Raw genomic sequence first — 56,335 nt, 5'->3', positions numbered from 1 at the left:
CAGGGCCAGCAGAACCAGTGCCGTGCTGGCAAGAGCGGTGGTAAAACATGCGGACGAACGCATCCTGGGCAATCTCCTTGATTGGCTGCAGCACAGGCCGCCAGCCGGTTCCGGTATCGCCGCAGGGTTGATCGTCTTGCGTGACGCAAAGATGCAGGCTTGGCGAAGCTTTTGTGACGTTTCCGTTTCGGAAACGGGTGCGCCGGTTCGTGCCAAACAGCAAGGTTACCCGAGGCTGAGCAAGCGGAGAAGGCCGGTGTTGTCGCGCATCAGATCTTCCAGGGTCACCGCGTCAAGCCCGGCATAGAATCCCTCCAGCGCCGTGGCGAGCGTGGCCTTCAGCCGGCAGGCCCCGACCAGCGGGCAGGTGCAGTCAGTGCTGGAAAAGCATTCGGCAAAGGGCAGGCAAGCCTCGAACTGGCGGAACACTGCGCCTACGGTGATGGTGGCGGCACTGCACCCCAGCATCAGCCCGCCGGTGCGGCCGCGCAGGGTGCGCAGATAGCCGGTCTGGGCCAACAAGTGGATCACCTGGGCCAGATGGTTTTCGCTGGCATTGCAGGCCAGCGCGATCTCGCGCTTGCGCACGATACGGTCCGGGTTGGCGGCGCAGAACATCAGCGTGCGCATGGCGAGGTTGGTGCGTGTGGTCAGTCGCATATGGGGGGTGTCTGCGCCAAAAGATGTGCCGGATAAGTGTTAATACTGCGCAAGTGGCACGGCACGAGCCTTGATCCAGATCAATCCAGTGCCAAAGGCCACTGCGCGAGGCCCGGCAGGGTGACACAGCCCCTGCCGCACAAACAGACCTGCTGCCCGCAGATTGGGCACAGGGGCCGTCGCAAGGGTTTGTCACCGGCCGTGTCATTTTCTGTCCACGGGCGAGTCTTCAAAGCGCTTTGAGAATTTTAAATATCTGAAAGTAAGGCACTTTAAATCCGTGCGTTCCGATGGTGATTGCGGTAACTGTGAAGGCAGTTTCTGCGACATCGCGCCCGGGCAAGATCAATGGCAAACTGCGGGCGCTTGACCCCGACGGCCATGGGTCTAGCCTCAGGCAGATGTCTTGCCACCCCAACCTGTGGAACCCGATGAACGATCTCAGCTCCGCTCCGACCTCGTTGAAAGCCAATATCCTGCGTCATCTGGCCTATACGCTGGGCAAGGATGCCGAACATGCCAGCCTCTATGACTGGCGTATGGCACTGTCTTTCGCGATCCGGGATCAGATTGTCGAACCCTGGTTCGCCTCGACCCGCAAGACCTGGGCCACCGGGCACAAGCGGGTCTATTATCTGTCGATGGAATTCCTGATCGGGCGGATTCTGGAAGATGCCACCGTCAACTTGGGCCTGCGCGATCAGGCGATAGAGGCGATGGCCGGTTTCGGTCAGGATTTCCGCGCGATCATCGAGGATGAACCGGACGCCGCGCTTGGCAATGGCGGTCTGGGGCGGCTGGCGGCCTGTTTCATGGAATCTATGGCCACGCTGGGCTGCCCGGCCTATGGCTACGGCATCCGCTATGAACACGGGCTGTTTCGCCAGCGCTTTGAAGGCGGGCGTCAGGTCGAAGCCCCGGAAGACTGGCTCAAGCAGGATCACCCGTGGGAATTCACCCGGCCCGAGGCGGCTTATGTGATCCCGTTCAAGGGCCATATGGAACAGCAGGCCGGGCGCGAGGTCTGGGTGCCAAGTGAGACCGTGGTCGCCTCGGCCTATGACACGCCGGTTGTGGGCTGGCAGGGCAAATGGGCCAACACCCTGCGCCTTTGGGGGGCGCTGCCCACCACGATGTTCGACCTTGATCGCTTCAATCGCGGCGATTACGCCGCTGCGGCTGAGCCGGAGGCGTTGGCCCGCACCCTGTCACGCGTGCTTTATCCCGATGACACCACCTATCAGGGCAAGGAGTTGCGGTTGAAGCAGGAGTTTTTCCTGACCTCCGCCGCGCTGCAAGACATCCTGCGCCGCTTCCTTGCGTCGGAGACCGACCTGCGCAAGCTGCCCGATCATGTGGCGATCCAGATGAATGACACCCATCCCGCGATTGCCGGGCCAGAGCTGGTGCGGCTGCTGGTGGATGAGCATGGCATGCCGTTCGATCAGGCGCTGCCGGTGGCGCGCAACTGCCTTGGCTATACCAACCACACGCTCCTGCCCGAAGCGTTGGAGCGGTGGGCCACCTTCACCTTCGGCAATGTGCTGCCGCGCCACATGCAGATCGTCGAGCAGATCGACCACTGGCACAAGACCGAACACCGGGGCCGTCCGCATTACATCGGCATCGTCAAGCATCATGAGGTGCGGATGGGCGAATTGGCCTTCATCATGGCCCATAAGGTGAACGGCGTCTCGGCGCTGCACTCTGATCTGGTGAAGAAGAACCTGTTTCCGGAACTGCATGCGCTGCACCCCGACCGGATTGTGAACCAGACCAATGGGGTGACCCCGCGTCGCTGGCTGAAGATGTGCAACAAGCCGCTGTCCACCCTGATCACCGATACCATCGGTTCGGACTGGGAGGCTGATCTGGATCTGCTCAAGGATCTGGAAAAGCCTATTGAAACCAGCGCATTCCGCGCAGAATTTGATGCAGCCAAGCGCGCGAACAAGGTGGCGCTGTCGAATTGGCTGGCCAGCCATGAAGGCATCACCGTCAACCCGGATGCCTTGTTCGATGTGCAGATCAAGCGGATTCACGAATACAAGCGTCAGTTGTTGAACATCCTGCAGACCATCGGCCATTGGGAGGCAATCCGGCAAAATCCCAAGGCCAATTGGGTGCCACGGGTCAAGATCTTTGGTGGCAAGGCCGCCCCGGGCTATGCGGTCGCCAAGGAAATCATCCGCCTTATCAATGATGTGGCGCAGGTCATTAACAATGATCCTGTCACGGGTGATCTGTTGAAGGTGGTCTATCCGGCCAATTACAACGTGTCGATGGCTGAACGGCTTATCCCTGCGGCGGATCTGTCCGAACAGATCTCTACCGCCGGGAAGGAGGCCTCGGGCACGGGCAACATGAAGTTCATGATCAACGGCGCCCCCACCATCGGCACGCTCGACGGCGCGAATGTCGAGATTTTGCAAGAGGTTGGGATCGAGAACTTCTTCCTGTTCGGCATGACCACCGAAGAGGCGATGGCGCGCCGGCAAGACCCTGATCATGCCCGCAAGGCGATCGAGGCCAGCCAGACCTTGCAGGATGTGCTGCAAATGGTTGCCGAAGGACGCTTCAGCCCCGAAGAGCCGGACCGCTACCACGATCTGGTGCACCGGGTCTGGCACCATGACTATTTCCTTGTGGCCAGCGATTTCGATGCCTTTGACGCGGCGCAGGCGCGGGTCGATACCGCCTATGCCGACCGTGACAACTGGACAAGGATGGCGGCCCTGAACACAGCGCGGTCGGGGTTCTTCTCCTCTGACCGCACCATCCGCAGCTATATGAAAGACATCTGGAACGTGTCATCGGCGCTGTAGCGCCGGGGCCGGTCCGGGGGGGCTGACTTTGGGAGGAGACAGCATGGCCGAACATCTGATCGACGACGGCGTGGCGCTTGCCATCGTCGAAGGGCGGCATGGCGACCCGTTTTCGGTGCTCGGTCCGCATAAGCGGGACGGAACATGGCAGGTGACAGCCTTTGTCCCGGGGGCAGATCAGCTTTGGGTGCTGACCGGGAAAGCAGGTCAACAAACGGCTGCAACCCATTGGGGACAGGGGCTTTTCGTCGCCACGCTGCCGCGCAAGGCGGCCTACCGTCTGCGCGCCAGCGGGCAGGGCACGACATGGGAGTTTGAAGACCCGTTCCGCTTTGGCCCGGTGCTGGGCGAGCTGGACGAATACCTGCTGGGCGAGGGCACCCACAAGCGCCTGTGGCAGGTGCTGGGCGCGCATGTGATCACGCATGAAGGGGTGCAGGGCACCCATTTCGCGGTCTGGGCCCCCAATGCCGAACGGGTGTCGGTGGTGGGGGATTTCAACATCTGGGACGGGCGGCGCCACCCGATGCGGCGGCGCGGGGCCACGGGCGTCTGGGAGACCTTCGTGCCCGATCTGGGCGAAGGGGCCACCTACAAATACGAATTGCGCGGCCCGGGCGGGCAGCTCTTGCCGCTCAAGGCCGATCCGGTTGGCTTCGGGTCTGAACATCCGCCCGCAAATGCCTCTGTTATCAGGACAATTTCCGGCGACTTTCATGACGCCGACTGGATGGACTCGCGGGCCGCGCGCCACATCGTCGAGGCTCCGATCTCGGTCTATGAGGTGCATCTGGGCTCGTGGCGTCGTGCGCCGGGGGACCGGATGCTGAGCTACCTTGAGCTTGCCGAGCAACTTGTTGATTATGCAGTCGATATGGGGTTCACCCATATCGAGTTGCTCCCCGTGAGCGAATACCCGTTTGACGGGTCCTGGGGCTATCAGCCGGTGGGCCTGTTTGCGCCCACCATCCGCCACGGCACCCCGCCGGAATTTCGTGCCTTCATTGATGCCGCGCATCGCAAGGGTCTGGGCGTGCTGCTTGACTGGGTGCCGGGGCATTTCCCCACCGATGCGCATGGCCTTGGCCAGTTTGACGGCACCCCGCTTTATGAACATGCCGATCCGCGTGAAGGGTTCCACAATGATTGGAACACGCTGATCTACAATTACGGGCGCAATGAGGTGCAGAACTATCTGGTGTCCAACGCGCTGTACTGGCTGGAGGAATTCCACATCGACGGGCTGCGGGTGGATGCGGTAGCCTCGATGCTCTACCGCGACTACAGCCGCAAGGCCGGGGAATGGGTGCCCAACCGCGATGGCGGGCGCGAGAATTACGAAGCCATCGCCATGCTCAAACGCATGAATGTGGTGGCCTATGGTGAATCCCCCGGTATCATGACGATCGCCGAGGAAAGCACCGCTTTTCCGGGGGTCAGCCGCCCGGTCAACCACGGCGGGCTGGGCTTTGGCTTCAAGTGGAACATGGGCTGGATGAACGACACCCTGTCCTACATGGAAAAGGACCCGATTCACCGCAAATATCACCACCACCAGATGACCTTTGGCCTGCATTATGCGTGGTCGGAAAATTACATCCTGCCGATCAGCCATGATGAGGTGGTGCATGGCAAGGGCAGCATGCTGGCCAAGATGCCGGGCGACGGGGAAGAGAAATTTGCCAACCTGCGCGCCTATTACGGGTTCATGTGGGCGCATCCGGGCAAGAAACTGCTCTTCATGGGCTGCGAATTTGCCCAAGGGGCGGAGTGGAACCACAATCAGAGCCTCGACTGGCATCAGCTTGAAATTCCATCCCATTCCGGGATTCAGGCTTTGGTGCGCGATTTGAACCGCGTCTACCGCGAAACCCCTGCGCTTTACCGCAATGACACAAGGCCCGAAGGGTTTGAGTGGATCGAGAGCAATGATGCCGAGGCCAGCGTCTATGCCTGGGTCCGCAAGGGGGCGGAGGGGGATCCGGCCGTGGTGGCCTTGGTCAACATGACGCCGGTGGATCGGCGCTACCGCGTTGGCCTGCCATCAGGCGGGGATTGGGCGGAACTTCTGAACACCGATTCCGTTGCCTATGGCGGCGGCAATCGTGGCAATCTGGGCGGGGTCACGGCAGAGGAGGTGCAGTGCCACGGCAGGCCATGGTCGGCGGTTGTCACATTGCCGCCGCTGTCGGCGGTCTATCTGAAACAGGGGGGGCTTGCGTAAAGCAGGCAAAGGGGAGGGATCATGAAGGCGAAACCGAATACAAGGCTGTCGTCGCAGGCCATGGCATTTGTTCTGGCGGGGGGCCGGGGCAGCCGGTTGAAAGAACTGACAGACCGCCGCGCCAAACCGGCGGTCTATTTCGGCGGCAAGACGCGGATCATTGATTTTGCGCTGTCCAACGCGCTCAATTCCGGCATCCGCAAGATGGCGATTGCCACGCAATACAAGGCGCACAGCCTGATCCGCCACATGCAGCGCGGCTGGGGGTTCTTCCGCGCCGAACGCAACGAATACCTTGATATCCTGCCCGCCAGCCAGCGGGTGGATGAGACGAAATGGTATCTGGGCACCGCCGATGCGGTGACGCAGAACATTGATATCGTGGATGATTACGGCGTCAAATATGTGATCATCCTGGCGGGCGACCATATCTACAAGATGGATTACGAGGTGATGCTGCAACAGCATGTATCCTCGGGGGCGGATGTGACCATCGGCTGCCTGACCGTGCCGCGGATGGAAGCAACGGCATTCGGCGTGATGCATGTCGATGACCAGATGACCATCACCCAGTTTCTGGAAAAGCCCGCCGATCCGCCCGGCATTCCGGGTGACCCCGACAATGCACTGGCCTCGATGGGCATTTACGTCTTCAACTGGGATCTGCTGCGTGATCTGTTGATCCGCGATGCGGAAGACAGCAATTCCAGCCATGATTTTGGCAATGACATCATTCCGCAGATCGTGAAGAACGGCAAGGCGGTGGCGCATAAGTTTGCCGACTCTTGCGTGACGGCGGGGCTGGAGGATGAACCCTATTGGCGCGATGTGGGCACGATCGATGCCTTCTGGCAGGCCAATATCGACCTGACCGAGTTCGTGCCAAAGCTGGATCTGTACGACAACAGTTGGCCGATCTGGACCTATGCCGAAATCCTGCCGCCGGCCAAGTTCATCCATGACACCGAAGGCCGGCGTGGCATGGCGGTGTCTTCGCTGGTGGCGGGGGATTGTATCGTCTCGGGGTCGGAGGTGCGCAATTCGCTGCTGTCCACCGGCTGCCGCACCCATTCGTGGAGCACGCTGGACCATGTGGTGGCGCTGCCGCAGGTGTGCGTGAACCGCAAGGTGGAGCTCAAGAATTGTGTGATCGACCGGGGGGTTATCATCCCCGAGGGGCTTGTGGTTGGACAGGACCCGGAGGAAGATGGCAAGTGGTTCCGCCGGACGGAAAGCGGGATCGTGCTGATCACGCAGGACATGCTGGATGCGCGGGCGCGGGTGTTGGCATAGGGCGGGTCCCGGGGTGACCCCGGGGGCTGTCTGCCCCCGGACCCCCGAGGATATTTGGGAACAGATAAAGGGGGTGTGATGAAGGGTCGGGTTCTGTCAGTCGCATCGGAATGCGTGCCGTTCATCAAGACCGGCGGGCTGGCCGATGTGGTGGGGGCCTTGCCTTCTGCCCTGGCGGCGGTGGGCTGGGACATGCGGGTGCTGATTCCGGCCTACCGCGCCCTGCGCCCCTTGTGCGCGCAGATGACTCCGGTCTGGACCGAGCAGGGTTTGTTCGGCGGGGAGGGCGTGGTCTATGCGGGCAAGGTCGAGGGGATCGACCTGCTGCTGCTTGATGCGCCGCATCTCTATGACCGCGAGGGGACGCCCTATGGCGGGCCGGGTGGCGAGTGGTGGGACAATCCGCAGCGCTTTGCCGCCCTGTCCTGGATGGCCGCCCGCATGGCGCAGGACGGTGTTGCCGGCTGGCAGCCCGATATCCTGCACGCCCATGACTGGCAGGCAGGCTTTGCCCCGGCCTATCTCGCCTATCGCGGCAAGGGCGCGGTCAGATCGGTGATGACCGTGCACAACATTGCGTTTCAGGGCTGGGCCTCGGTGACGCTTTTGAATGAATTGCGCCTGCCGGGAGAGCAGTTCTACTCGGACGGGTTGGAATATTACGGCGGCTTGTCCAGCCTGAAGGCGGGTCTGATCACAGCCGACTGGATCACCACGGTGTCGCCCACCTATGCGGCAGAGCTGATGCGGGCCGAATTCGGCATGGGGTTGCAGGGGGTGATCGCTGCGCGTGCGGCGCGGGTATCGGGCATTCTGAACGGCGTGGATACCGGGGTCTGGTCGCCGGACCGCGAGCCGGTGCCGTTCAGTGCCAAGGCGCCCGAAGGCAAGGTGCAGGCGCGGGCAGCGCTTTGCGCGGGGTTCGGAATCGATGTGCCCGGACCGCTGGCCATTGTGGTCAGCCGGTTGACCCACCAGAAGGGCATTGACCTGCTGCCGCAGGTGGTGCCCGAGTTTGTGGCGGCAGGCGGCGGGCTGGTGGTGCTGGGATCTGGCGAGCCGGAGATGGAGGATGCGATGCGCCGGCTGGCCGGGGAGCATCCGGGCCGGGTGGCGGTAAAGATCGGCTATGACGAAGATCTGAGCCACCAGTTGTTTTCCGGGGCGGATGCCGTGCTGGTGCCGTCGCGGTTTGAACCTTGCGGGCTGACCCAGATGTATGGGCTGCGCTATGGCACAATTCCGGTGGTGGCGGCGACGGGGGGGCTGGCCGATACGGTGATCGGGGCCACGCCCGCCACGCTTGCGGCTGGGGTGGCGACGGGGGTGGTGTTTCACCCGACCGATGCGCTGGCCTTTGGTCAGGCGCTGACCAAGCTGGTCGAGATCCATGCCCAGCCAAAGTTGTGGGCACGGTTGCAGAAGAATGCCATGCGCCATCCGGTGGGCTGGGAAACCTCTGCCGCCGCCTATGCCGCGCTTTATGACAAGGTGCGCGGATGACAGCGGGGCCTGCGCCGCTGGCCGCGCGGCTGCCGGGCCATGCGCTGTCGGCGGGCCGGCCCTGGCCGATGGGGGCAAGTTTTGATGGGGACGGCGTCAATTTCGCGGTGTTTTCTGCTCATGCGACCGCGATCGATTTGTGCCTGTTCTCGCCCGATGGGCGCAAGGAAATGGCGCGTCTGCCGTTTCGGGACCGTGACGGCGATATCTGGCACCTGCATGTCGGCGGGCTGACCCCTGGCACGGTGTACGGCTTGCGCGCGCATGGGCCCTATGCGCCCGAACGCGGGCACCGGTTCAACCCGCACAAGTTGCTGTTGGACCCCTATGCCCGGGCGCTGGAGGGCCGCTTGCGCTGGTCGGATGCGGTGATGGGCTACAAGATCGGGTCCAGCCGCGGCGATCTGTCGTTTGACACCCGCGATTCCGCCTTTGCCGTGCCCAAGGCGGTGGTCACCGACACGTCTTTCACCTGGGGCGATGACGCCGCCCCGCGCACCCCGCGCTCTGAGACGGTGATCTATGAGGCGCATGTCAAGGCCCTGACCCAGCTGCATCCGGGCGTCGACAAGCCGCTGCGCGGCAGCTACCTTGCGCTGGCCTCTGATCCGGTGATCGCGCATCTGCAAAAACTGGGCGTCACGGCGGTGGAACTCTTGCCGGTGCAGGCCTTTCCCGACGACCGCTTTCTGGTGGCACGCGGCTTGCGCAACCATTGGGGCTACAACACGCTGGCGTTCTTTGCGCCCGAGCCGCGCTATATGGCGCGCGGCGCGCTGTGGGAGTTTCAGACCATGGTCCGCCGCCTGCATGTGGCGGGGATCGAGGTCATTCTGGATGTGGTCTACAACCACACCGCCGAAGGCGACCAATTCGGGCCGACGCTGTGCTACCGGGGCCTGGATAACGCGAGCTACTACCGGCTGACGGATGGCGGGCGGCATTATGTGAATGACACCGGCACTGGCAACACGCTGAACCTGACGCATCCGATGGTGCTGCGCATGGTGATGGACAGCTTGCGCTATTGGGTGGAAACCTGCCATGTCGATGGCTTTCGCTTTGATCTGGCCACCGTGCTGGGGCGTGAGGCGCATGGGTTTGACCCCAATGGCGGGTTCTTTGATGCCATAAGGCAAGACCCGGTGTTGAGCCGGGTGAAGTTGATTGCGGAACCCTGGGACATCGGCCCGGGCGGCTATCAACTGGGCGGCTATCCGCATCCGTTCCACGAATGGAACGACCAGTTCCGCGACGGGGTGCGTCGGTTCTGGCGCGGCGATCCGGGGATGACGCCGCATCTGGCCAAGCGGCTGCTGGGAAGCTCGGAGCAGTTTGACCATTCGGGGCGCTCCGCCACCTCTTCGGTGAATTTCATCACCGCGCATGACGGGTTTACACTGGAGGATCTGGTCAGCTTTACCGTCAAGCGCAACTGGGCCAATGGCGAAGACAACCGCGATGGTCATTCCGACAACCATTCCGACAATATGGGCGTCGAAGGGCCAAGCGATGACCCCGCCGTGCAGGCGGCGCGGGCCTTGCGCAAGCGCAACCTGATGGCGACGCTGATGCTGAGCCAGGGCGTGCCGATGCTGCTGGCCGGCGATGAGCTGGGCCACAGCCAGGGCGGCAACAACAATGCCTATGCGCAGGACAATGCGGTGACCTGGCTGGACTGGTCGCAGCCCGACACTGGGCTGATCGATTTCATCGCGCGTCTGACCGCGCTGCGCCGGGCGCATCCGGTGCTGCGGCAGCGGCGGTTCCTGCATGCCCGCGCACGCGCGACGGATGGGCTGGCCGATGTGATCTGGCACAAGCCCGATGGCAGCAGCCCTGCGCCGCAAGACTGGCATGATCCGGCCTTTCGCGCTCTGGGCGTGGAACTGCGGATGGCCGCTGAAGGTTTTGACCTGTCGGATGATGCGGTTCTGGCCTATTTCAATTGTGGCGGAGGGGTGCCGCTCTCGCTGCCCGGCTCTGCCAGATGGGAGCTGGTGCTGGACAGCACCCGTCCGGATCTGACAAGCGGGCCGGCCCCGGCAGAGCTGCCGGCGCAGTCCGTGCTGATGTTTCGCGCAAGGCCCGCCGACGGGCCGGCACAAGGAGAGAGTAGATGATCACCACCGTCGCGACCCAACCGATTGCCGGGCAAAAGCCGGGCACTTCTGGCCTGCGCAAGAAAACGCCCGTCTTCATGGGGCGGCATTATCTGGAAAACTTCACGCAGGCGATTTTCGATGTGGTGGGTGCTGCGGGCAAGACCTTCGTCCTGGGCGGCGACGGGCGCTATTTCAACGATGTTGCGGCGCAGGTGATTTTGCGGATGGCAGCAGCGAATGGCGCAGCCCGGGTGATTGTGGGGCAGGGCGCAATTCTGTCGACCCCGGCCGCCAGCCATCTGATCCGGCTGAACAAGACCGATGGCGGCATCATCATGTCTGCCTCGCACAATCCCGGCGGGCCCGAGGAAGATTTCGGCGTCAAGTTCAACATGCCCAACGGCGGCCCGGCCCCAGAATCCGTGACCGAAGCGATGTTCCGCCGCACCGAGGAGATCACCGACTACAAGATGCTGGAGGCGCAGGATGTCGATCTGAACCGGGTCGGCCGCCAGACCCTTGGTGACATGATCGTCGATGTGGTGGACCCGGTCAGCGATTATGCGGCGCTGATGGAAACCCTGTTCGATTTTCCTGCGCTCCGCGCGCTGTTTGCGGGCGGCTTTCGCATGCGGATGGATGCGATGTGCGCCGTGACGGGGCCTTATGCGGTAGAGATCCTTGAAAACCGGCTGGGAGCGGCCAAGGGCACCGTGACCCATGCGACCCCTCTGCCGGATTTCGGCGGCATGCACCCCGATCCGAACCCGACCTGGGCGCATGAGCTGATGGCCGAGATGATGGGGCCGGATGCGCCCGATTTCGGTGCCGCCAGCGATGGGGATGGCGACCGTAACATGGTGGTCGGCCGGGGCATCTATGTCTCGCCGTCAGACAGCCTCGCGGTGTTGGCGGCCAATGCCCATCTGGCCCCGGGCTATGCGCAGGGCCTGGCGGGTGTGGCGCGCTCAATGCCAACCTCTGCCGCCGCCGACCGGGTGGCCGATGCTTTGGGCATTGCCAAGTTTGAAACGCCGACCGGCTGGAAGTTTTTCGGCAATCTGCTGGATGATGGCAAGGTGACGCTTTGCGGGGAGGAAAGCTTTGGCACCGGGTCTGACCATGTGCGCGAAAAAGACGGGCTTTGGGCCATCCTGCTGTGGCTCAATATCCTCGCCGTGCGCAAGCAATCGGTGGCCGAAATTCTGACCGAGCATTGGGCAAAATACGGCCGCAACTATTACAGCCGTCATGATTTTGAGGCGATTACCAGTGACAAGGCCGATGCGATGATCAGCGCGCTGCGCGCCACCCTGCCCAGCTTGCCGGGGCAGGTGGTGGAGGGTATGACCATCACCGCTGCCGATGATTTCGCCTATACCGATCCGGTCGATGGCTCGGTCAGTGCCAGGCAGGGCGTGCGGATCATCTTTGCTGACAGCAGCCGCATCGTGATGCGCCTGTCGGGCACCGGCACCGAAGGGGCGACGCTGCGCGTCTATCTGGAACGCTATGCTGCTGGCCCGGAGGGGCTTGATCTTGACCCGCAAGAGGCGCTGGCCCCGGTGATCCGCGCCGCGCACGGCCTTGCCCGGCTGACCGAATTCACCGGGCGCGAAACGCCCGATGTCGTGACCTGAGTCCGTCGCAAATGCGTTCCGCTGGCCGTTGCAAAGGTCAGCGGAACTGCTTGGCCAGCTTCAACCCCTGACCCTGATAATTGGAGGCGATCTTTTCGCCATAGAGCGCATCGGGCCGTTCGGCCATGCGTTCATAGACCAGACGCCCCACGATCTGGCCATGTTCCAGCACAAAGGGCGCCTCGTGGCAGCGCACCTCCAGCACGCCGCGCGACCCGGCCCCCCCGGCGGCGGCATGGCCGAAGCCGGGGTCAAAGAAGCCCGCGTAATGCACGCGGAATTCGCCGACCATGGCCAGATAGGGGGCCATTTCAGCGGCATAATCGGGGGGAATTGTCACCGCCTCGCGGCTCACCAGAATGTAGAAGGCCCCGGGGTCGAGGATGATACGGCCCTCTGTGGTGCGGATCTCCTCCCAGAACTCCGCTGCCGGATACTGGCCGATGCGGTCCAGATCGACCACACCGGTGTGCGGCTTGGCGCGGTAGCCGACCAGATCGCCGGTTTCGGGGCGCAGATCGACCGAAAACCCCAGACCTTCGGAAATCACCGGCGTGCCGCTCACCAGCGGTTCGCGCGCGTGCAGCGCTGTCAGATCGGCGTCGGACAGCACCGCCTGCCCATAGCGGAACCGGATCTGGTTGAGCCGCTGCCCGGCGCGGACCAGCACGGAAAAAGAGCGGGGGCAAACCTCGGCATAAAGGGGACCGTCATAGCCATCGGGGATTCGGTCGAATTCGGTGCCGCCATCGGTGATCGTCCGCGTCAGCAGATCGAGCCGCCCGGTCGAGGATTTGGCATTGGCCACCGCAGACAATCCGGCGGGCAGGGCCAGCCGCTCCATCAGCGGGATGACATAGACACAGCCCTTTTCTAGCACGGCCCCGGCGGTCAGATCCACCCGGTGCATCTCGAACTCGGCCAGACGCATCGCCACCGGGCGGCCCTTGCCGGCCAGAAAAGACGCACGGACGCGGTAGGCGATGGTGCCAAGCCGCAGATCAAGGCTGGCGGGTTGTACCTGTTCGGGCAGAATGGCGGGGGAGGCGCTGATGACGCCATCACCGATCATCTGGCGCAGATGTTGGGCGGCAAGAACTCCGGTCAGTGACATTCTGAACCCCCCAGATGCTTTAAACAGAACCGCCCGCAAGGCACAGGGCCAAGCGGGCGGTTTTGATGATGGTCGGGCCGGAGAGATTCGAACTCTCGACCTTCCGCCCCCCAGACGGACGCGCTAACCAGGCTGCGCTACGGCCCGAACATGCCGGGATACATACTGATATTCGCAGGCGGCACAAGCGGGAAAGCATCACGATCCTGTCCAAAAACGCGCGCTTAGCCTTGGGCCCGCACCGGACCGGACAAGCGTGACCGCAGCGCCAGGGCCTGATCGCGGATCTGCGCAAGACGCTGGCGGTCCTCTGGCGCAAGATCATCGGATGACACGGCCCGCAGGCGTTGCGCAAGGGTGGGCCCGGTCTGGATCGGGGCGCGCGGCGGCGCGGCCGCTGCTGGCCCCTGTGGCTCGGCGGCGGGGCGCAGCGTGACCACGGCCGCGCCTGTCGTGCGGGCGGTGGTCGCCGTATCCTCGGCCCCATCGGGCGTGAGGTCGCTTTCATCGGCCCAGACCGCCATCGGAGCCTCGGCGGCAGGATCTGCTGGCGGAGGGCTGGCGGAAGGCGGCTCGGCGATCGGCAGGCGCGAGAACAGATCCTCGGCTTCGGGCACGGGCGGTTTGGCAGGCGGCAGCGGCTCTGCCGGAGCGGGCCGGCTTTGGGCCATCACGGGCGGTGGCGGTTCGACCACGGTGGCGGCAAGATCTGCCGGCAGCTCGTCTTCTGCCAGATCGGCCTGTTCCTCCACCGGGTTGATCCCCGCGCCTTGCAGGTCATCGGTGCCGTCCGCCAGATCATCGCCTGCCACAGGCTCTGCGCGCGGCGGTGCCTGCAAGGGGATGATCCTTGCGGTTTTCGCTGCGCGGGGGGGCGACGTTTCGGGCGGGGGCCCAACCGCATCCAGATTGTCATCTTCGCCGTCGTCAGCAACGCCAGAGACGTAGCGAACCCCTTGTTCGCGCAGAATTTTCTGCACGCCGCGAATCGTGATGCCATCGTCGTGCAGCAGCCGCTTGATTCCCGTCAGCAGCGCCACATCCGCCGGACGATAATACCGACGCCCGCCGGCGCGCTTGACCGGGCGGATCTGCGGAAACCGGCTCTCCCAGAACCGCAGCACATGCGCCGGTATGTCCAGAAGCTCTGAAACTTCCGAGATCGTACGAAAGGCGTCGGGCGATTTGGTCATGCGCCGCGCGGTCCTGCAGTCATGGGATTACTTCTTTTTGCCAGCAGCCACACGGTCGCGCATCAGATGCGACGGCCGGAAGGTCAGCACGCGGCGCGGGCTGATCGGCACTTCATCGCCGGTCTTGGGGTTGCGGCCAACGCGGGCCGATTTGTCACGCACCGAAAACGTGCCAAAGGAGGAAATCTTGACCTGCTCACCGGCGGAAAGCGCGTCAGACATGTGTTGCAGCACCGCTTCCACCAGTTGCGCCGATTCATTCCGGCTTAAACCCACCTCACGGAAGACGGCTTCCGACAGGTCCATTCGGGTCAGTGTCTTTTCGCTCATCCGCAAATCCCCCCGGCATTTGATACAAAGGATGCGCCGTCCGGAAATGCGAGTCAATATCAGACAGTTGGATCAGACAGTTGAAGCGCTTGGTGAAGTCGCCCTACCAGCGGAGAACCACCGATCCCCAGGCCAGACCGCCGCCGATGGCCTCGGTCACGATCAGATCGCCCTGCTTGATCTGCCCGCGTGCGCGTCCGACCGACAAGGCAAGCGGGATGGAAGCGGCCGATGTGTTGCCGTGATCCTGCACCGTGACCACCACATTTTCCATCGGCAACTGCATCTTTTTGGCGGTGCCTTCGATAATGCGGATATTGGCCTGATGCGGCACGATCCAGTCGACATCGGCGCTGGTCAGACCGGCCTTTTCCAGGCTGGCATGCGCGGTTTCGGCAAGCTTTTCAACGGCATGGCGAAAGACTTCCTTGCCCGCCATCCGCAGATGGCCCGTTGTGCCGGTGCTGGTGCCGCCATCGACATAGAGCAGATCGCGGAACCGGCCATCGGAATGCAGATCGCCCGCCAGAATGCCCCGGTCGCTGGGGGCGCCGGTGCCGGTCTGTGCCTCCAGCACCAGCGCGCCTGCGCCGTCGCCGAACAGCACGCAGGTGGTGCGGTCGGTCCAGTCCATCAACCGGCTGAAGGTTTCGGCCCCGATCACCAGAATGCGCTTGGCCTGACCCGACAGGATCATGCCATTGGCGGTGGTCAGCGCATAGACAAACCCGGCGCAGACCGCCTGAATGTCGAAGGCAAAGCCCCGGGTCATCTGCAATTCGGCCTGCACCATGGTGGCGACCGAGGGAAAGGTGAGATCGGGGGTCGAGGTGGCCACGATGATGGCATCGATGTCATCCGGCACCAGACCGGCGTCGGCCAAAGCGGCGCGCGCGGCATGGCTGGCCAGATGTGAGGTCATCTCGCCCTCTGCCGCGAAATGCCGCCGCTCAATGCCAGAGCGCGAGCGAATCCATTCATCGCTGGTTTCGACCAGAGACTCCAGATCGGCATTTTCAACCACGCGGGCGGGCAGATAATGGCCCACGCCCGCAACAACGGCCCGTATCGTCATGATGTTGCCCAATCTTTCCCAGGCGCGTCTTTCCCGTCCACGTCTTCTTCGTCGGAGCGGTCTGCCAGCTTTTTGCCGGTGGAGGCCAGCCGCGCCGCCAGACGTTCGACAAAACCAGTGCGGGCCAGTTGAATCGCCAAGCCGATTGCCGCCGCCACCCCGGTTTCATCGGCCGATCCGTGTGATTTCACCACCGTGCCGTTCAACCCCAGAAACACCCCACCGTTCACCCGGCGCGGATCGATGCGTTTTTGCAGCCGTTTCAAGGAGTTCAGCGCAAGAAGCGCCGCGAATTTTGACAAGATCCCCGCCCCGAACGCCTCACGCAGAAAGTCTGCGATCAGCTTGGCGATGCCTTCACCGGTCTTCAGCGCGATGTTGCCGGTAAAGCCATCGGTCACGATGACATCAACCCGGTCGCCGGGAATATCGCCGCCCTCGACAAAGCCGACAAATTCAAAGCCGCCGGCATCGGCGGCCTCGACCATGCGGTCATGTGCGATTTTCAGCTCGGCCCGGCCCTTGTGCTCTTCGGTCCCGACATTCAGCAGGCCGACGCGGGGACGCGACAGCGCAAGCCCGTTGCGGGCGTAAGAGGCCCCCATGGTGGCGAATTGCAACAAGTCTTCCGCCTCGGCCTCGATCCCGGCACCAACGTCCAGCATCAGGTTGAAGCCACCGGGATTGCGGCTTGGCCAGAGGCAGGCAATGGCAGGGCGGTTCACACCGGCAATCTTGCGCAGCCGGACCATCGAGACCGCCATCAGCGCGCCGGTATTGCCGCAGGACACCGCGGCCTGCGCGTCACCGGATTTCACCGCGTCAATCGCAGACCACATCGAGGTGCCGGCACCATGGCGCATGACCTGACTGGGCTTGTCGTTCATCGTGACGACACGCTCGGCATGAACCAAAGTGACCCGGCCAGTCAGGCCGGGTTGCGCCGCCAGAAGCGGGGTCAGCGTGGCAGAATCGCCATGCAGGATGAAGTGGACATCGCTGTGCTTGGCGGCCGACAGACCAAGACCGGCGACAACCACCGCCGGCCCTTTGTCGCCCCCCATGGCATCGACCGATATGACTGTCAAAGCCTCGCCCTCAAGCCTGTCTGTCGCCGGATTTTGCAGTCCGCTTGCCATAGGCCTGATTGCGCCGTTGCCTTGCGGCTTACGCCGCGTCCTCGTCCAGGTCGACGTCTTTGGTGGTCGCCACGACTTCGCGGGCGTCATAATGGCCGCAGGCACCGCACACGTGATGCGGGCGCTTCAGCTCGCCACAGTTCGGGCAATCGGCCGGATTCCCGGCGACCAGCGCATCATGTGCACGACGCATGTTCCGCTTGGATTTGGTGACTCGGTTCTGAGGGACAGCCATGTCGCAACCTTTGGGTAGTGGGGACATGCCCCTGTTTTACTTGACGATTCTTCTAGCGGGCAAAGCCGCCGGGGGCGCTTTTCAACACCCCGAATGAGGCGCGGAACATACATTTATCTGGCCGGGGCGCAAGCCCCATTCTGAACAGGGTCTCGTTCAGGCATCAGATCCGCCGCCCAGTTTGTCCTTGAGCGCGGCCAGTGCGGCAAAGGGTTTGAGGTCTTCGTCGCGCAGCGGTGCCGCGCCCGGCGGGGTGGCGGCCACTTCGCCCAGTTCCGCCCCGGGTGCACGCGGATACATCGGCAAGGCCAGCACCAGCGATTCCAGCGCAACCACGCCCACGTCGATCACCTCGGGGATACCTTCGGCAGTGTCATCCTCGGGCATTTCCACCTCATCGCCGGTGGGGTCCACCCAATCCGAAACAAAGCGCCGCCGCACGGTTTCGGTGATTTCGGCCCGGACCGGCGCAAGCGAGATCACGCAAGGCTGATCCACCACCGCCGACAGGTCGGCCTCCAGCACGAAGTCGCGGTTGGGGGCCGGGCGGATTTCCCCCTTGAAGCGCAGGTAGGGCACCGAGAGCAGGCCAAGATCGGCGGCAATGGCCGCGCGGGTGGCGGCATCGGGCACCAGATCAAAGCGAGTCGGCTTGCGCATCGACAGCGCACCGCTGCGGAACGTCTGGCTGAGCGGGGGCGGGCTGGCGGGCAGGGCAGTCTCGGACAAAGAGACGGGCGCGCTGGGTTTTTTCATGGCAGACTCACCTTCTGAGAACAGGGACCCGGGGGCAGGGATCAAGGAACCCGGGGCATTGGCGCAGACCTTGGTCGCAGGCAAGGCGCGTTCCATTCTTGAACCGGCCCGCGTCCTTCTGTAAGCCTTTGCCTCAGGAGACGGTTTCTGATCCTGTGGCACGTAAGCGGCGACACCCCGCTTGGCAAGGCCAGAGGTGCAGTCTGGGCCGGGTCGCGCAGGAACGCTGGGTAGGGATTACGACGGATGGCATGGACGACAGCACAGCGCGACCGCAGATCTGCGGCCATTTCCAATCGCCCTGTGGTGCGGCCAGTGATGCGGATCGTCGCGATGATCTGCCTGACCGCCGCGCTGACGGCCTGTGCGCCGATCTACCGCAATCATGGCTATGTCCCGTCGGAAACCGATCTGGCGCAGCTTGTGGTGGGTCAGGACACCCGCGACACCGCAGCCCCCAAGGTCGGGCGGCCCTCGGCCTCGGGCCTGCTGAATGACACCGGCTGGTTCTATGTGCAAAGCCGCTGGCAACAGCGCGGCGCGCTTGCCCCGCAAGAGATTGACCGTCAGGTTGTGGCCCTGAGCTTCAGTGACAGCGGCGTGCTGCAGAATGTCGAGCGCTTCGGTCTGGAACGCGGGCAGATCGTGCCGCTGTCCCGCCGGGTCACCGAAAGCAGCGTTCAGGGTCAGAGCGTGCTGGGCCAGCTCTTTGCCAATATCGGCCGGTTCAGTGCCGGACAGTTCCTGGGCGACTGAACCAGCCTTCGGCGGCCCTGCCGGTCAGCCTGCTTCGGGCTCGAAGGTCAGGGCCACGCCGTTCATGCAATAGCGCAGGCCGGTGGGCGCAGGTCCATCGGGGAACACATGGCCCAGATGCGCGTCGCAACGGTTGCAATGCACCTCGGTGCGCCGCATGAACCAGCTGCGGTCTTCGGTCTCTCCCACCAACTCGGCGCTGATCGGCGCATAAAAGCTGGGCCAGCCGGTGCCCGAGTCGAATTTGGTCGACTGGTCGAACAACGGCGCATCGCAGCACACACAGCGATAGGTGCCCGGCTCTTTCGGGAAATTGTCATGGGTAAAGGCCCGTTCGGTCCCATGTTTGCGGGTCACCTTATAGGCAAGCTCCGACAGCATCTCCTGCCATTCGGCATCCGATCTCACGACCTTGTCCATACGCATCTCCTGTGGTTCTGTGCGGCTGACCGATATGCCAGCCTGCGGCATCATCGGTATATCTAGGGGGCGTGGGTCCGGGTGCCAAGGGTACGGCCAGAGGGACGCGTCATGGGTCGGGGGTACGGCATGCAACCTTTGTCGCGCGGGCTCTACGAGGTGCGTCTTGCGACGAGCGCAGAGTCGGTCGCGGCGGCACAGCGGCTGCGCTACCTTGCCTTCCGGGCGGCGCGGGGCAGCGCAGCGGCTGACCATCGCGATGCCGATGCCTTTGACGATCAGGCGCAACATGTGCTGGTGCAGGACCGTGCTTCGGGCGCCTTGGTCGCCACCTACCGGGTGCAGATGTTTGACGGGGCCACCCTTGCGCAATCCTATGCCGCCCAATTCTATGACCTGTCCCGGCTGGCGCGGTTTCCGGCCCAGATGCTGGAAATGGGCCGCTTTTGCCTTGCGCCTGACCGGCATGATCCAGACATTCTGAGGCTGGCCTGGGCCGCGATGACGCGACTGGTCGATGCGGGCGGGGTGGGGCTGCTGTTTGGCTGTTCCAGCTTTGCCGGGGCCGATCCGGCCCGGCACACCGCAGCGCTGGGTGCTTTGGCCGCACGCATCGCGCCTGAGTGCTGGCGACCCGGGCCGCGCGCGCCCGAGCGTGTCAGCCTGCCCGACACCGCGGCCCCCTTTGCGGCCCTGCCGCAGATTCCGCCCTTGCTGCGCACCTATCTGTCGATGGGCGGCTGGGTCAGCGACCATGCGGTCATCGACCGTGACCTTGATACGCTGCATGTTCTGACAGGCGTTGAAATTGCCGCCATCCCCCCGGCACGGGCGCGGGCGTTGCGGATGATTGCGGCGGAATCAATGGGGTAACATAATACCACTTTTGTAAGACTATGATTTTGCAATATTATATATTGCCCGCACCGCTTGACGCAGCGCGCCCTATGCGCGATAAGCCGCCATCCGAGTTACCGGGGGGCAACCCCTGCCTGACCTCCATGGGACACCACCGATGAAAACCTTTACCGCTACTCCGGCGGACATCGAGAAAAAGTGGATCCTGATCGATGCCGAAGGCATCGTTCTGGGCCGCCTTGCCACGATCGTCGCCAACATCCTGCGCGGCAAGAACAAGCCGACCTTTACCCCGCATATGGATATGGGTGACAATGTCATCATCATCAATGCGGACAAGATCCAGATGACCGGCAACAAGCGTGCCGACAAGATCTATTACTGGCACACCGGCCATCCGGGCGGCATCAAGCAGCGCACCGCGCGGCAGGTGCTGGAAGGCAATCACCCCGAGCGTGTGGTGATCAAGGCCGTCGAGCGTATGATCACCCGCAACCGTCTTGGCCGCCAGCAGATGACCAATCTGCGCGTCTATGCCGGGACCGAGCATCCGCATGAAGCTCAGCAGCCCACCGTCCTCGACGTTGGCGCGCTGAACCCCAAGAACACCCGGAGCGCGTGATCATGGCTGACATCAAATCCCTCGACGATCTGAAATCGGCCGTGTCCGGCACCAATGCTGACGCGCCTGCTGCCCCTGCGGCAGCCCCGCGTGTGGCTGTGCGGGATGCGCTGGGTCGGTCCTATGCGACCGGCAAGCGGAAGAACGCGGTTGCCCGCGTCTGGGTCAAGCCCGGCACCGGCAAGGTTGTGGTCAACGGCAAGGAAATGGCGGTCTATTTTGCCCGTCCGGTTCTGCAGATGATCCTGAAGCAGCCCTTCACCATCGCAAACGTGGAAGGCCAGTTCGACGTGATGGCCACCGTGGTTGGCGGCGGTCTGTCGGGGCAGGCGGGGGCCGTGAAGCATGGCATCTCGAAGGCCCTGCAACTGTACGAACCCGGCCTGCGCGGCGCGCTGAAAGCCGCCGGCTTCCTGACCCGCGACAGCCGCGTGGTGGAACGGAAGAAATATGGCAAGGCGAAAGCCCGTAAATCCTTCCAGTTCTCCAAGCGCTGAGCTTTCGGAACGTTTTGGAAAGGCCCGCCCCTCTGGCGGGCCTTTTTGCATTCCCCCTGTGTTACAGGATAGAGAATCTATTGGAATCAAGGTCTTGACCTGCGGAGGTTCAGGATTTCTTAACCTTTGCTGCCCTGTGCCCTGGGGTATCGCCCAAAAAAAGGGGCCGGATAAATCCGGCCCAGTCAGGGGAAACCACAGGAGTTTCGGAAAGATCAGTCCTGCCAGAACCGGCGGTTGGCCTCGGCCTGTGCCGTCATCGGGTCCACGCCGATGTCGCGCAGCAGGTGGGGCGTCAGCCGCGTGAGATCCTTTCGGGTGCGACGCCGTACCTCCCAGGTCATGACGCGGACCGCAGCGGCCAGTACCAGCCGCGACAGCGGCGGCAGCGAGGCGGGGCGGAAGACCAGCGTTTCGACGGGAGACATGACGCATTCCTTTACAGCGATGAGATTTGTATTGATACAATGGCGCAATCTGCCATATCATAACGGTACAAAGGTTGAGTCTCCAACGCCAGAGGAACATTGTGGCTGATACAATATGGCTGCCGAAGCTGTCTGAAGACGATGGTCCCAAATATCTGGCGCTGACCCGGGCCTTGCGCGAGTCAATCCGGTCCGGAGAGCTGGAAACAGGCGCACAATTGCCCACGGTGCGGGAGCTGGCCTGGCAATTGAAGGTGACGCCGGGCACGGTGGCGCGGGCCTATTCGCTGGCGACGCAGGAGGGGATGCTGGCGGCGACCGTGGGCCGGGGCACCTTTGTGGCCGCCAATGCGCCGCGCCTTGGGCCGACGCAAGAGCTGTTTGTGGACCGCGAACCGGCGCGGGTGCAGGGCAAGGTTGATCTGCGCGCGCCGATTCTGCCGGATGTCGGGCAGGGCGCAGCCATTGCTGCCGCGCTCTTGACGCTGGGCGGCTGTGACGACACCGACTGGATCGACTATCCCAGCCAGCAGGCCGAACTGCCGCTGCGCGCGGCGATCTGTGCTTGGGTGTCTGACCGGGTGCTGGGGCCAGTCACGGCGGATGATATCGTGCTGGCGCATGGCGGGCAGAATGCGATCAACCTTGTGTTCATGTGCTGCCTGCGCGGTGACCGGCCGGTGGTGCTGACCGAAGAACTGGCCTATCCGGGCTTTCGCCACGCTGCCCGCCTGTCACGTGCCGAAGTGATGGCGGTGGAGATCGATGCCGAGGGCATTGTCCCCGAGGCGCTGGAGCAGGCCTGTCGCCGCCACGGCGCGCAGGTGCTGTGTCTGACGACCGAGGCGCAGAACCCGACCACGGTGCGCATGGGGCTGGAACGGCGGCAGGCGATTGTGGAAATTGCGCGGCGCTATGATCTGCAGATCATTGATGATGACTGCTATTCGGTGGCCACCACCACCCTGCCGTCGATGCGGGCCATTGCCCCCGAGCGGGTCTGGCATGTGGGCAGCCTGTCCAAGACCATTTCGGCGGGGTTGCGCTTTGGCTATATGGTGGCGCCAACCGGCATGGGTCCGACCGGACGCTTGACGGCGCAGCACCAGTTTTTCGCGCTGTCGCGCCCGATCGAGGCGATTGTGCTGCATCTGTTGCAGTCGGGCGAAGCCGTACGCTTGCGCGGGCTGGTGCAGGAAGAGCTGGACCGTCGCCTGCAGTTTGCGGTCAATGCGCTGGGGGCGTTTGACCTGAGCTGGCAACCGGGGTTGCAGTTCATCTTCCTGCGTCTTCCCTCTGGCTGGCGGGCAAGCAGTTTTTGCAGCCATGCCGAAAGTGCGGGGGTGATGATCCGCTCGGCCGATGAATATGCGCTGATCCATGGCCGCGCGCCCAATGCGGTGCGGGTGGCGCTGGCGGGAAATGTGTCGACCGAGCGGTTCCGTGACGGAATCACCCGGCTGGCCCGGTTGCTGGCACAGCCCCCGGCAGAGCTTATGGTCTGACCGCGCAGATTGTGGCGGGAATGTGGCAAAGCTGCGGCGCGCGGATGGCCGCTTTGCGGCGGCTGTTGCAGGGATGACTCGGTTTTCAGGCGGGTGCACCCTTGCGTTTTGCTCTCACGCGGCTGTGTCTTGACGCCCGATAAGGCATGGCCCCATTTCAGGCACATAACGAGCAGACGCATGCAACGACATGCAGATATAAAGACAGGACAGGCCCGTCATGGGACAGCAAACCACGTTTCATGCCCCGCATGGCGGGGCGGATTTTCTGGGCTTTCGCACGCGCGCCGGGACGACCGAGATCGTCTATGATGATGGCGTTGCGCGCCGCATGGTGTGGCGGGTGGCCAGTGCGGCCCCGAATGAGGCACGGCTTTCGGATGCCTTGCGCGCAGCGGTCGGCTCGCTGCGGGTGGTGCCGTCGCTCTATGATGAGCTGAAAAAGCGCGCGATTGCGATTGAACGGATCACGGGCTAGGAGCGGTTGCCTTCGGTTTGTGCAAAGCCGGGCCGCGTGCCCGGCTTTTTTTCGTGATGGCACAAGGGCTCTTGCCAGTGTTCCCCGCTTGCGACTAAGTTTTGATCAAAGCTGCGGCACAGCAGCAATGCCGTCAGATCCGGACGGGCAACAGGGGGTGACATGGCAAAAACGACATCCGTGCTTGGCCGGTCCGAGGCGCGATCCGGCCTGATGCTGATCAGCCCCACGGCGCTTTATGCGGTGCTGCTGCTGGCGGCGCCGCTTGGCACGGTGGTGCTGTATTCCCTGCTGACCGGCGGGCGCGGCGTGATCACCTGGGATTTCACCCTGGCCAATTACATCGAGGTCTGGACCGGCCCGGTCTATCGCGCGATCATGCTGCGGTCGTTGATCGTTGCCTTGTCGGTGACGGTGGTGACGGTGGCGATTGCCTATCCCATCGCCTATTTCGTCAGCTTTCATGTGCAGCCGTCGAAAAAGTCGCTCTGGCTGTTTCTGATCACCATTCCGTTCTGGACCAGCTATCTGATCCGGGTGTTTTTGTGGAAGGTGATCCTGGGCTACAACGGGGTGATCAATTCGGGCCTGTTGGGCATCGGCGTGATTGATGAACCGCTGACCTGGATCAATTACAATGTGGGGGCGCTGGTGATGACGCTGGCACATGCCTATGCGCCCTTTGCCATATTGCCGATCTTCGTGGCGCTGGAAAAGATTGACCGCAGCCTGCTGGAGGCGGGGCAGGATCTGGGGGAAAGCCGCTTGCGCACCTTCTGGCGGGTGACATTGCCACTGTCGATGGGCGGGGTGATTGCCGCCACGCTGATCGTGTTCATTCCCACCATCGGCGATTATGTGACGCCCGATCTGATCGGCGGCGGGAAGCTTCCGATGATTGCCAACCTGATGGAAGTGCAGATGCTCAAGATCAACAACAAGCCGCTGGGGTCGGCCATTGCTGTCTCGGCCATGGTGATCGTGGCCATCCTGTCGGTGGCCTTTGTGCTGGTGAACCGGCGCTTCCTTGGGCCGGCAAAATAGGGGGATGGGATGAAAGCTCCGGGCTTGCGCGCCTATGCCATCGGCTATCTGATCTTTCTCTATGCGCCGATCATCTTGCTGCCGATCTTCGCCTTCAATGACAGCCGGATCATCGCCTTTCCGCTGTCGGGGTTCACGACCAACTGGTTTGCGGAAATGTGGGCCGATGCGCAATTGTGGCAGGCTTTGCGCAATTCGCTGGTGATTTCGGGCTCTACCGCCGTGATCGCCACGGTGCTGGGGGTGTTCGGGGCACGCGCCAGCACCCGGTACAGCTTTCCCGGCAAGGGCGGGCTGGTGGGGCTGATCATGCTGCCCTTGGTGCTGCCCGAGATGATCGTGGCGATGTCGCTCTTGGTGGTTCTGCTGGCCATCTCGGTGCCCTTGTCGATCTTTACCGTCATTCTGGGCCATGTGCTGATCACCACGCCCTTTGCGGTGGCGATCCTGTCTTCGGCCTTTCAGTCGCTGGACAAATCCCTGGAAGAGGCGGCCTATGATCTGGGCGAGGGGCCGGTATCGACCTTCCGGCTGATCATCCTGCCGCTGGTGGCGCCGGGCATCATCTCGTCCCTGCTGATCTGCTTCACCATTTCGCTGGACGAATTCATCATCGCCTATTTCCTTGCCGGGGCGGATACGGTGCTGTCGTCCTATATCTACAGCCAGTTCCGCTTTCCGGCCAAGGTTCCCGCCATGCTGGCGCTTGGCACCATTCTGGTGCTGGTGTCGGTGCTCCTTCTTTCCATCGCAGAATTTTTCCGCCGGCGCGGCATCGCGAAAACCGGCGGCAAGGATACCGGAGGCTTTCTGTGACCGCTGTCAATCCCGCCCTGCCGAAGCCGACCATGATCGAATTCCGCGATGTGCATAAGTATTACGGCGATTATCACGCGCTGCGCGGGATCAATGGCACCATCCGCGCGGGGGAGTTCTTCTCGCTGCTGGGGCCATCGGGCTGTGGCAAGACCACATTGCTGCGCACGATTGCCGGGTTTGAAGGGATCGACGGCGGCGCGGTGCTGATTGATGGCAAGGACATGGCCCGGGTGCCCGCCAACAAGCGGCCCACCAATATGGTGTTCCAGTCCTATGCGATTTTCCCGCATATGAGCGTGGGGGAAAATGTGGGTTTTGGCCTGCGGCGTGACCCGCGCTCTGCCAGCGAAAAGGCCCGCGCGGTGGAAGAAGCCCTGGAGATGGTGGGCCTGAAAGGCTATGGCAACCGGGCGGCGCATGCGCTTTCGGGCGGGCAGCGGCAGCGGGTGGCCTTGGCGCGCGCGCTGATCCTGAAGCCGAAAGTTCTGTTGCTGGACGAGCCTTTGTCGGCGCTGGACAAGAAAATGCGCGAGCATATGCAGGTGGAACTGATCAAGCTGCAACGGCAGGTTGGCATCACCTTCGTGCTGGTGACGCATGATCAGGAAGAGGCGCTGGTGATGTCAGACCGCATTGCGGTGATGTTTGAGGGCGAGATCGCACAGCTGGCCGACCCGGAAACCCTGTACCGCCGCCCCAACAGCAAGAAGGTGGCGGATTTCATCGGCACGATGAACTTCATCCCGGCGCAGGTGCTGGGGGAAACCGGGGGCCAGATCGAGATTGAGGCCAAGGGTCTGGGCCGGGCGCTGCTGAGTGCCGATCAATGCCCCGCCGGGCAGGGCGACAGCCCGATGGTGGGTCTGCGCCCCGAGACGCTGACGCTGATGTACCCCGGCCAGACCACGACCGAGCGCACGGTGGACGGGATCATCGACGAGGTGATCTATTTCGGCGACATGACCTATTATGATGTCTACCTTGGCGGCACCGATGTCGAGGTAAGGCTGTCGATGCGCAACACGCCGGGCCGGCCGATTCTGGATGTGGGCAGCAAGGTGGACGTGGCTTGGAGCCCCGAAGCTCTGGTGCTGTTCCGCTGAGCCTAGCAGGGGAGATCGCGGCCTGCCGGATCTGTGCGGCGCGCTTTGCCGCCACCGCAACGGCACATCATCCCCGCCCGGTGGTGTGGTTCCGCCCCGCAGCGCGGCTGCTGATTGCGGGGCAGGCCCCCGGCGCGCGGGTGCATGCCTCGGGCCAGCCCTTCACCGATCCGTCTGGGGATCGTCTGCGCGACTGGACCGGGCTTGCACCGCAGGATTTTTATGATCAGACCCGGGTGGCCATCGTGCCGATGGCGTTCTGCTTTCCCGGCTATGACGCCAAGGGCTCTGACCTGCCGCCGCCGATGATCTGTGCGCGGACATGGCGGGCCAGCGTGGTGGCGGCGCTGCCCGCTCTTCGTCTGACCCTTCTGGTGGGCGGGGCGGCGATGCGCTGGCATCTGGGGACAGGCAATGTCACCGAAACGGTGGCGGATTGGCGCAGGCACGCCGCAGCTGGCATCTTTCCCTTGCCCCACCCGTCCTGGCGCAATACCGGATGGCTGAAAGCCAATCCCTGGTTTGAGGCAGAGCTGCTGCCGGTTCTGCGCCAGCGGGTTGCCGAAGTGATGGAGAGCCACGAATGTCCGAAATCGTAAGCCTGCTGGACGCCGCCCATGCCGCCGTTCATGCCGACCCCGACAACGAGGCGCTGCGCCTGCGATTCTTTGAACGGCTGGCGGATGGCGAGATGTTCCTGCTGCTCGCTCGTGAGGCGCAGGGCGAGACGCTGGAGCCGAAGATCTTCGATCTGCAGGACGGGCGTTTCGTGCTGGTGTTTGACCGCGAAGAACGGCTTGCCGGCTTTACCGGGGGGATCGCGCCCTATGCAGCGCTGCCGGGCCGGGTGATTGCCGGGCTGCTGAAAGGGCAGGGCATCGGGCTGGGCGTCAACCTTGGCGTCGGGCGGTCGGAAATGCTGTTGCCGCCCGAAGCGATGGACTGGCTGGCCGAAACGCTGGACGAGGGGCCAGAGGAGGTGCAGGCCCTGCCCGAGCAGTTCCACGCGCCCGCCGTGCCCGAGGCGCTGGTGACGGGGCTGGACGCCAAGCTGGCGCGGGCGGCGGGGCTGGCCTCTGGGGCGCTGCTGGCGGGGGTCACCTATCGCGGCGGCCGGCGCGGGCATATGCTGGCCTTTCTGGATGTGGCGGACGGGGCGCAGGGGGCGCTGGCGCGGGCGGCCTCGGAGGCGCTGGTGTTTTCCGGCATCGAGGCCGGGGAGCTGGACGTGGCCTTCCTGCATTCGGCCGATCCGGCGGTGGCGGCCATGGCGCGGGTGGGGTTGCGCTTTGATCTGCCGGTGGTGGAAGAGCCGAAGGGTCCGGGGTCTGCCCCCGGCATGGACCCCAAGCGCCCGCCGCGGCTGGTGTAAGCGGGGGTTTCACACCCCCGCACCCCCGTGGGATATTTGAAAAACAGATAATGACGATGAGAGAGGGAGGGGGAGCGCCCTTGAACTGGTGGCTTGACGCCGCCCGGTTGGCCGCATACCTGACGCCGCATGGCACGCGCACCCCTTTTACAGCTTTCCGATATCTCGCTCACCTTTGGCGGTGCCCCTGTCTTTGACACCCTGTCGCTGGTGGTTCAGCCCGGCGACCGGGTGGCGCTGGTGGGGCGCAATGGCTCGGGCAAATCGACCCTAATGAAGGTGATGGCCGGGCTGGTCGAGGTGGACCGGGGCACGCGGGTGGTCTCGCCGGGGGTGAGCGTCGGCTATATGGAGCAGGACCCGGATCTGTCGGGGTTCGAGACGCTGGGCGATTTCGCGGCCAGCAAGCTGGAGATCGGCGAGGAATACCGGGTGGCGATGGTGGCGGAAGGGTTGAAGTTCAACCCCGAGACGCCGGTGGCGACCGCATCGGGGGGCGAGCGGCGGCGCGCGGCGCTGGCCAAGCTGCTGGCCGAGGCGCCGGAGCTGATGCTCTTGGACGAGCCGACCAACCATCTGGACATTCAGGCGATCGAATGGCTGGAGGCGGAGCTGTCTTCGACCCGGACCGCTTTTGTGCTGATCTCGCATGACCGTGCGTTTCTGCGGGCGCTGACCAAGGCCACGCTGTGGATCGACCGGGGCGAGGTGCGCAGGCGCGAGAGCGGGTTTGACGGCTTCGAGGAATGGCGCGAAACCGTCTGGGCCGAGGAAGACGAGGCCCGCCACAAGCTGGACCGCAAGATCAAGGCCGAAGCCAAATGGGCGGTCGAGGGGATTTCGGCGCGCCGCAAGCGCAATCAGGGCCGGGTGCGGGCGCTGGCCGCCTTGCGCGAGGAGCGCGGGGCCCAGATCCGCCGTCAGGGCACGGCGGCGCTGGAGATGGAGAGCGGCACCACCAGCGGCAAGCGGGTGATCGAGGCGCGCGGCATCGGCAAATGGTTTGGCGACAAGACCATTCTGGAAGGCTTTGACCTGCGGGTGTTGCGCGGCGACCGGGTGGCCTTTGTCGGCCCGAACGGGGTGGGAAAGACCACGCTTTTGAAGATGCTGACCGGGGAGGTGGCCCCGGATGAGGGGTCGGTCATCCTGGGCACCAATCTGGAGATTGCGGTGTTTGACCAGACCCGCGCCCAGCTGGACCCGAATGCGACCCTGTGGGAAAACCTGACCGGTGACCCGCTGATGGCGGTGTCGGGCGCGTCGGATCAGGTGATGGTGCGCGGCACGCCCAAGCATGTGGTGGCGTATCTGAAGGATTTCCTGTTCGACGAGCGGCAGGTGCGGGCCCCGGTGCGCAGCCTGTCGGGGGGGGAGAAGGCGCGGCTCTTGCTCGCCAAGCTGATGGCGCGGCCTTCCAACCTGTTGATCCTGGACGAGCCGACCAATGATCTGGATGTGGAAACGCTGGATCTGTTGCAAGATGTGCTGGGCGAATATGACGGCACCGTGCTTTTGGTCAGCCATGACCGCGATTTCATCGACCGGATCGCCACCGCGACCGTGGCGATGGAGGGCAACGGTCGGGCCACCGCCTATCCGGGCGGCTGGTCGGATTATGCGGCGCAGCGGCCCGAGGTGATGGCGGCGGCGGCCAAGGCGGCCAAGGCTGCGTCACCAAAAGACGCCCCCAGACCATCGAAGAACACCGGCCTGTCCTTTACCGAACGCAAGCGGCTGGATGATCTTCCGGCGCTGATTGCGCGGCTGGAGGCAGAGATCGTGAAGCTGGAGGAATTTCTGGCGGTGCCGGATCTGTATTCCAAGGATCCGGTCAAGTTCAAGAAGGGCACCCAAGCCCTGACCGAGCGCCAGATCGCGCTGCAAGACGCCGAGGCCGAATGGCTGGCGCTGGAAGAGCGGGCCTGAGGCTTACCAGCGCCCGGTTGCGCCGCCCCCGGAAGACGACCCACCGCCAAAGCCACCGCCGGACCCTTTGCTGGCCGCGCGCCGGGGCAGGGTGACAGGCTCTGTCCGGTCCCAGCCGCAGGCACTGCACTGGGTGTGCGTCAGGCCCTGACCTGCGCTTTGTGCGGTGGGTGCGGTCAGGATCTCGCGGAGGCGGCGCAGGCTGCGGCGGCCACAGCGGGGGCATGTGCGCAGGCGTACCAGCGCATCGCCCAGCCTGCGGCGGGCGGCAAGGCCGATCATCGCGGCGGCGATGGCGGCAAAAATGGCAAAGGGGGCAAGGTCTTGCCAGCGTGACGCGGGGTCGGGCGGGGGAGTCACCCCGGCGGCAAAGGGCCTTGCGATCAGATCGAAGGTGGCGGGGATGCCGGCCTGAAGCCCGCCGATATAATCACCCTCGCGGAAGTCGGGCAGGACATGCCTGTCGATCACCCGCTGTGCGGCATTGTCCCAGATCACCGGATAGCCTGCACCGAGCGCGATGCGCATGCTGCGGTCTTCCACTGCGACCAGCAGAAGGATGCCATCGTCGCGCGTTGCATCGCCGATGCCCCAGTGGTTGAACAGCGCCTTGGCATAATCCTCGATCCGCTGGCCTGCGCCGCCATGGTCGCTGATCCGGGCCATGGTGACCAGCACCACCTGCACCCCGGTTTCCGCCCGGCCTGCGGCCAATGTATCGGTCAGTTGCACCGCGACCTCCGGCGGCAGGATGCCTGCAAAATCGCTGACCGTGTCCGACAACGGATCTGGCAAGGATTGGGCAAGGCTGGCGGCGGGGGCCAGCAGGGCGAGGATCAGCAAGACTGCGCGCAGCATCATGGCACCTTTGAGGTCATGCGCCACCATGGCAGGATCGGGCAGGCGCGGAAAGGGCGTGACGCGAAAAGCGCCCGATACGGAAGGGGGCCCGAGGCGAGGGGGGCCCGAGGCGAAAGAGGTTTGGCGCGAAAAGGACTTGGCGCGGGGCGGGCGCGGCGCTATGGAGGGGCCATGACGAAGATGTGCATCATTTGCTGCTGCATTCCCCGCTGACCCTTGGTCGCGCGGCGCTTGTCAACATCCCCCCATTGAGGACCGTTGCCAGACCCCGCGCCGGGAATGTGCCGTGCAAAGGGGACCGGATATGGTGACGATCAGGCTGACCAATTCAATGACCCATCGCAAGGAGGAGTTTGTCCCCTTTGATGCGGAAAATGTCCGGATGTATGTCTGCGGACCGACGGTTTATGACCGGGCGCATCTGGGCAATGCGCGGCCCGTGGTGGTGTTTGATGTGCTCTACCGGCTGTTGCGGCAGGTCTATGGCGCGGAGCACGTGACCTATGTGCGCAACTTTACGGATGTGGATGACAAGATCAACGCCAAGGCGGCGGAGACGGGGCGCGATATCCGCGCCATTACCGATGAGACGATCGGCTGGTATCACGCCGATATGGATGCGCTGGGAGCGCTGCGCCCCGATCATGAGCCGCGCGCGACCGAATATATCGGCGCGATGATCGCGATGATCGATGGGCTGATCGCCAAGGGCCATGCCTATGCGGCGAACGGTCATGTGCTGTTCCGGGTGCGGTCCTATGCGGGTTATGGCGCGCTGTCGGGGCGGTCGGTCGATGACATGATCGCGGGCGCCCGGGTCGAGGTGGCCCCGTTCAAGGAAGACCCGATGGATTTCGTGCTGTGGAAGCCGTCAGAGCCGGGCGTGCCGGGATGGGAGAGCCCCTGGGGCTTTGGCCGGCCGGGGTGGCATATCGAATGCTCGGCCATGAGCCGCGAATTGCTGGGCGAGACCTTCGACATTCACGGCGGGGGCCTGGACCTGCAATTCCCGCATCATGAAAACGAGATCGCGCAAAGCTGCTGCGCCCATGGCTGCGAGGCGGATGCGGCCGGCAAACCGCAGGGCTTTGCGCGCACTTGGCTGCACAATGAGATGCTGCTGGTCGAGGGCAAGAAGATGTCCAAGTCCTTGGGCAACTTCTTTACGGTGCGGGACTTGCTGGACGACGACACGTCGGGTGCAGAGATACGCTATGTCTTTATGATGACGCATTACCGCAGTCCGATGGACTGGACGAGCGAAAAGGCTGTCACGGCGGGGAGTAAGCTTCGGGACTATCTGATGATCGGGTCACGGTTCGCCGATCTTGAGGTGGCACGAAAGACAAGAGTTGCAACTCAAGTCATCGACGCTTTGAGTGATGACCTTAACACTCATCTTGCACTTGTCGAAGTGGACAGACTTCTTGGAAAGGCTGAGTGGAATGAGTTTGTATCAACGCTGGACTTCCTTGGACTGATCCCCTTTGAGCGCTTCGAGGCCATGCAGAGTGTCCTGAAAGCAGCGGATGCCAAGATTTACGATTGGACCCAACGCCTGATTTCGCTGCGCGCTGAGGCAAAGACGACCAAAGATTTTTCTGCCGTCGATTTGCTTAAATCTCAACTCGCGGATGCAGGTGTAAAAGTGCAGATGTCTCAGACAGAGATCGAACTTATTCCTGGCCCAAACTTTGACCCCGCCAAGCTGGAGGCGTTGAAGTGAACGAATTTTCTACGAAAATTCGGGGGGGCTGTCTGCCCCCCGTCGCCTGCGGCGACTCCCCCCGAGGATATTTGAGAACAGATAATGGAGCCAGTCATGCGTGAGCGGTTGTATCTTTACGACACCACCCTGCGCGACGGGCAGCAGACGCAAGGGGTGCAGTTCTCGGTGGCCGAGAAGGTCATGATCGCGCGGGCGCTGGATGGGCTTGGCGTGGATTATGTCGAGGGCGGCTGGCCGGGGGCCAATCCGACGGATTCGGAGTTCTTCTCGGCGGCCCCCAAGCTGCGGGCGGTGATGACCGCCTTTGGTATGACCAAGCGGGTCGGGCGGTCGGCGGGCAATGATGATGTGCTGGCGCTGGTGCTGGATGCCGGCACCAAGGCGGTCTGTCTGGTGGGCAAGACCCATGAGTTTCATGTGACCACGGCCCTTGGCTGCACGCTGGAGGAAAACCGGGCGGCGATTGCGGACTCGGTTGCGCATGTGGTGGCGCAGGGGCGCGAGGCGTTGTTTGATGCCGAGCATTTCTTTGACGGCTACCGCGCCAACCCGGCCTATGCGCTGGACTGTCTGCGCGCGGCGCTTGAGGCGGGGGCGCGCTGGATTGTGTTGTGTGACACCAATGGCGGCACCTTGCCGGCCGAGGTGGGCCGGGTGGTGGCCGAGGTGATCGCCTCCGGCATTCCGGGTGACCGGTTGGGCATTCATTGCCATGATGATACCGGCATGGCGGTGGCCTGTTCGCTGGCGGCGGTGGATGCCGGGGTGCGGCAGGTGCAGGGCACGCTCAATGGCCTGGGCGAGCGATGCGGCAATGCGAACCTTGTGTCGCTGATCCCGACGCTGTTGCTCAAGGAGCCCTATGCCAGCCGGTTTGACACCGGCGTCACGCCGGAGGCCATGGCGGGGCTGCTGAAAACCAGCCGCATGCTGGATGACATCCTGAACCGGGTGCCGCTGCGGGCGGCGCCTTACGTGGGGGCGAGTGCCTTTGCCCATAAGGCGGGGCTGCATGCGAGCGCCATCCTGAAAGACCCCACCACCTATGAACATGTGCCGCCCGGTGTGACCGGCAATGAGCGCATCATCCCGATGAGCAATCAGGCCGGGCAGTCGAACCTGCGCACGCGACTGGCGCAAGCGGGGATTGTGGTCGACCCGAAGGATGCAAGGCTGGGGCAGATCCTGGAAGAGGTGAAGGCGCGCGAGGATCAGGGCTATGCCTATGACGGCGCGCAGGCCAGCTTTGAGCTGCTGGCGCGGCGCGCCCTGGGGCAATGCCCGCAGTTCTTTGAGGTCAAGCGCTACCGGGTGACGGTGGAGCGGCGCAAGAACAAGTATGACCGGATGATCTCGCTGTCCGAGGCGGTGGTGGTGGTCAAGATCGGCAATGCCAAGATGCTGTCGGTCTCCGAATCGATGGATGAGACCGGCACAGATCGTGGCCCGGTGAACGCGCTGGCCAAGGCGCTGGCCAAGGATCTGGGGCCCTATCAGCACTGTATCGACAGCATGAAGCTGGTCGATTTCAAGGTGCGCATCACGCAAGGTGGCACCGAGGCGGTGACACGGGTGATCATCGATTCCGAGGATGATCAGGGCCGGCGCTGGTCTACGGTGGGGGTGAGCCCCAACATCGTGGATGCGTCGTTTGAGGCGCTTCTGGATGCGATCCAGTGGAAGCTGATCCGCGACCTGGGCCAGCCCGCACAGGAGGCAGCGGAATGACGGATGCGTTCTTTACCGTTCATTCCGGCCTGCCGCGCGAGGCGCCGGGCGATGCAGAGTCATTGGGCTGGGCGCTGGATGTCGCCCGGACCGAGGCGCGGGCGCGCATTCTGGACGCGGGCTGCGGGCCCGGGGCGGATCTTGCGCTTTTGCGGGCAAAGCGCCCCGCCGCCCGGCTGGAAGGGTTGGACCTGCACGCGCCCTTCATTGACCGTATCCGGGCCGAGCAGCCCGATGTGGTGGCGCGCGTCGGTGACATGCTGGCTCCGGACGGGGCCTATGATCTGATCTGGTCGGCAGGCGCCGCCTATGGCCCCGGGGTGAGTGCCGCACTGGCGGCTTGGCGCGCCCATCTGACGCCGCAGGGCGCTGTGGCGTTTTCCGACTGTCTGTGGCGGACCCCGCGCCCGGCCCCGGCAGCCCGGGCATTCTGGGACCGCGATTATCCGGGCATGATGGATGTGCCGGGCCATATCGCCCGGATCGAAGCCGCAGGCTACCGTATCCTTGGCGCGCGCTGGCTGGGTGTTGCGGCGTGGGAGGCCTATTACGGCCCCCTCTCGGACCGGGTAGCGGCGTTGCGGCCCGGCGCGGATGCGGCCCTGACCGAAGTGCTGGATGCGACACAGGCCGAGATCGAGTTGTGGCGCAGCCATGGCGGCGATTACGGCTATTACCTCAGCGTGGTGCGCCCGGCATGAGCCTGGACGCCTGCGCAGCACTTGTGGAGCGCGGCGACCCCGATCGCTTTGCCGCCGTGCTGGCCGCCCCAAGGGGCGCACGGGCGCGGCTGTTGCCGCTTTATGCGCTCAACCTTGAAATCGCCCGCGCGCCTTGGGTCAGCACCGAGCCGATGATTGCCGAGATGCGGCTGCAATGGTGGCGCGACGTGGTGGCGGAACCAAAGCCCCGCGCGCATGAGGTGGCGCGGCCCTTGCATGATCTGATCCGCGCGGCGGATCTGCCGCGCGACGTGCTCGACCGGATGATCGAGGCGCGCCGCTGGGACATCTACCGCGACCCGTTCGAGGATCAGGCCGCGATGGACGCCTATCTGGACGATACCGGGGCCGGGCTTATGTGGCTGACGGCCTGCGCCTTGGGGGCAGGGCCGGAGGCCGAGGCGGGGGTGCGGGCCTATGGCTGGGCCGCAGCCCTGGCGCAGTATCTGCGCGCCATTCCCGAGCTTGCGGCGCGCGGCCGCGTGCCGCTGGTCGATGGCCGGCCGCAGGCGGTCAGCCAGCTGGCGCTGCGCGGGCTGATCCGGCTGAACGCGGCGCGCAAGACCGGCGTGGCGCGCGGCTTGCGCCCGGCACTGCTGGCCGGCTGGCAGGCCGAAGGGCTGCTGAAACAGGCGGCGCGCGACCCCGCAGCCGTGGCCGAGGGCCGCTTGCAGCTGTCAGACTTTGCCCGCCGGGGCCGCCTGCTCTGGCAGGCAACGACAGGGCTGTTCTAAGCCCTGCGATGTTTCCCTTTGGCAAAGATCCCGGCGCGGCGCGCGCGCCCACCCAGGCCCAAGGGCACTGTCAGCCCCGCATCTCGGGCGGGCGCAGCCAGAGCCAGATCAGCGCGCCCCCCGCCGCCACCAGAAACGGCAGCATCGCCATATTGACCAGCTGCCATCCGGCTTGCACCGACCCGCCCGAGCAGTTCATCAACCCGCCCGAGGCAAAGCTGGCGACCGAGACGCCCCCAAAGATGATCAGGTCGTTCAACCCCTGCAGCCGCCCGCGCTCTTCGGGCCGTTGGGCCGAGGTCAGCATGGTGGTGGCGCCGATGAAGCCGAAGTTCCAGCCGATGCCGAGCAGGATCAACGCCACGAAGAAGTTCTCCAGCGCGACCCCCGACATTGCCACCGCCCCCGATCCGGCCAGGATGATCAGGCCAAGCGCGATCACCCGTTCCACCCCGAAGCGGGCGATGACATGACCGGTGATGAAGCTGGGGGCATACATCGCCAGCACATGGGCGGTGACGACATCGGCGGCATCTGCGGTTTCGAATCCGCAACCGACCACGGCGAGCGGCGACGAGGTCATCACCAGATTCATCAGCGCATAGGACACGGTGGCGCAGATCATGGCGACTGCGATGGTGGGCGTGCGGATCAGTTCGGCGCGGCTCCGGCCGATCGGGGCACCGGCGGCGGGGGGCTGCGGCTTGGGACTCCTTAACCCAAGGAACAGGAACAGGCCGGCAAGGTTCAGCCCGATCACCGCCAGATAGGTTGCAAGGAAAGGGACCACCATCGCCTCGGCCGTGGCCTTGACCAGTTGCGGGCCAAGCACGGCAGAGAGCAGGCCGCCTGCCATCACCCAGGAAATCGCCTTGGGCCGGAACGCGTCGGATGCGGTATCGGCGGCGGCAAAGCGGTAAAAGCCCTGCGCGCTCATGTAGATGCCGGTGAACAGCCCGCCGAGGCAGAACAGCACGAAACTGCCGGTCATCAAGCCGTAGGCCCCGATGGCCGCGCCAAGCGCACCGCCAAGCGCGCCGGCGACAAAACCCGCCCGGCGGCCAAAGCGCTGCATGAAGGCCGACAGCGGCGTGGCGGTCAGCATGGATCCGATCACGGTCAGGGTGATGGGCAGGGTGGCCCAGCAGGCATTGGGGGCAAGGCTTTGCCCGGCCAGTCCGGCGATGGTAAAGATCATCGGCATCTGCGCCCCCAGCACGGCCTGCGCCGCGACGAGGACAAACACATTGCGGCGGGCGAGGGCATCCTGGGTCATGATGGCTCAAGCGGTAGGGGGTTTGGCGGGGGCGGGCAAGGGGCGATTTGGCGCAATCTCCGGGTTGCCAGTGCAGGCGCGGCGGGGCAGGGTGACGCGATGGTGGGACGGATCATCGAGACTGAGGACTGCGTGGCCGAAGGGGCGGCGTGGCTGGCCGCGCGCGATGCGCGGATGGCGCAGGCCATGGCCCTGTGCGGGCCTTTGCCGTTGCGGCGGCAGGCGGATGGCTTTGGCGCGCTGTTGTCGGCCATCGTGTCGCAGCAGGTTTCCGTCGCGTCGGCGCGCGCGATCTGGGCCCGGCTGGAGGCGGCGGGGTTGACCGAGGCGCAGGCGATGGCCGATGCCGGGGAAGAGGCGCTGCGCGGCGCCGGCCTGTCACGGCAAAAGGCGCGCTACGGGCAGGCGCTGGCGCGGGCAGGGATTGATTTTGCCGCCCTGCGCCAGGTGCCGGATGATCAGGTGATTGCCACATTGGTGGCGGTTCCGGGCATCGGGACATGGACCGCCGAGATCTATGCGATGTTTGCGCTGGGGCGGGCCGATGTGTTTGCCCCCGGCGATCTGGCGCTGCAAGAGGCGGCGCGGATCTTGTACCGGCTGGACGCTCGGCCGGGGGAAAAGGCCTTGCGGGCGATGGCCGAGGCGTGGAGCCCGTGGCGGTCGGTTGCGGCACGGGTGCTTTGGGCCTATTACCGGGTCGCAAAGGCACGCGAAGGGGTGATGTGATGCGCGACTTGCAATCGGAACGGCGGGGGGCGGCACCGGGGCGCGCGACAAGCCTGGTGGTCTTCGTGCATGGCTATGGTGCCAATGGCGCGGATCTTCTGGGCCTGGCCGACCCGCTGGCCCCGCATCTGCCCGGTACCGTCTTTTATGCGCCCGACGCGCCAGAGACCACGCCGGGCCACGGCTTTGGCCGGCAGTGGTTTTCAATCCCCTGGCTTGACGGGTCGAGCGAGGCCGACAGCCGCGCAGGGCTGTTGCGCGCGGCCGAAGATCTGAACGGGTTTCTGGACCGGATCATGGCGGAGGAGGGCATCGGCCCCGAGGCGCTGGCGCTGGTCGGGTTCAGCCAAGGGGCGATGATGAGCCTGCATGTGACCCCGCGCCGCGCTGTTGCGCTGGCCGGGGTGGTGGCGATTTCGGGCCGCTTGCTGGCACCCGAGCTGCTGTCGGCAGAGGCGGGGGTGAAACCGCCGGTGCTGCTGATCCACGGCGATCAGGACCCGGTGGTGCCCTTTGCCGATATGTCGCTGGCGGGCGATGCGCTGCTGGCGGCGGGGTTCGAGGTGTTCGGCCATGTGATGGAAGGCACCGGACATGGCATCGCCCCGGACGGGCTGGGCGTGGCCTTGCAATTCCTGCGCGCGCGCCTGCCGGGGTGATCTGGCGGCGCGGCGAGGGGCCGCATTGTTCTTTTGAAAAGAGCGAAGGGGGCTGTCTGCCCCCTTGGACGCCTGCGGCGTCCTACCCCCGAGGATATTTGGGAACAGGTAATACGGGCAGGCAGCGGCTGGGTCAGCCCGATTGCGCCTGCAAAAAGGCCGCGCAGCCGGTGAGGGCTGCAAAGTCATCCTCGACCACCGTGATCGAGAAGTCGTTCTCGAGCAGGTCGACGCGGCGGGTTTCGCGGAAAGCTCCGGTCAGGCCAAGAGGCTCGAAATACGGGGTCATCGCGCGGGCCATGCCGCCGATCAGATAGATGCCGGCATAGGGCAGGTGGATCAGGGCCAGATCGGCCAGGGTTTGGGCAAGGATGCGGGTGTAGAGCCTGGCCGCATGGGTGGCGGTGGGATCACCGGCCTCCAGAGCGTCGAACACCTCTGCCGATGAGCTGGCGGCCGCGACCCGCGCCTGAGCCGCGGCAAAGGCATGCAGGGTGACCAGACCGCGCCCCGACAGCACCTCTTCCACGCCGCAATGCGCGACCTCGCCACGGGCGGCAAGCCGGTCTTGCACAAAGCGCATCAGGGCCAGATCTTCGTCACAGCGCACCGGCATGTTGACATGGCCACATTCCGACGGCGGGACGATGCGCGCCGCACCGCTGCCATGGACCGGGGCCGCGTTGACGCCGGTGCCAAGGCCCACCACCAGCATCGCGCCCGGGGCCTTGGGGCCCTGGGTGACCGGGCGCAGCTTTTCCGGCGCGATATGGCCCAGCGCCTGACCCTGCGCCTGCAGATCGTTCAGGATGGCGGTGCGGGCGGCCCCGGTGGCGGCGCGCAGCTTGGCGGCGTCGATCACCCAATGCAGGTTGGTCATCTGTGCCACTCCGTCCTGCACCGGGCCTGCGGCGGCGACACAGACGCCCGAGACGGTTTCACCGCTGGTCTTGAGGTAATCGGCCAGGATATCGCCGATGTCCTGGCCGCGCGCCTGATACTCGGCATTGGCAAAGCGCGCGACAGACTCGGGCAGCACCCGTGCGCCATCGGCAAGGGCCACGCGGGTGTTGGTGCCGCCGATATCGGCAAGAAGGGAAAGGGTCATGGGCGGCGTCCTAGTCGTTGCGGGCAAGGGCCCGGGCCAATGCGTGATACGAGGCTTTCGGGGTTCTTGCCAAGCTGTCGAAATCGACATGCACCAGACCGAAGCGCTTTTCATAGCCTTCGGCCCATTCGTAATTGTCCAAGAGCGACCAGTAGAAGAAACCTTTGACATTGGCCCCGTCCGCAATGGCCCGCTTGGTGGCAGCGAGATGGGCGAAGAGGAAGTCTTGGCGGATCTGGTCGGGAACGGTGCCATCCGTGATCTGATCGGCATTGGCCATGCCGTTTTCGGTGACATAGATCGGCAGGTCGCCGACATGGTCTTTTGCCATCCGGGTCAGGAAATGGTGCAATCCGTCAGGGTAGATCTCCCACCCCATCTGGGTTTTCGGCAGGGGGCCGGGCACATCGCGCAGATGGGGCCACGCGGCGGCGGCGTCATGCGCATGCAGATGGCGGGTGTAGTAGTTCACGCCCAGCCAGTCGAGTTTCTGGCCGATCAGCGGCATGTCGTCTTGCCAGCGGTCAGGCATATGGCGGCCAAGGCCTTCCAGAACGATGTCGGGGTAGGCCTGTCTGGTGATGCCTTCGATGAACCAGCGGTTGAAGATGCCGTCCCAGCGGGCGGCGGCCTGCTGGTCTTGCGCGCTGCCGGTCGCAGGTTCGGCATGGTCGAAGTTCAGCACGATGCCGAGGTTTTGCTGCCCCATCCCGCGCAGCCGCTCCACCGCCATGCCATGGGCCAGCAGGATGTGGTGCATGGCGCGGGCGGTGGCGCGGATGTCGCGCAGGCCGGGCGCATGGGCCCCGATGAAATGCGACAGCCAGGCCACGCACCACGGCTCGTTGATGGTGGCGATGCTGGCCACGCGGTCGCCGAGGCGTTGGGTGATTGTTGCCGCAAAATCGGCAAAGCGGGCGCAGGTGTCGCGGTTGGTCCAGCCGCCTGTGTCGGCCAGCGCCGAGGGCAGTTCCCAGTGATACAGCGTCTGGAACGGTCTGAGACCGCGCGCCAGCATGCCATCGACCAGCCGGTCATAGAAATCGAGACCTTCGGGGTTCACCGTCACGCCATCGGGCATCACCCGCGCCCAGGAGGTGGAAAAGCGGTAGGCATCCATATTCGCGGCCCGGAGCAGATCGAGGTCGGCGGGCCAGTGGTGATAATGGTCGCAGGCGCGTGACCCGTCTTCGGCGCGCACCACAGTGCCGGGGGTGGCGGCGAATGTGTCCCAGTGGCAGGGGCCGCATCCGCCGAAGCCCGAGCCTTCGATCTGATAGGCGGCAGTGGCGGCCCCGAAGGTAAAGCCGGCAGGAAAATCAAAGCGTGACAAGGACATGGAGGCGGTCTTTCAGATGAGGTGTCAGGCGCGGGGGCAGGGGCCGGTGGACTGACCCATGATCAGCTCGGCCTCCAGCAGGCGTTGCTGCACCGGGCCCGGATTGGCGATGAGATCCAGCAGCATCTCTGCCGCCATCCGCCCGGCCTCGCGCACCGAAGACCGGGTGGCGGTGAAGATCGGCACATCATCGCCATTCTTCATATAGCTCAGGTCATCGTCATGGATGATGACCGAGATATCGCGGCCCATCTGCAGCCCCGCCTCCTCCAGCGCGCGGCGCACCCCCATGCCCGAGATCATCGACGCGACCAGAAAGGCGGTGGGCCGGTCCGGCAGGGCCAGCATCCGGCGCGCGGCGCGGTGTCCGGCGATTTCGGTCATTTCATCCGAGGCCATCAGGGCCGGGTCAGGCGTGAGGGCGCGCGCTGTCAACGCTGCCTCATATCCGGTGCGGCGGCGGATGGCGAAATCCATGAACTCCAGCCCGTTGACCAGTGCAATGCGGGTATGGCCCAGGTCGAGCAGGAATTCGGCGGCGCGCTGAAAGGCGCGGCGGTTGTTCACATCCAGCCAGCTGTAGGGCAGCGTGGCCCCGGTGGCGCGGCCATGCACCACGAAGGGCAGGCCGATGTCATGCAACAGCGCGATGCGCGGATCGTTCAGCTTGGGCGCGTGGACGATGACCCCATCGACATTGCCCTTGGATTTCAACCCGCGATAGGCGGCTTCCTCCTGATCATCGGGCACAACCGACAGCACCATGTCGTAATCATTGCGGCTGTAGGTTTCGCCTGCGCCGGCGATGAAATCGGCAAACACCGGGTTGACGATTTCATGCCGTGTGGCGACCGGAATCACATGCCCCACCGCCATGGCGCGCCCGGTGGCCAGACGGATGGCGCGGGTGTTGGGGTGGTAGTTGTGGCGCTTGGCCGCAGCCATGACGCGTTCGCGCGTGGCCTCATTCACCTCTGGATAACCGTTCAGCGCGCGGCTGACGGTGGTGGGCGAGAGGCCCAGCCTGGAGGCAAGTTCCTTCAGATTCATCGCGGCCGTTGCACCCAAAACGGTTTCAATCGGGGCCGACCTTAGACAGCCGGGGCGGTGAGGTCAAAGGTAAAGCGTCGTCTTCGTAATCGTTTCAGTCCGATGCTGCGCCTGCAAAACCAGCGCTTTGCATCGGCAACAGGCACATCTGATTGACAGGTGTCAGGGCTTGGGCAAAGGTGCGCTATCCAAAGCGGTTTGGGGCGATTCTGTGCAATCGTCGCTGGCCGCTGTTGGCACATCGCCCCGCGATGACGGGCGGGGTCATCCGGGAGGACTGCAGATGAATTTGAAGATGACCGTCAGCGTTGCGGCGCTGAGCATGGTGGCAGGCGGCGCGCTGGCGCAAGACCTGAAGTTTCCGATCGGCGAAGGCGCCTTCAACTGGGCGTCCTATGAGGCGTTCAAGGCGGCCCATGGCGATCTGGCAGGGCAGACCCTGACCATCGCTGGCCCCTGGCTGGGGCCGGATCAGGAGCTGGTCGAGTCGATGCTGGCCTATTTCGAGGCGGCCACCGGCGTGGACGTGCAATATGTCGGGTCCGACAGCTTTGAAACCCAGGTGCGGATTGATGCCGAAGCCGGTTCTGCCGCGAATATCTCGGTGTTTCCGCAGCCGGGCCTTGCCGCCGATCTGGCGCGTCTGGGGCAACTGGCCCCGCTGACCGAGGCCGATGCCACGTTCTTTCAGGAAAACTATGCGGCCGGCCAGTCCTGGGTGGATCTGTCCACCTTTCCCGGCCCCGATGGCACCCCGGCCCTGTTCGGCTTTTTCTACAAGGTCGATCTGAAATCTCTGGTCTGGTACAGCCCCGAGAATTTTGAAGATGCGGGCTATGCCGTGCCCGAAAGCATGGAAGATCTCAAGGCCCTGACCGAGCAGATGGTGGCCGATGGGGTCACGCCATGGTGCGTGGGTCTGGGATCGGGTGGTGCCACTGGCTGGCCGGCGACCGACTGGGTGGAAGACATGATGCTGCGCATCAACACGCCCGCCGATTATGACGCCTGGGTCAGCAATGAGCTGAAGTTCAACGATCCCAAAGTTGTGGCCGCCATCGAGGAGTTCGGCTGGTTCATCGAAGAGGGCCGCGTTGCCGGGGGCCGGGGGGCGGTGGCCACCACCGATTTCCGCGACAGCCCCAAGGGTCTGTTCTCCTCGCCGCCGCAGTGCATGATGCACCGGCAGGCCTCGTTCATCCCGTCCTTCTTCCCTGAAGGCACCGAAATGGGGCTGGACGCCGATTTCTTCTATTTCCCGGCCTATGCGGAAAAGGATCTGGGCAAGCCGGTGCTGGGCGCAGGCACGCTGTTTGGCATCACGCAGGACAGCCCGGCGGCCCGCGCCTTTATCGAATGGCTGAAAGTGCCCGCCGCGCATGAGGTCTGGATGGCGCAATCCGGCTTTCTGACGCCGCATACCGGGGTGAACATCGACCTTTATGCCGATGATACGCTCAAAGGCATGGGCGAGATCCTGCTGGGAGCCGACACCTTCCGCTTTGACGGGTCTGATCTGATGCCCGGCGGCGTGGGGGCCGGGTCGTTCTGGACCGGGATGGTTGATTACGCAGGCGGGGCCGCGGCACAGGATGTGGCCGATGCGATCCAGCAATCCTGGGACGGGTTGCAGTAACCGATGACACCACCCCGGCGGCCGCAATGCCGCCGGGGATTTTCGTCTGACATGCGGGCCAGCGGCCCGCAGCAGAGCCGGGCACACCGGCCACGGATCAGGACATCACCAAGGGGGAGGTTGAGGCGCCATGTCACCGGCACTTCAGGGGTTGATCACCATCGTCATCGGGGTCGGCGGCTGCGTCGCCTATTTCTATTTTTCCAACCTGTTTCTGGACAAGGTGCTGTATCCGGCCTCTGGCCCGAATGCGGGGCGCAACATCAACCGCGCCAACATGATCCGGCCCTGGCTGTTCCTTGCCCCGGCGCTGATCGCGCTGTCGGTCTATCTGGCCTATCCGGTGGTGGAAACATTGCGCCTGTCGCTGACCCAAAGGGTGCCGGGGGGCGGCTATGTATGGGTGGGCTTTGACAATTACGCCAAGATGTCGGGCGAGCCGAAGTTCTGGGAAGCGCTGCGCAACAACATGCTCTGGCTGATCGTGGTGCCGGCGCTGTCCACCGCCTTTGGCCTGCTGGCGGCACAACTGTCGGACCGCATCCGCTGGGGCAATCTTGCCAAGTCGCTGATCTTCATGCCGATGGCGATATCCTTTGTCGGGGCGGCAGTGATCTGGAAGCTGGTCTATGACACAAGGCCCGCGGATCAGGAGCAGATCGGCATCATGAATGCGGTCTGGCTGGCCTTTGAGGGCGGGCCGCTCTCGGTGCTGTTTCTGAAAATTGTGCCGGTGCTGGGCCTGCTGGGCTTTGCCTTTGCGGTCGGGCTGATGGCTTGGGTGCTGATACGGCCGCTGGTCCGGCCGTCGGGTGCGGCGGCGGGACTGGTGCCGTTGCGCATCCTGGGGGCTGCGGTGGCGGTCTGGCTGATCTGGGTTGCGCTGCGCGCGGCCTTCGGCCTGATCGGCGCAGACCTGCCCTATGGCGTGCCGCAGACCTGGCTGACGATCCCGTTCTGGAACTCGTTCTTCCTGATGATCGTGCTGGTCTGGATTCAGACCGGCTTTGCCATGGTGATCCTGTCTGCCGCGCTGCGTGGCGTGCCCGAAGACACCATCGAGGCCGCGATTGTCGATGGGGCCAATCCGTTCCAGATTTTCTTCAAGATCAAGGTGCCGCAGATCATGGGCACCATCGTGGTGGTCTGGACCACGATCACCATTGTTGTGCTCAAGGTGTTCGACATCGTCTTTGCCATGTCCAACGGCCAGTGGGAAACCCAGGTTCTGGCCAATTACATGTATGACAAGCTGTTCCGCGCCAATGACTGGGGGGTGGGGTCAGCGGCGGCCATGGTGATCATGCTCTTGGTGACGCCGATCCTGATCTGGAACGTCTACAACGCCCGCAAGGAGATGCGCTGATATGAACAATGTGGTGGGTCAAAAGTCCGGGCTGACCTGGGCGGTGCATATTTCCATGGCGGTTCTGGTGGCCCTGTGGCTGTTCCCGACGCTGGGGCTGTTCGTGTCGTCGTTCCGCACGGCGGACCAGATCGCCACCTCCGGCTGGTGGTCGGCGCTGTCAACGCAGGAGCGGCAGGCTCCGGCCATCCGGGTCAGCGGCGATGAGGTGGAGGTGGAGGGCCGCTTTGTCATCGAGGGACGGTTGTTTGCCGTCACCGATGCTGCGGTCAGCGCCTGGGGCACGTCTTCGGTGCGACCCAAGGAATATGCGCCCGGCGATGTGGCAGACCTGGATGATGGCGTCACGCTCAGCGTGGCCGAGGATGGTGCCTATGTCCTGTCCAGCCCGGAAACCACGCAAGGCACGCGCCTGCCACGCATCTTTGCCACCGCCGCCACCCCGCCCGAATTCACGCTGGAAAACTACCGCGCCATCCTGTTTGAACCCAGCAACACCGATGGCATGTCAAAGGCGTTCTTCAACACGCTGACGGTGACGATTCCGGCCACCATCATCCCGATCGTGGTGGCAGCTTTTGCCGCTTATGCCTTGGCATGGATGGATTTTCCGGGGCGCGCGCTGCTGATTGCGGCGATTGTCGGGCTGTTGGTGGTGCCGTTGCAGCTGGCGCTGATCCCGCTGCTCAAGCTGCACAACGAGATTGGCATCGGCAAGGGCTATCTGGGCACCTGGCTGGCGCATACCGGCTTCGGGTTGCCGCTGGCGATATACCTGCTCCGAAATTACATGGTCGGCTTGCCGCGCGACATCATCGAATGTGCCAAGGTCGATGGCGCATCGGATTTCCAGATCTTCACCCGGATCATCCTGCCGCTGTCCTTTCCGGCGCTGGCATCCTTTGCCATTTTCCAGTTCCTGTGGACCTGGAATGATCTGCTGGTGTCGCTGGTGTTCCTGATCGATTCCAGTGGCGAGACCACGGTGATGACCAAGCAGATCGTGGAACTGCTGGGCACGCGCGGCGGCAATTGGGAAATTCTGGCGACTGCCGCCTTCATCAGCATCGCGGTGCCTTTGCTGGTGTTCTTCGCAATGCAAAAATACCTCGTGCGCGGTCTGCTGGCCGGCTCGGTGAAGTGAGAGACTTATGGCCAAACAAGAGCAAATCGTGATCGGCACCGATGCCAATTGGTGGCGCGGAGCGGTGATCTATCAGATCTATCCGCGCAGTTTTCAGGACAGCAACGGCGATGGCATCGGTGATCTGAAGGGCATTACCGCACGGCTGGACCATATTGCCAGCCTTGGGGCAGATGCGGTCTGGATCAGCCCGTTCTTCACCAGCCCGATGAAGGATTTCGGCTATGACGTCAGCGATTATTGCGATGTCGATCCGATGTTCGGCACCCTTTCGGATTTCGACGCGCTGATGGTGCGGGCGAAGGACCTGGGGCTGAAGGTGATGATCGATCTGGTGCTGTCGCATACCAGCGACCAGCACCCGTGGTTCAAGGAAAGCCGCCGCGACCGCACCAATCCGCGCGCTGACTGGTATGTCTGGGCAGAGCCCAAGGGCGATGGCACCCCGCCCAACAACTGGCTGGCGATCTTTGGCGGATCATCCTGGCAATGGGATGCGCGGCGCGAGCAGTATTATCTGCACAACTTCCTGACCAGCCAGCCCGACCTGAACCTGCATCACCCGCCGGTGCAAGAGGCGCTGCTGGATGTGGCGCGGTTCTGGCTGCAGCGCGGGGTGCATGGCTTTCGCCTCGACACCATCAATTTCTATTTTGCCGACAAATACTTGCGTGACAATCCTGCGCTGCCGAAAGACCTGCGCAACGATTCCATCGCGCCGGGGGTGAATCCTTACAACCACCAGCTTCACCTGTTTGACAAGAACCAGCCGGAAAACCTTGAATTCCTGCGGAAATTCCGTGAAGTTCTTAACCCCTACGGCGCAGCGGCGGTGGGGGAGGTTGGCGATGCGCAGCGCGGTCTGGAGATCATGGCCGAATATACCTCGGGCGGCGACAAGGTGCAGATGTGCTATCCGTTCGAGATGCTGCAGCCCAAGCGGCTGACCGCCGATCTGCTGCAAGAAACCTTTGCCCGGATGAACGCGGTGGCCCCCGATGCCTGGCCATGCTGGGCCTATTCCAACCATGATACGGTGCGCCATATCACGCGATGGGATCTTTCTGACGCCGCAGCAAGGACTTACACAGTTTTGCTGATGTGCCTGCGCGGGTCTTTGTGCCTGTATCAGGGGGAGGAGCTGGGCCTGCCAGAGGCGGATATCGACTTTGAGGAATTGCGCGACCCTTATGGCATCGAATTCTGGCCCGAATTCAAGGGCCGTGATGGGGCCCGCACGCCGATGACCTGGGCGGCCGACAATGCCAATGGCGGCTTTTCCGACGGCATCCCCTGGCTGCCGGTGAAGGCGCCGCATCTGAACCGGGCGGTCAGCACCCAGGATGGCGATCCGGCATCGATGTTGAACCATTACCGCCGCGCGTTGGCGCTGCGCCGGACGCATGAGGTGTTGCGCTATGGCGATCTGACGGGGTTGGTGGCCGATGGCGATCTGGCCTCTTTCCGGCGGGTGGGCGAGGAAGAGATCTTCTGCGCCTTCAATCTTGGGGCAGAACAGGCGCATGTCAGTCTGCCGGCAGGCAATTGGGCTGCGATCGGGGGCGATCTGGGGGCCACCGCGGCAATGGCGGGCGAGGTTACGCTGGGCGCATGGGGTTTCTGTCTGATGCGAAAAGAATAAGGGAGGGGAGCCCGGATATGGCCGAGTTGAAACTGACAAATGTGGCAAAGGCCTATGGCGAGGTCACGGTTCTGTCGAACATCAATCTTGATATCAAGACGGGAGAGCTGATCGTTTTCGTGGGTCCTTCGGGCTGCGGAAAATCGACGCTGCTGCGGATGATTGCGGGGCTGGAAAAGATCACCGGCGGCGAATTCACCATTGATGGTGACCGCATGAACGAAGTGCCTCCCGCGCAGCGCGGCATTGCGATGGTGTTCCAGTCCTATGCGCTTTATCCGCATATGACCGTGCGCGACAACATGAGCTTTGCACTGAAAATCGCCAAGAAGAGCCAGGCCGAGATTGATGCGGCGGTGGCCAAGGCGGCCAAGATCCTGCAGCTGGAACCCTACCTCGACCGTCTGCCCAAGGCGCTGTCGGGCGGGCAGCGCCAGCGGGTGGCGATCGGGCGCAGCATTGTGCGCGACCCCAAGGTCTATCTGTTTGACGAGCCGCTGTCGAACCTTGATGCCGCCTTGCGGGTGGCGACCCGGCTGGAAATTGCGCAGCTCAAGGAATCGATGCCCAATTCGACCATGATCTATGTGACCCATGATCAGGTTGAAGCGATGACGCTGGCCACGCGCATTGTGGTGCTGGCGGGGGGCGGGATCAGCCAGGTTGGCACGCCGCTGGAGCTTTATGAACGGCCACAGAACGAATTTGTGGCGCAGTTCATCGGCAGCCCGGCGATGAACCTGATGGCGGGCGAGGTGGTGGAAACCGGCGCGCAAACCCGGGTGCGGCTGGCCAATGGCGGCGAGGCGGTGTCTTCCGTGCCGACCCTGGCCGCCGACATGGGGATGAAGGTGAACATCGGGGTGCGCCCCGAGGATCTGCTGGCCACCACCGGCACGCCGATCTTCAAGGGCGAGGTCGAGATCACCGAAGCCCTGGGGGAGGTGACGCTTTTGTATTTCAAGCGCGCCGGCGGCGAGGCGCAGGTGGTGGCCAAGCTGCCCGGCATCCACACGGATGTGCGCCGCACCACGGTGGCGCTGGGGGCCGATCCGGCCAAGGTGCATCTGTTTGCAAACGGAATCAGCCTGCGCCATCGCTGATGCCTGACCCCTGAGCAACGGCCCCTGCGAAAGCGGGGGCCTTTTGCTATGGCACCAAGGCCAGCACCGCCAGAAACACCAGCCCGAGACCGGAGGTCAGAAGGCTGGGCACCCAGAGTGTCAGGCGGGGGGTGGGGGCGAGGCGGGGGGTGATCTTTGGCTGTGGCATGGCGGCGTTAAACGATGATTCAGTTTCATATGCGTTAACGGTGCCATGAAATGGCATTGGGATTGCACCGATTTTCCGGCCACGGGTGCCGTACAGCAAAGTGCTGCCTATGCAGCGGCGATGCGGGCCTGTGGCGCGCGGCTGGAGCGGGCGGAGCTGCGCGTGGACGGGCAGGTTCTGGCCCGGGTGCAGCTGCTGCGCCGGGCCGGGCTGGCCGTCTGTCTGCGGGGCCCGGTCTGGGCAGAGGCGGCGGAGGCCGCGCTGCAACGTCGGGCGCTGCGCCGTCTGGCGCGGATCGGGGCGGCGCTGATCGCCCTGCCAGAGCGGGATCTTGGGGGGCTGGGGATGATCCCGTTGATGACGCCGCGCCATGTGGCGCTGTGGGATCTGCGCCCCGGCCCGGATGACCTGCGCGCCGGGATGGCGGGCAAATGGCGCAACGCGCTGGGGGCGGCGGAACGGCGCGGGGTGCGGGCCGGTGTCGCCCCGTTGCACAGTTTGGCCGCCCTGATTTCGGCAGAGGCGGCGCAGCGTCAGGCGCGCGGCTATCGGGCGCTGCCGGGGGCCTTCACGCAGGCGCTGCCGGCAGGGGCCTTGCGGCTGTGGCACTGGCGGCAGGGCGGACGGGCCGCGGCGATGATGTGCTTCATCCGGCATGGCACCTGGGCGACCTATCATCTGGGCCATGCCGATCCGGCGGCGCGGGCGGCGGGCGCGCACCGGGTGCTGCTGTGGCAGGCGGCCCTTGCGCTGCGGGCCGAAGGGGTGACGGTGCTGGATCTGGGCGATATCAACACCGAAGCGGCGATGGGGCTTGCGCGCTTCAAGTTGGGCAGCGGGGCGGCGCTGCACCGGTTGGGGCCGACCTGTCTGGTCCTGCCGGGGTAGCCTGCGGGCCCCGGGGCGCGCTTGCAACGGCTGCGCTTATGCGCTTAGTCATGGAGCCAACAGGAGTGTGCTTGATGCCGACCCGCCCCACCCGCCCGCGCGGCAACAGACTGCCGCCCAAGTTTCCGCCCCCCGAGTTTCCACCGCGCAAACTGCCGCTGTTTGCGCGCATGCCGCCTGCGGTGTTTACGGTGGTGTTCGGGCTTCTGGGCCTGTCACTGGCGTTGAAACGCGCGTTGATCGAGGTGCAGTTGCCGCAGGGCCCGGCCGATCTGGGGATGGGCGTGGCGCTGGGTCTGTGGCTGTTTTGCGCGCTGGCCTATTGCGTCAAGATCGCCCGCCGCCCCGGCGTGGTGACCGAAGAGCTGCGGACCCTGCCGGGCCGCGCCGGGCTGGCTGCCGCTTCGGTGGGCAGTCTGGCCTGCGCGGCCGTGCTGGGGTTCTTTGATCCCGATCTGGCACGGGGCGCGCTGATCCTTGGCCTTGCGCTGCAGACAGTGCTGGCGGTTCTGATGATCCGCAGCTTGCGGCGCGCCCCGGCAGAAGGGCGGGTGGTGACGCCGATCTGGCATCTGGCCTTTGTCGGGTCGATCGTGGGGGCCTTGGCGGCGGTGCCGCTGGGGTGGGAGCGGCTGGCCGCCGGACTCTTGTGGGGCACGATGCCGGTGGCGGCCATGATCTGGGGGATCAGCCTGCGCCAGTTGGTCAAACGCATTCCGCCCGCGCCGCTGCGTCCGCTGCTGGCAATCCATCTGGCCCCGGCCAGTCTGTTTGCCTCTGTCGCCGGGTTGCTGGGGATGGCGGGGCTGGCGCAGGCCATGCTGGGGCTGGCCTGTGTGATCGCACTGGCCTTGGCGGTGTCCGGGCGCTGGATCATTGAGGCCGGGTTCACCCCGCTCTGGGGGGCCTTCACCTTTCCACTGGCCGCCTTTGCCTCGGCCCTGCTGATCAACGGCTGGGGGCTGGCAGGAGTGGTTATCACCGTGCTGGCGCTTGGCGCGGTGCCGGTGATTGCCTGGCGGGTGATCCGGATGTGGCCCCAGGGAACATTGGCCGCAAAGACCAATGCCGCAACCGCCTAGGGCGGTGTCAGCCGGGTGCTGCCCACGGCGGCGGCGCGGGCAAGTTCGGGGTCAAGGCTCATCGGCACATAATCGCCGCGCCGCCAGCGTTCGCCCAGATCGTCATAGTGGCGCGACAGCGGGTGGCCCGACTGGCCTGTGGCGATGACAAAGACCGAAGAGTCCGGATCGGCAAAGTCATAGACCCCGCGATAGCCCGCGCCATGCACGTTCAGATAGGGGTTTGGCCCGGTGCCCTTGGTGCGGCCGCGCATCAGCGTATGGTCATCGCCGCTGGTGGATTGGCGGATGTTGACGAACCATTTCAGGAACGGCACCTCGCCCAGCACCGGATGGTCATGCGTCGCCTCATGCGCCTGACCCCAACGCCAGCTTTCGGGATTGGGGCCATAGGTGGCGGTCAGCTGAATCAGCGCCTCGTCCAGTGCGATGCGCGCAAGATCGGCGCAGGTTTCCACCGCCGCCGACTGGATCACATCGCACCAGATGCCGGCCCCTTCGGTGTTGCGGAACACCCGGTCGATGAACACCGGATCGGGGTGGGTGATGGTATCGGCCAGCGGCCCAAGCTCATCGCGGATCAGCCGGTCATTCAGCGCGCGGACCCAGGCCTGATAGATCAGCGGTTCGGGCAGATGTTCGTTCATCTCGCCGTTCCATTCGGCCAGCAGGCTCAACGCCCGCTGGCGCAGGCGCTCGGGCGTGCCATCGGCGGCGGCCTCTCCGGTAAACCACAGATCGGCCCCGATCAGCGGCAGGATGGCGCGGGCGGTGGGCGAGACGGTATCCAGCTGCGCCTCGATAAAGCTTTCGCGGGTATGCACCTCACGCGTCTGCATCAGCGCCAGCCAGCGCTGGATGCGTTGGGTATCGCCCCAGAGGAAAGAGAGGTGGTCGGGGAAGGGCTGGTCCACCGTCTTGTTGTTGGTATTGCCCAATATGCCACTGGTGGGGTTGATCACGCGCGGGTTGCGGTCATAGGGCATCATCCCCTGCCAGCGGCTGGCCGGGTTGGTCCCAAGCGCAGGCATCCGGCCTTGGGTCGGGTGGGCGGCGTCGCGCAGCGGGATCTGGCCGATCACCTGCAGCGCAATGCCATTTGCATCGGCCAGCATCAGATTCTGCGCCGGGGCCACGAACAACCGGCCCGCCTCGATGGCATCATCGATCGAGCGCGCCTGCATCACCCGCAGCGCCGCGGTCATCGTGGTATCGGCCGCGGAAAGCGCAGTCCAGGACAGCGCTGCCACATGGCCGGGGGGCGTGACCGAGGCCAGATCATAATGCGATCCGGGCAAGACCGGCCCCGCCTCTGACCAGCGCAGGGTGATGGTGACCGGGGTCTGATCCTTGACCTGAATGATGGACCGGCGGGTGGTGAAGGGCTTCATCCCTTGGGCGGTTTCATATTCCTCGGTATTGGCGGGGTTGAGCTTTTCCATCACCAGATCCTGATCATCGGCGTAGGAAGAGGTCAGCCCCCAACCCACTGCCGCCGACCGTCCGATCAGAATGCTGGGCACGCCCGGAATGGTCGCGCCGATCACGCCGCCCGATTGCAGGTCCAGCCGGGCCAGATACCAGGTCGTCGGCGCGGTGAAGCCCAGATGCGGGTCATTGGCCAGCAGCGTGCCCCCCGCTGCCGAACGGTCCGGCACGGCGGCCCAGGCGTTCGACGCCCCGGCAAGATCGACCCGGGGAAACGGCGACAGCGGGTCATTGGTCGCCATGCGCAGCGCGCCGGTCGAGGGCTGCACACCCGGCATCAGGCTGGCATAATCGGGCAGGGCGGTGACCGCCTGGCCCGGATCATCGGGCAGGATATCGCGCAGACGGTCGGGCGGCAGCAGCATCGACAGGCGGGCGCGCAGCACCTCGGCCTCAAGATGGCCCGAGAGTTGCAATGCCATCAGCTTGAGGATGGCGATGGAATCTGCGGGGGCCCAGGCGGCGATCTCGTTGGAAAAGAAAAAGAACTCCGGCGCGCCCCGGCCGCGTGCCCCGGCATTGATCTCTCCGATCCAGGCGTTGACCCCGGCGGCATAGGCCTCCAGCGCCTGCCGGGTGGGCGCATCCTGCGCCTCGACCGATTGCAGCGACAGGGTGTAGAGGTCATAGCGGCGCAGCAACTCGTCAATCTTCAAGGTGCGGTTGCCGAACACTTCGGACAGGCGCCCCTGTGCGGTGCGGCGCAGCATGGTCATCTGCCACAACCGGTCTTGCGCATGGGCAAAGCCAAGCGCGAAAAACACATCCCGGTCGGTTTCGCCAAAGATATGGGGCACGTTGTCATTGTTGCGCAAAATCTCGACCGGGGCCGAAAGGCCCGCAATCGTGAAGGATTCCGCGTAATCCGGGATCGAGCGTTCCAGAAAATAGTAAACCCCGATCAGGCACAGCAGACCAAGGGCCACAAGCCCAGTCAACAACCGTAGCATCCAACGGAAAACACTGAGCATAAAAGGCCTGTTCTTGACGGCAGAGGTGGGCCTGTTACCTAAGGCATTGCAGACAAAAGAGCAATGCGAAGGGAGGCATGTGATGGCAAAGGTAGCATTCTTGGGCCTGGGGGTGATGGGGTTTCCGATGGCGGGCCATCTGGCCGCCAAGGGGCATAAGGTGACAGTGTACAACCGCAGCCCCGCGAAAGCCGAGGCCTGGGTGGAAAAGCATGGCGGCCGCGCCGCCGCCACCCCGCGCGAGGCGGCGATGGGGCAGGATTTCGTCTTTGCCTGTGTGGGCAATGACGATGACCTGCGCGGTGTGTGCACCGGGCCGGACGGGGCCTTTGCCGGGATGGACAAGGGCGCCATCTTTGTCGATCACACCACGGTTTCGGCGCAGGTCACGCGCGAGATGGCGGCCCTTGCAGCCGAGAGCGGGCTTGGCTTTGTCGATGCGCCGGTCTCGGGCGGGCAGGCTGGCGCGGAAAACGGCGCGCTTTCGGTGATGTGCGGCGGGTCGCAAGACCAGTATGACCGCGCCGAGCCGGTGATCGACGCCTATGCGCGGATCTGCCGTCGTCTGGGGGACTCGGGGGCCGGGCAGATTGCCAAGATGATGAACCAGATCTGCATTGCCGGGCTGGTGCAGGGCCTGTCCGAAGCTCTGGCCTTTGGTGAAAAGGCGGGGCTTGACGGCGAAAAGGTGATCGAGGTGATCAGCCAGGGCGCCGCCGGATCGTGGCAGATGCAGAACCGCTACAAGACCATGCTGGAAGACAAGTTCGACCATGGTTTTGCGGTGGACTGGATGCGCAAGGATCTGGGGATCTGTCTGGCCACGGCCAATGACATCGGGGCAAGCCTGCCGGTCACCGCCTTGGTGGACCAGTTCTACAAGGACATCCAGCGCATGGGCGGCGGGCGCAATGACACCAGCAGCCTGATCCGCCGCTTGCGCTGAGCCGTCACCACGCATCACAGGCCGCAGGCGTCGGACGCCTGCGGCGCATTGCCCCTGTCAGGGGATGATCCGGTTGTATTTGACGCCTGCAAGCGTGGCCCCGGCGATAAAGCCCTGCTGGCCAAAGACCAAGGCAATCACCGGGTCCATCTCGGTGGTTTCCTTGCCCAGCGAGGCGCCCTGCGCTGGGGTTGCATAGCGCAGATCCGCCCCGGCGGCCCAGCCCGGGCTGCGGCGGAACTGGCCAAGCGCGGCTTCGGTCATGAAGAACAGCGCATGGGCATATTGCTGTGCGCCGATCTGCAACCCAAAGGTGGCCCGGGTGGCCGAATAGTAATCCACCGTCACGCCGTTGACCCGCAAGGCCCCGCGGCCATAGCCGCCGCCATAGATCAGCCCGGCTTCGGTGATCAGCGGCATGATCAGCACGCCCGAGGCCCGGCTGGCCAGATCACGGGTGCCGGGAAAGGTGCTGTAAAGATAGTCTTCGGTCGAGGTCACCCGCGCATCGATCTGGGCGGCCCCGGTGCTGCCCACACCATTGCCGCAGGCGGCCAGCAAGCCGCTGGCCCCCGTCGCGCCAAGAAAGGCCCGTCTGGAGAATCCGAGTGTTCCGCTCATGTCCTATCGCCTCTGCCTCTTGTGGCCCCGGGGGCCGATTGGGGCTCTGCTGGCCCGTTACCACCAGATATAGCGGGTTTGTGATCATTTGTCATGCGGCGATCACAGAAGCGGCGACAGATCGCCGATGAGCGCGGCAGTATTACACCCGCCCGTCACGGAGCGCCCGCGCGACCTCGGGCGCGAAATAGGTCAGCACCCCGTCACAGCCCGCCCGGCGGAAGGCCATCAGGCTTTCCAGCATCACCCGGTCGCCATCGATCCAGCCGTTCTGGGCAGCGGCCTTGATCATCGCATATTCGCCCGACACCTGATAGGCATAGGTCGGCGCGCCGAACAGGGTCTTGGCGCGGTGGATGATGTCCAGATAGGGCATGCCGGGTTTGACCATCACCATGTCCGCCCCTTCGGCCAGATCGCGCTCGATCAGCCGCATCGCCTCGTCGCTGTTGGCGGGGTTCATCTGATAGGTTTTCTTGTCGCCTTTCAGCGCCGCGCTTGCCCCCACCGCATCGCGGAACGGGCCATAAAACGCACTCGCGTATTTGGCGGCATAGGACATGATCACCACATCCTTGTGCCCCGCCGCTTCCAATGCGCCGCGCATCGCGCCGATACGGCCATCCATCATGTCCGAGGGGCCAAGGATATCGGCCCCCGACTCGGCCTGCGCCAGCGACATTTTCACCAGCGCTTCAATGGTTTCGTCATTCAGGATGATGCCATCCTGCACCAGCCCGTCATGGCCATGCGCGTTGTAGGGGTCCAGGGCCACATCGGTCATCACCGCCATTTCGGGCACCGCCGCCTTGATCGCGCGGATGGCGCGATTGGCAAGGTTGTCGGGGTTCCACGCCTCGGCGCAGTCTTCGCTGCGCTTGGCAGGATCGGTATAGGGAAAGAGGCACAGCGCGGGGATGCCCAGCGAGGCCGCCTCTTCCGCCGCGCGCACCACCTGATCGACCGACCGCCGCTCCACCCCCGGCATCGAGGCGATGGGTTCGCGCAGATTGTTTCCATCGCGGACAAAGACCGGCCAGATCAGATCCTGCACCGACAGCGTGTTCTCCTGCGCCAACGCCCGCAGACTGGCCGATTTGCGCAGCCGGCGAAAGCGCGACGTGGGGGTAGGGGCAACGGTCAGGCGCATGGCAGGGCTCGCATCTGGTCTGGTTACAGTCTCGGGGCTTGCAGCTTTTGGTCTTGCCTGCCATGGAAAGGCGCGGGGCTGCAAGCCTTGAGCGCGATATCAGGCAAAAGGTGCGCCGGTCTTGGAATGGTATTCCCTCGTTTTGCTGCTGATCGACATGCGGTCGTTTTCCAGCCTGTGGTATTGGATCGCTCTGGCGGTGCTGTGGTCTTCGGTCAGCCATTGGGTGATGGGCGTGCCCTTTGACCTGATCACCCGCGCCCGGCGGCAG

The 56,335-nt window shown here is 64.3% G+C and carries 53 protein-coding genes and 1 tRNA gene (2 of these 54 only partly in view); 33 read left to right on the top strand and 21 right to left on the bottom strand.

Annotation, left to right across the window (positions count from 1 at the left end; translation table 11 throughout):
- Both CXR43_RS18040 and CXR43_RS08365 read right to left on the bottom strand, forming a co-directional pair.
- Positions 1-63, bottom strand: the 5' end (the start) of a protein-coding gene (locus CXR43_RS18040) for a VPLPA-CTERM sorting domain-containing protein (protein WP_103333536.1). Its footprint begins 1,356 nt before the window's first position; only the first 63 of its 1,419 coding nucleotides appear in the window; it begins with the start codon at positions 61-63; the stop codon falls past the left edge of the window.
- 162 nt (positions 64-225) lie between these two features.
- Complete coding sequence (locus tag CXR43_RS08365) at positions 226-660, bottom strand: RrF2 family transcriptional regulator (RefSeq protein ID WP_103333535.1); 435 nt, start codon at positions 658-660, stop codon at positions 226-228.
- Between the two features lie 431 nt (positions 661-1,091).
- On the opposite strand from CXR43_RS08365, the gene CXR43_RS08360 reads away from it, so the two are divergent.
- The 6 genes from CXR43_RS08360 (at position 1,092) to CXR43_RS08335 (ending at position 12,250) form a co-directional block, all read left to right on the top strand.
- Positions 1,092-3,485, top strand: a complete 2,394-nt coding sequence (locus tag CXR43_RS08360) for a glycogen/starch/alpha-glucan phosphorylase (RefSeq protein ID WP_168219783.1) — start codon at positions 1,092-1,094, stop codon at positions 3,483-3,485.
- 43 nt (positions 3,486-3,528) lie between these two features.
- Positions 3,529-5,709, top strand: a complete 2,181-nt coding sequence (gene glgB, locus CXR43_RS08355) for a 1,4-alpha-glucan branching protein GlgB (protein ID WP_103333534.1) — start codon at positions 3,529-3,531, stop codon at positions 5,707-5,709.
- 21 nt (positions 5,710-5,730) lie between these two features.
- Positions 5,731-7,002 carry a glucose-1-phosphate adenylyltransferase gene (glgC, locus tag CXR43_RS08350; RefSeq protein ID WP_103333533.1) on the top strand — a complete coding sequence of 424 codons (1,272 nt, stop codon included), beginning with the start codon at positions 5,731-5,733 and terminating at the stop codon, positions 7,000-7,002.
- 78 nt (positions 7,003-7,080) lie between these two features.
- The gene (gene glgA, locus CXR43_RS08345; protein ID WP_103333532.1) at positions 7,081-8,505 is read left to right on the top strand and encodes a glycogen synthase GlgA; all 1,425 of its coding nucleotides are present in this window, start codon (positions 7,081-7,083) and stop codon (positions 8,503-8,505) included.
- Entirely contained in the window at positions 8,502-10,628 is a 2,127-nt protein-coding gene (gene glgX / locus CXR43_RS08340) for a glycogen debranching protein GlgX (RefSeq protein ID WP_103333531.1), read from the top strand. Before glgA ends, glgX begins: the two co-directional genes overlap by 4 nt.
- Positions 10,625-12,250, top strand: coding sequence for an alpha-D-glucose phosphate-specific phosphoglucomutase (locus CXR43_RS08335; protein ID WP_103333530.1), 1,626 nt, complete (start codon positions 10,625-10,627; stop codon positions 12,248-12,250). Before glgX ends, CXR43_RS08335 begins: the two co-directional genes overlap by 4 nt.
- Positions 12,251-12,287: 37 nt before the next feature.
- Here CXR43_RS08335 and CXR43_RS08330 read toward each other — a convergent pair whose 3' ends face one another.
- The 8 genes from CXR43_RS08330 to CXR43_RS08295 form a co-directional block, all read right to left on the bottom strand.
- A complete protein-coding gene (locus tag CXR43_RS08330) occupies positions 12,288-13,358 on the bottom strand; it encodes a 2'-deoxycytidine 5'-triphosphate deaminase (protein ID WP_103334124.1) in 1,071 nt (356 codons plus the stop codon).
- Positions 13,359-13,433: 75 nt separating this feature from the next.
- Positions 13,434-13,511, bottom strand: a tRNA-Pro gene (locus CXR43_RS08325).
- Between the two features lie 77 nt (positions 13,512-13,588).
- Positions 13,589-14,557: a MerR family transcriptional regulator gene (locus CXR43_RS18035; protein WP_246831314.1), complete on the bottom strand. Its 969-nt coding sequence runs from the start codon at positions 14,555-14,557 to the stop codon at positions 13,589-13,591.
- A 27-nt stretch (positions 14,558-14,584) separates the two neighbouring features.
- A complete protein-coding gene (gene ihfA / locus CXR43_RS08315; RefSeq protein WP_103333529.1) occupies positions 14,585-14,887 on the bottom strand; it encodes an integration host factor subunit alpha in 303 nt (100 codons plus the stop codon).
- A gap of 103 nt (positions 14,888-14,990) precedes the next feature.
- Entirely contained in the window at positions 14,991-15,962 is a 972-nt protein-coding gene (locus CXR43_RS08310; protein ID WP_103333528.1) for a beta-ketoacyl-ACP synthase III, read from the bottom strand.
- On the bottom strand, positions 15,959-17,101 hold the full coding sequence (gene plsX, locus CXR43_RS08305) for a phosphate acyltransferase PlsX (protein ID WP_103333527.1): 1,143 nt from the start codon (positions 17,099-17,101) through the stop codon (positions 15,959-15,961). Before plsX ends, CXR43_RS08310 begins: the two co-directional genes overlap by 4 nt.
- A 28-nt stretch (positions 17,102-17,129) precedes the next feature.
- Positions 17,130-17,336 carry a 50S ribosomal protein L32 gene (gene rpmF / locus CXR43_RS08300; protein WP_103333526.1) on the bottom strand — a complete coding sequence of 69 codons (207 nt, stop codon included), beginning with the start codon at positions 17,334-17,336 and terminating at the stop codon, positions 17,130-17,132.
- 156 nt (positions 17,337-17,492) lie between these two features.
- Positions 17,493-18,092 (bottom strand): YceD family protein, encoded by a 600-nt coding sequence (locus tag CXR43_RS08295; RefSeq protein ID WP_103334123.1) that lies wholly within the window; start codon positions 18,090-18,092, stop codon positions 17,493-17,495.
- A gap of 246 nt (positions 18,093-18,338) precedes the next feature.
- Here CXR43_RS08295 and CXR43_RS08290 point away from each other — a divergent pair, with 246 nt between their 5' ends.
- Positions 18,339-18,848: an outer membrane protein assembly factor BamE gene (locus tag CXR43_RS08290; protein ID WP_435530788.1), complete on the top strand. Its 510-nt coding sequence runs from the start codon at positions 18,339-18,341 to the stop codon at positions 18,846-18,848.
- A gap of 24 nt (positions 18,849-18,872) precedes the next feature.
- Here CXR43_RS08290 and msrB read toward each other — a convergent pair whose 3' ends face one another.
- Positions 18,873-19,268, bottom strand: coding sequence for a peptide-methionine (R)-S-oxide reductase MsrB (gene msrB / locus CXR43_RS08285; protein ID WP_103334122.1), 396 nt, complete (start codon positions 19,266-19,268; stop codon positions 18,873-18,875).
- 129 nt (positions 19,269-19,397) lie between these two features.
- Between msrB and CXR43_RS08280 the strand changes: the two genes are divergently transcribed.
- The 3 genes from CXR43_RS08280 to rpsI all read left to right on the top strand — a co-directional run bounded on the left by CXR43_RS08280 (position 19,398) and on the right by rpsI (position 21,245).
- Positions 19,398-20,141 (top strand): GNAT family N-acetyltransferase, encoded by a 744-nt coding sequence (locus CXR43_RS08280; protein ID WP_103333524.1) that lies wholly within the window; start codon positions 19,398-19,400, stop codon positions 20,139-20,141.
- Positions 20,142-20,283: 142 nt separating this feature from the next.
- On the top strand, positions 20,284-20,748 hold the full coding sequence (gene rplM, locus CXR43_RS08275; RefSeq protein WP_103333523.1) for a 50S ribosomal protein L13: 465 nt from the start codon (positions 20,284-20,286) through the stop codon (positions 20,746-20,748).
- Positions 20,749-20,750: 2 nt separating this feature from the next.
- Positions 20,751-21,245: a 30S ribosomal protein S9 gene (rpsI, locus tag CXR43_RS08270; protein ID WP_103334121.1), complete on the top strand. Its 495-nt coding sequence runs from the start codon at positions 20,751-20,753 to the stop codon at positions 21,243-21,245.
- 215 nt (positions 21,246-21,460) lie between these two features.
- On the opposite strand, the gene CXR43_RS08265 is transcribed toward rpsI, so the two are convergent.
- Positions 21,461-21,673, bottom strand: coding sequence for a DUF1127 domain-containing protein (locus CXR43_RS08265; protein ID WP_103333522.1), 213 nt, complete (start codon positions 21,671-21,673; stop codon positions 21,461-21,463).
- 101 nt (positions 21,674-21,774) lie between these two features.
- On the opposite strand from CXR43_RS08265, the gene CXR43_RS08260 reads away from it, so the two are divergent.
- The 8 genes from CXR43_RS08260 to CXR43_RS08225 all read left to right on the top strand — a co-directional run bounded on the left by CXR43_RS08260 (position 21,775) and on the right by CXR43_RS08225 (position 29,923).
- A complete protein-coding gene (locus CXR43_RS08260) occupies positions 21,775-23,178 on the top strand; it encodes an aminotransferase-like domain-containing protein (protein WP_103333521.1) in 1,404 nt (467 codons plus the stop codon).
- Positions 23,179-23,398: 220 nt separating this feature from the next.
- Positions 23,399-23,656 carry a hypothetical protein gene (locus CXR43_RS08255; RefSeq protein WP_103333520.1) on the top strand — a complete coding sequence of 86 codons (258 nt, stop codon included), beginning with the start codon at positions 23,399-23,401 and terminating at the stop codon, positions 23,654-23,656.
- 162 nt (positions 23,657-23,818) lie between these two features.
- The gene (locus CXR43_RS08250; protein ID WP_103333519.1) at positions 23,819-24,700 is read left to right on the top strand and encodes an ABC transporter permease; all 882 of its coding nucleotides are present in this window, start codon (positions 23,819-23,821) and stop codon (positions 24,698-24,700) included.
- A gap of 9 nt (positions 24,701-24,709) precedes the next feature.
- Positions 24,710-25,516: an ABC transporter permease gene (locus CXR43_RS08245; protein ID WP_103333518.1), complete on the top strand. Its 807-nt coding sequence runs from the start codon at positions 24,710-24,712 to the stop codon at positions 25,514-25,516.
- 32 nt (positions 25,517-25,548) lie between these two features.
- Positions 25,549-26,622 (top strand): ABC transporter ATP-binding protein, encoded by a 1,074-nt coding sequence (locus CXR43_RS08240; protein ID WP_103334120.1) that lies wholly within the window; start codon positions 25,549-25,551, stop codon positions 26,620-26,622.
- A complete protein-coding gene (locus CXR43_RS08235) occupies positions 26,589-27,221 on the top strand; it encodes a uracil-DNA glycosylase family protein (protein WP_246831313.1) in 633 nt (210 codons plus the stop codon). The genes CXR43_RS08240 and CXR43_RS08235 overlap by 34 nt, the downstream gene beginning before the upstream one ends.
- Positions 27,206-27,994, top strand: a complete 789-nt coding sequence (locus CXR43_RS08230; protein WP_103333517.1) for an SseB family protein — start codon at positions 27,206-27,208, stop codon at positions 27,992-27,994. Before CXR43_RS08235 ends, CXR43_RS08230 begins: the two co-directional genes overlap by 16 nt.
- A gap of 129 nt (positions 27,995-28,123) precedes the next feature.
- Positions 28,124-29,923: an ABC-F family ATP-binding cassette domain-containing protein gene (locus CXR43_RS08225; RefSeq protein ID WP_103333516.1), complete on the top strand. Its 1,800-nt coding sequence runs from the start codon at positions 28,124-28,126 to the stop codon at positions 29,921-29,923.
- A gap of 3 nt (positions 29,924-29,926) precedes the next feature.
- On the opposite strand, the gene CXR43_RS08220 is transcribed toward CXR43_RS08225, so the two are convergent.
- Positions 29,927-30,781, bottom strand: a complete 855-nt coding sequence (locus CXR43_RS08220; RefSeq protein ID WP_168219782.1) for a TPM domain-containing protein — start codon at positions 30,779-30,781, stop codon at positions 29,927-29,929.
- 307 nt (positions 30,782-31,088) lie between these two features.
- Here CXR43_RS08220 and cysS point away from each other — a divergent pair, with 307 nt between their 5' ends.
- The 4 genes from cysS to CXR43_RS08200 all read left to right on the top strand — a co-directional run bounded on the left by cysS (position 31,089) and on the right by CXR43_RS08200 (position 35,697).
- Positions 31,089-32,510: a cysteine--tRNA ligase gene (cysS, locus tag CXR43_RS08215; RefSeq protein ID WP_103333514.1), complete on the top strand. Its 1,422-nt coding sequence runs from the start codon at positions 31,089-31,091 to the stop codon at positions 32,508-32,510.
- 96 nt (positions 32,511-32,606) lie between these two features.
- A complete protein-coding gene (cimA, locus tag CXR43_RS08210; RefSeq protein WP_168219781.1) occupies positions 32,607-34,241 on the top strand; it encodes a citramalate synthase in 1,635 nt (544 codons plus the stop codon).
- Positions 34,238-34,942 (top strand): class I SAM-dependent methyltransferase, encoded by a 705-nt coding sequence (locus CXR43_RS08205; RefSeq protein WP_103333512.1) that lies wholly within the window; start codon positions 34,238-34,240, stop codon positions 34,940-34,942. The genes cimA and CXR43_RS08205 overlap by 4 nt, the downstream gene beginning before the upstream one ends.
- Positions 34,939-35,697, top strand: coding sequence for a phytoene/squalene synthase family protein (locus CXR43_RS08200; protein ID WP_103333511.1), 759 nt, complete (start codon positions 34,939-34,941; stop codon positions 35,695-35,697). Before CXR43_RS08205 ends, CXR43_RS08200 begins: the two co-directional genes overlap by 4 nt.
- Positions 35,698-35,767: 70 nt before the next feature.
- On the opposite strand, the gene CXR43_RS08195 is transcribed toward CXR43_RS08200, so the two are convergent.
- Positions 35,768-36,973, bottom strand: coding sequence for an MFS transporter (locus CXR43_RS08195; protein ID WP_103333510.1), 1,206 nt, complete (start codon positions 36,971-36,973; stop codon positions 35,768-35,770).
- Between the two features lie 99 nt (positions 36,974-37,072).
- Here CXR43_RS08195 and CXR43_RS08190 point away from each other — a divergent pair, with 99 nt between their 5' ends.
- Positions 37,073-37,702, top strand: a complete 630-nt coding sequence (locus tag CXR43_RS08190; protein ID WP_103333509.1) for a DNA-3-methyladenine glycosylase family protein — start codon at positions 37,073-37,075, stop codon at positions 37,700-37,702.
- Positions 37,702-38,361 carry an alpha/beta hydrolase gene (locus tag CXR43_RS08185; protein ID WP_103333508.1) on the top strand — a complete coding sequence of 220 codons (660 nt, stop codon included), beginning with the start codon at positions 37,702-37,704 and terminating at the stop codon, positions 38,359-38,361. Before CXR43_RS08190 ends, CXR43_RS08185 begins: the two co-directional genes overlap by 1 nt.
- A 133-nt stretch (positions 38,362-38,494) precedes the next feature.
- Here the strand turns inward: CXR43_RS08185 and CXR43_RS08180 are convergent, their stop codons facing one another.
- From CXR43_RS08180 to CXR43_RS08170, 3 genes are read right to left on the bottom strand one after another with little or no spacing between them, the layout of a single operon-like run.
- The gene (locus CXR43_RS08180) at positions 38,495-39,469 is read right to left on the bottom strand and encodes a glucokinase (RefSeq protein WP_103333507.1); all 975 of its coding nucleotides are present in this window, start codon (positions 39,467-39,469) and stop codon (positions 38,495-38,497) included.
- Between the two features lie 10 nt (positions 39,470-39,479).
- The gene (locus tag CXR43_RS08175) at positions 39,480-40,808 is read right to left on the bottom strand and encodes a GH1 family beta-glucosidase (RefSeq protein ID WP_103333506.1); all 1,329 of its coding nucleotides are present in this window, start codon (positions 40,806-40,808) and stop codon (positions 39,480-39,482) included.
- 24 nt (positions 40,809-40,832) lie between these two features.
- Positions 40,833-41,858, bottom strand: coding sequence for a substrate-binding domain-containing protein (locus CXR43_RS08170; protein WP_103333505.1), 1,026 nt, complete (start codon positions 41,856-41,858; stop codon positions 40,833-40,835).
- 283 nt (positions 41,859-42,141) lie between these two features.
- Here CXR43_RS08170 and CXR43_RS08165 point away from each other — a divergent pair, with 283 nt between their 5' ends.
- The 5 genes from CXR43_RS08165 to CXR43_RS08145 all read left to right on the top strand — a co-directional run bounded on the left by CXR43_RS08165 (position 42,142) and on the right by CXR43_RS08145 (position 48,749).
- The gene (locus tag CXR43_RS08165; RefSeq protein WP_103333504.1) at positions 42,142-43,494 is read left to right on the top strand and encodes an ABC transporter substrate-binding protein; all 1,353 of its coding nucleotides are present in this window, start codon (positions 42,142-42,144) and stop codon (positions 43,492-43,494) included.
- A gap of 130 nt (positions 43,495-43,624) precedes the next feature.
- Positions 43,625-44,860: a carbohydrate ABC transporter permease gene (locus CXR43_RS08160; protein ID WP_103333503.1), complete on the top strand. Its 1,236-nt coding sequence runs from the start codon at positions 43,625-43,627 to the stop codon at positions 44,858-44,860.
- 1 nt (position 44,861) lies between these two features.
- Complete coding sequence (locus CXR43_RS08155; RefSeq protein ID WP_103333502.1) at positions 44,862-46,004, top strand: carbohydrate ABC transporter permease; 1,143 nt, start codon at positions 44,862-44,864, stop codon at positions 46,002-46,004.
- 7 nt (positions 46,005-46,011) lie between these two features.
- Positions 46,012-47,646, top strand: coding sequence for an alpha-amylase family glycosyl hydrolase (locus tag CXR43_RS08150; RefSeq protein ID WP_103333501.1), 1,635 nt, complete (start codon positions 46,012-46,014; stop codon positions 47,644-47,646).
- 17 nt (positions 47,647-47,663) lie between these two features.
- Positions 47,664-48,749: an ABC transporter ATP-binding protein gene (locus CXR43_RS08145; RefSeq protein ID WP_103333500.1), complete on the top strand. Its 1,086-nt coding sequence runs from the start codon at positions 47,664-47,666 to the stop codon at positions 48,747-48,749.
- A 46-nt stretch (positions 48,750-48,795) separates the two neighbouring features.
- Here CXR43_RS08145 and CXR43_RS18175 read toward each other — a convergent pair whose 3' ends face one another.
- On the bottom strand, positions 48,796-48,918 hold the full coding sequence (locus CXR43_RS18175) for a hypothetical protein (RefSeq protein ID WP_267134632.1): 123 nt from the start codon (positions 48,916-48,918) through the stop codon (positions 48,796-48,798).
- 45 nt (positions 48,919-48,963) lie between these two features.
- Here CXR43_RS18175 and CXR43_RS08140 point away from each other — a divergent pair, with 45 nt between their 5' ends.
- Positions 48,964-49,806 carry a GNAT family N-acetyltransferase gene (locus tag CXR43_RS08140; RefSeq protein WP_103333499.1) on the top strand — a complete coding sequence of 281 codons (843 nt, stop codon included), beginning with the start codon at positions 48,964-48,966 and terminating at the stop codon, positions 49,804-49,806.
- Positions 49,807-49,880: 74 nt separating this feature from the next.
- On the top strand, positions 49,881-50,888 hold the full coding sequence (locus CXR43_RS08135) for a TDT family transporter (RefSeq protein ID WP_103333498.1): 1,008 nt from the start codon (positions 49,881-49,883) through the stop codon (positions 50,886-50,888).
- Here the strand turns inward: CXR43_RS08135 and CXR43_RS08130 are convergent.
- Positions 50,885-53,347, bottom strand: coding sequence for a penicillin acylase family protein (locus CXR43_RS08130; RefSeq protein WP_103333497.1), 2,463 nt, complete (start codon positions 53,345-53,347; stop codon positions 50,885-50,887). The two genes, CXR43_RS08135 and CXR43_RS08130, sit on opposite strands and share 4 nt — an antisense overlap.
- A gap of 82 nt (positions 53,348-53,429) precedes the next feature.
- On the opposite strand from CXR43_RS08130, the gene CXR43_RS08125 reads away from it, so the two are divergent.
- Positions 53,430-54,293: an NAD(P)-dependent oxidoreductase gene (locus CXR43_RS08125; RefSeq protein WP_103333496.1), complete on the top strand. Its 864-nt coding sequence runs from the start codon at positions 53,430-53,432 to the stop codon at positions 54,291-54,293.
- Between the two features lie 57 nt (positions 54,294-54,350).
- On the opposite strand, the gene CXR43_RS08120 is transcribed toward CXR43_RS08125, so the two are convergent.
- Both CXR43_RS08120 and hemB read right to left on the bottom strand, forming a co-directional pair.
- Entirely contained in the window at positions 54,351-54,914 is a 564-nt protein-coding gene (locus tag CXR43_RS08120) for a lipid-binding SYLF domain-containing protein (protein WP_103333495.1), read from the bottom strand.
- A gap of 142 nt (positions 54,915-55,056) precedes the next feature.
- Positions 55,057-56,064: a porphobilinogen synthase gene (gene hemB / locus CXR43_RS08115; protein ID WP_103333494.1), complete on the bottom strand. Its 1,008-nt coding sequence runs from the start codon at positions 56,062-56,064 to the stop codon at positions 55,057-55,059.
- Positions 56,065-56,185: 121 nt separating this feature from the next.
- Here hemB and CXR43_RS08110 point away from each other — a divergent pair, with 121 nt between their 5' ends.
- A protein-coding gene (locus CXR43_RS08110; RefSeq protein ID WP_210402067.1) for a component of SufBCD complex crosses the window boundary here: on the top strand, positions 56,186-56,335 show its 5' portion. The gene runs 360 nt beyond the window's last position; 150 of the gene's 510 nt are visible here — the first part of the coding sequence; its start codon is at positions 56,186-56,188; its stop codon lies off the right edge, out of view.

The sequence above is a fragment of the Pseudotabrizicola formosa genome, assembly GCF_002900965.1.
Classification (GTDB): domain Bacteria; phylum Pseudomonadota; class Alphaproteobacteria; order Rhodobacterales; family Rhodobacteraceae; genus Pseudotabrizicola; species Pseudotabrizicola formosa.
The sequence above is the reverse complement of the archived record's forward strand: the minus strand, read 5'-3'. Positions and strand labels throughout refer to the sequence as shown.

Coding starts and splice junctions, on each gene's coding strand:
- CXR43_RS08365 (WP_103333535.1), bottom strand. CDS start 660: ATGCGACTGACCACACGCACCAACCTCGCCATGCGCACGCTGATGTTC.
- CXR43_RS08360 (WP_168219783.1), top strand. CDS start 1,092: ATGAACGATCTCAGCTCCGCTCCGACCTCGTTGAAAGCCAATATCCTG.
- glgB (WP_103333534.1), top strand. CDS start 3,529: ATGGCCGAACATCTGATCGACGACGGCGTGGCGCTTGCCATCGTCGAA.
- glgC (WP_103333533.1), top strand. CDS start 5,731: ATGAAGGCGAAACCGAATACAAGGCTGTCGTCGCAGGCCATGGCATTT.
- glgA (WP_103333532.1), top strand. CDS start 7,081: ATGAAGGGTCGGGTTCTGTCAGTCGCATCGGAATGCGTGCCGTTCATC.
- glgX (WP_103333531.1), top strand. CDS start 8,502: ATGACAGCGGGGCCTGCGCCGCTGGCCGCGCGGCTGCCGGGCCATGCG.
- CXR43_RS08335 (WP_103333530.1), top strand. CDS start 10,625: ATGATCACCACCGTCGCGACCCAACCGATTGCCGGGCAAAAGCCGGGC.
- CXR43_RS18035 (WP_246831314.1), bottom strand. CDS start 14,557: ATGACCAAATCGCCCGACGCCTTTCGTACGATCTCGGAAGTTTCAGAG.
- ihfA (WP_103333529.1), bottom strand. CDS start 14,887: ATGAGCGAAAAGACACTGACCCGAATGGACCTGTCGGAAGCCGTCTTC.
- CXR43_RS08310 (WP_103333528.1), bottom strand. CDS start 15,962: ATGACGATACGGGCCGTTGTTGCGGGCGTGGGCCATTATCTGCCCGCC.
- plsX (WP_103333527.1), bottom strand. CDS start 17,101: ATGGCAAGCGGACTGCAAAATCCGGCGACAGACAGGCTTGAGGGCGAG.
- rpmF (WP_103333526.1), bottom strand. CDS start 17,336: ATGGCTGTCCCTCAGAACCGAGTCACCAAATCCAAGCGGAACATGCGT.
- CXR43_RS08295 (WP_103334123.1), bottom strand. CDS start 18,092: ATGAAAAAACCCAGCGCGCCCGTCTCTTTGTCCGAGACTGCCCTGCCC.
- CXR43_RS08290 (WP_435530788.1), top strand. CDS start 18,339: ATGGCATGGACGACAGCACAGCGCGACCGCAGATCTGCGGCCATTTCC.
- msrB (WP_103334122.1), bottom strand. CDS start 19,268: ATGGACAAGGTCGTGAGATCGGATGCCGAATGGCAGGAGATGCTGTCG.
- CXR43_RS08280 (WP_103333524.1), top strand. CDS start 19,398: ATGCAACCTTTGTCGCGCGGGCTCTACGAGGTGCGTCTTGCGACGAGC.
- rplM (WP_103333523.1), top strand. CDS start 20,284: ATGAAAACCTTTACCGCTACTCCGGCGGACATCGAGAAAAAGTGGATC.
- rpsI (WP_103334121.1), top strand. CDS start 20,751: ATGGCTGACATCAAATCCCTCGACGATCTGAAATCGGCCGTGTCCGGC.
- CXR43_RS08265 (WP_103333522.1), bottom strand. CDS start 21,673: ATGTCTCCCGTCGAAACGCTGGTCTTCCGCCCCGCCTCGCTGCCGCCG.
- CXR43_RS08255 (WP_103333520.1), top strand. CDS start 23,399: ATGGGACAGCAAACCACGTTTCATGCCCCGCATGGCGGGGCGGATTTT.
- CXR43_RS08250 (WP_103333519.1), top strand. CDS start 23,819: ATGGCAAAAACGACATCCGTGCTTGGCCGGTCCGAGGCGCGATCCGGC.
- CXR43_RS08245 (WP_103333518.1), top strand. CDS start 24,710: ATGAAAGCTCCGGGCTTGCGCGCCTATGCCATCGGCTATCTGATCTTT.
- CXR43_RS08240 (WP_103334120.1), top strand. CDS start 25,549: ATGATCGAATTCCGCGATGTGCATAAGTATTACGGCGATTATCACGCG.
- CXR43_RS08230 (WP_103333517.1), top strand. CDS start 27,206: ATGTCCGAAATCGTAAGCCTGCTGGACGCCGCCCATGCCGCCGTTCAT.
- CXR43_RS08225 (WP_103333516.1), top strand. CDS start 28,124: ATGGCACGCGCACCCCTTTTACAGCTTTCCGATATCTCGCTCACCTTT.
- CXR43_RS08220 (WP_168219782.1), bottom strand. CDS start 30,781: ATGCTGCGCGCAGTCTTGCTGATCCTCGCCCTGCTGGCCCCCGCCGCC.
- cysS (WP_103333514.1), top strand. CDS start 31,089: ATGGTGACGATCAGGCTGACCAATTCAATGACCCATCGCAAGGAGGAG.
- cimA (WP_168219781.1), top strand. CDS start 32,607: ATGCGTGAGCGGTTGTATCTTTACGACACCACCCTGCGCGACGGGCAG.
- CXR43_RS08205 (WP_103333512.1), top strand. CDS start 34,238: ATGACGGATGCGTTCTTTACCGTTCATTCCGGCCTGCCGCGCGAGGCG.
- CXR43_RS08200 (WP_103333511.1), top strand. CDS start 34,939: ATGAGCCTGGACGCCTGCGCAGCACTTGTGGAGCGCGGCGACCCCGAT.
- CXR43_RS08195 (WP_103333510.1), bottom strand. CDS start 36,973: ATGACCCAGGATGCCCTCGCCCGCCGCAATGTGTTTGTCCTCGTCGCG.
- CXR43_RS08190 (WP_103333509.1), top strand. CDS start 37,073: ATGGTGGGACGGATCATCGAGACTGAGGACTGCGTGGCCGAAGGGGCG.
- CXR43_RS08185 (WP_103333508.1), top strand. CDS start 37,702: ATGCGCGACTTGCAATCGGAACGGCGGGGGGCGGCACCGGGGCGCGCG.
- CXR43_RS08180 (WP_103333507.1), bottom strand. CDS start 39,469: ATGACCCTTTCCCTTCTTGCCGATATCGGCGGCACCAACACCCGCGTG.
- CXR43_RS08175 (WP_103333506.1), bottom strand. CDS start 40,808: ATGTCCTTGTCACGCTTTGATTTTCCTGCCGGCTTTACCTTCGGGGCC.
- CXR43_RS08170 (WP_103333505.1), bottom strand. CDS start 41,858: ATGAATCTGAAGGAACTTGCCTCCAGGCTGGGCCTCTCGCCCACCACC.
- CXR43_RS08165 (WP_103333504.1), top strand. CDS start 42,142: ATGAATTTGAAGATGACCGTCAGCGTTGCGGCGCTGAGCATGGTGGCA.
- CXR43_RS08160 (WP_103333503.1), top strand. CDS start 43,625: ATGTCACCGGCACTTCAGGGGTTGATCACCATCGTCATCGGGGTCGGC.
- CXR43_RS08155 (WP_103333502.1), top strand. CDS start 44,862: ATGAACAATGTGGTGGGTCAAAAGTCCGGGCTGACCTGGGCGGTGCAT.
- CXR43_RS08150 (WP_103333501.1), top strand. CDS start 46,012: ATGGCCAAACAAGAGCAAATCGTGATCGGCACCGATGCCAATTGGTGG.
- CXR43_RS08145 (WP_103333500.1), top strand. CDS start 47,664: ATGGCCGAGTTGAAACTGACAAATGTGGCAAAGGCCTATGGCGAGGTC.
- CXR43_RS18175 (WP_267134632.1), bottom strand. CDS start 48,918: ATGCCACAGCCAAAGATCACCCCCCGCCTCGCCCCCACCCCCCGCCTG.
- CXR43_RS08140 (WP_103333499.1), top strand. CDS start 48,964: ATGAAATGGCATTGGGATTGCACCGATTTTCCGGCCACGGGTGCCGTA.
- CXR43_RS08135 (WP_103333498.1), top strand. CDS start 49,881: ATGCCGACCCGCCCCACCCGCCCGCGCGGCAACAGACTGCCGCCCAAG.
- CXR43_RS08130 (WP_103333497.1), bottom strand. CDS start 53,347: ATGCTCAGTGTTTTCCGTTGGATGCTACGGTTGTTGACTGGGCTTGTG.
- CXR43_RS08125 (WP_103333496.1), top strand. CDS start 53,430: ATGGCAAAGGTAGCATTCTTGGGCCTGGGGGTGATGGGGTTTCCGATG.
- CXR43_RS08120 (WP_103333495.1), bottom strand. CDS start 54,914: ATGAGCGGAACACTCGGATTCTCCAGACGGGCCTTTCTTGGCGCGACG.
- hemB (WP_103333494.1), bottom strand. CDS start 56,064: ATGCGCCTGACCGTTGCCCCTACCCCCACGTCGCGCTTTCGCCGGCTG.